Here is a 55,584-nt window from a genome sequence, read left to right as displayed (position 1 = left end):
GGCCAAGCCGCGGCGCTCCAACAGGTCCACCGCCACCGTCGCCGCCGAGGGGTCCACCTCTGCTGCCTGGGCGATCTCGCGCAGGGTCATCGGGGCGCCGGCCAGTTTGATCAGCAGCTCCGCCTTGCCCACGCCCAGGTCCAGCTCCAGGCGCAGGGCGCGGAGGCGGTCCTGGCCGGTGACGAAGGCCAGCACCTGCGCCCAGACCTGCGCCGCCGGGGTCGGTTCGGGGTTCATCGGGACACGTCCATCGCTTGCTCGCTCAGCCGGGCGCCACTGTAGCGGGCCCGGCGGCCGGTCGAGAGCAGGCCGAGCAGCACCGTGGCCGCGCCGCAGCCGGCGAGCACCGTCCACGCCGTGGCGGGGGACGCGCCGGCCGCGACGAGCGAGCCGCACACCGCCACGCCGATCGCGCCGCCGGTCTGGCGGCAGGTCGACGCGATCGCCCCGGCCACCCCCGCCTGGTCGCGGGGCAGCCCGGCCAGCGCGGCGGTCGTCATCGGGGTCCCGGCCAGGCCGAACCCCGCGCCGAACAGCAGGTAGGCGAGGACGAGGCAGCCGGCTCCGGTCGACGGCCCGGACCCGGCGAGCAGGCCGGCGCCCGCCGCCAGCAGCAGCCCGGCGAGGACCAGGGGCAGCCGGGCGCCCCGGGCCGCCACGACGCGCCCGGACACCGTCGCGCACACCGCCCCCGCGGCGGCCATCGGGATCGTGAGCAGGCCGGCGTGCAGCGCGCTGTAGCCGCGGACTTCCTGCAGGTAGAGCGTGGTGAGGAAGAGGAACCCGCCCACGGCCGTCAGGACGAGCAGCGCGATGACCGCCGCGCCCGAGAACGCCCGGCTGCGGAAGACACCGACGTCCACCAGCGGCTCGGCGCGCCGCGACCCGGTCACCACCAGCCCGCCCACCGACACCGCCGCCAGCAGGAACAGCCCGATGATCAGCGGTGACGTCCAGCCGTGCCGCGGCCCTTCGATGACGGCGGCGGTCACCGGGCCGAGGAACGTGACGACGAGCAGCTGGCCGAGCGGGTCGAACCGCCGGGCGCGCGCCGCCCGCGACTCCGGGACGAACCGCTGCGCCAGGCCGATGGCCAGCAGGCCGATCGGCACGTTGACCCAGAAGATCGACCGCCAGCCCAGTCCGCTGACCAGCAGCCCGCCCAGCACCGGCCCGCAGGCCCCGCCCAGGCCCGCCACCGCACCCCAGGTGCCGACCGCGCGGGCGCGTTCCTTTGGGTCGGTGAAGGTGGTGGCGACGATCGACATCGCGACCGGGTTCAGCATCGCGCCGCCGACCGCCTGCAGCGCGCGGAACCCGATCAGCGCCCCGAGCGACGGCGCGAAGCCGCACAGCAGGGAGCCGAGCGAAAACAGCCCGAGCCCGGTCTGGAACACGCGGCGGCGGCCGAACCGGTCGGCCAGCGAACCCGCGAACAGCAGCAGGCAGGCGATGACCAGCACGTAGGCGTCGACCACCCACTGCAGGCCGCTGACCGGCGCGTTCAGCGACTGCCGGATCGAGGGCAGCGCCACGTTGGCGATCGTCGTGTCCAGCCCCGCCACGACGACGCTGAGGCAGCACGTCGCCAGCACGACGGCCCGCCCCCGCGTCTCCACAAAGTAATTGTTGCACAACAACTACTAGTGGCCGTCGTGGGGGATTACCTACCGCGATGACCGGTTTCCTGGTTGAAGTTTTGCCGGAGCGCGGCTACGCTCCCACCTACGCTGGGAGCGCTCCCACATGGATCACCAACGCTCGATCATCCGAGAATGGAGGCCCATCATGCGCATGCGCGGCATCTCCCGGTCCGGCACCGGACGGCGGAGCGTGATCGCACTGGTCATCGCCCTGCTCACGTGCCTGTTCGTCGGCGTCCCCGCCGCTTCGGCGCACGGCACCATCGTCAGTCCCCGCACCCGCGCCTACCAGTGCTGGCAGGACTGGGGCAACCAGCACACGAATCCGGCCATGCAGCAGCAGGATCCCATGTGCTACCAGGCTTTCCAGGCCAACGCCGACACCATGTGGAACTGGATGAGCGCGCTGCGGGACGGGCTGAAGGGCAACTTCCAGGGCGCCACCCCGGACGGCCAGCTCTGCAGCAACGCCCTGTCGCGCAACAACTCCCTGAACACCGCGGGTCCGTGGCGGACCAGCACCATCGGCGCGAACTTCTCGATGCACCTGTACGACCAGGCCAGCCACGGCGCCGACTACTTCCGGGTCTACGTCAGCAAGAACGGGTTCGACCCCACCACCCAGCGCCTCGGCTGGGGCAACCTCGACTTCATCACGCAGACCGGCCGGTACGCCCCGGCCAAGGACATCACGTTCGACGTCAAGACCTCGGGCTACACCGGACACCACGTCGTCTTCACGATCTGGCAGGCCTCGCACCAGGACCAGACGTACATGTGGTGCAGCGACGTCGTTTTCAGCTGACGATCAAGGGTGGTGCTGTTCCGGCGACCCCGGAACAGCACCACCTTTTCGCCGGTTTTGTCCGCCGGTGCGACGACATTCGCATGTTTTACCCCGCGCTCGCGCGTGAAACCTGCTTCCGGAGCCGAACCGTAAAGGGAGCGAAGGATGCGCGCTTTGACCGTTGTGCCGGGACAGCGGGATTCCCTGCGAGTCGACACGGTGCCGGATCCCCGGCCGGAGCCGGGCGAACTGCTCGTGCAGGGGCTCGCGCTGGGCGTGTGCGGCACGGACAAGGAGATCGCCCGCGGCGAGTACGGCTGGGCGCCGCCCGGCCGGGATCGCCTGGTGCTCGGGCACGAATCCCTCGGCCGGGTGCTCGAACCGGCCGGGGACTTCGCCGAGGGCGACCTCGTCGTCGGCGTCGTCCGGCGGCCCGACCCGGTGCCGTGCGGCGCGTGCGCGGCCGGCGAGTTCGACATGTGCCGCAACGGCCGCTACACCGAGCGCGGCATCAAGGAGATCGACGGCTACGGCAGTGAACTGTGGACCGTCGACGCGGACTACGCGGTGCGCCTCGACCCCCGCCTGCGAGACGTCGGCGTACTGCTGGAACCCACCACGGTCGTCGCGAAGGCGTGGGAGCAGATCCAGCGCGTCGGCGAGCGCGCCTGGTTCGAGCCGAAGCGGGTGCTGGTGACCGGCGCGGGCCCGATCGGCCTGCTCGGCGCGCTGCTGGGCGTCCAGCGCGGGCTCGACGTCCACGTCCTCGACCGCGTCACCGACGGCCCCAAACCCCGGCTGGCCGAGCAGCTCGGCGCGACCTACCACCACGATCCGGTCGAGAAGGTGCTGAGCGCTCTCGAGCCGGACGTCGTCCTCGAGGCCACCGGCGTCGGCTCGCTGGTGTTCGACGCGATGGCGGGCACCGGCTCCTACGGCATCGTCTGCCTCACCGGCGTCTCCCCGGCCGGCCGGACCCTGACCGTCGACGCCGGGACCGTCAACCGCGAGCTCGTCCTGGAAAACGACGTCGTCATCGGCTCGGTCAACGCCAACCTGCGCCACTACCGGGCCGCGGCCGACGCGCTCGGCCGGGCCGACCTCGATCGGCTGGCCGGGCTCATCACCCGGCGGGTCCCGCTGGAGCAGGCCGCCGACGCCTTCGACGCGCCCGGCGACGACGTCAAGGTCGTCCTCGACCTGGCCGGCGAGAACTGACCGCCATGACCCGCCCGATCGAGGACTACGCCCTGCTGGGCGACCTGCACACGGCCGCGCTGCTGTCCCGCGACGGCGCGATCGACTGGCTGTGCCTGCCCCGCTTCGACTCGCCCGCCTGTTTCGCCGCCCTCCTGCACGACGAGCGGGCCGGGACCTGGCGGCTCGCGCCCGCGTCCGGCGGCCCCGCCACCCGGCGCTCCTACCGCGGTGACTCGCTGATCATGTCGAGCGAGTGGGACACCCCCGACGGCACGGTCCGCGTGCTGGACTTCATGCCGCCGCGCGGCGAGGCCGCCGACGTCGTCCGGATCGTCGAAGGCGTGTCCGGCCGGGTCCCGATGCGGATGCTGCTGCGGCTGCGGTTCGACTACGGCTCGGTCACCCCGTGGGTCCGGCGCGAGGACGACGACCTCGTCGCGGTGGCCGGCCCCGACGCGATCCGCGTCCGCACACCGGTCCCGCTGCACGGCGAGAACCTGGCCACCCACGCCGAATTCACCGTCGCCGCCGGGGATCGCGTCCCGTTCGTGCTGACGCACGGCGCGTCGTACCGGCCGCGGCCGAAGCGCGCCGACGCCGAGACCGCGCTGGCCGACACCGAACGGTTCTGGGCGGACTGGATCGGCCGCTGCCGGTACACCGGGCAGTGGCAGCCCGCGGTGCGGCGCGCCCTGATCATTCTCAAGGCCCTCACCTACGCCCCGACCGGCGGCATCCTCGCCGCCGCGACGACGTCCCTGCCCGAGCAGCTCGGCGGGGAACGCAACTGGGACTACCGCTACTGCTGGCTGCGCGACGCGACCTTCACCCTGCAGGCCCTGATCGGCACCGGCTACCACGACGAGGCCCGCGCCTGGCGCGAATGGCTCGTCCGCGCGGCCGCCGGCGACCCCGCCGAGCTGCGGATCATGTACGGCCTCGACGGCGCCCGGCGGCTACCGGAGTCCACTTTGGACTGGCTGGCGGGCTACGAGGGTTCGAAGCCGGTCCGGGTCGGCAACGCCGCGGCGGACCAGTTCCAGCTCGACGTCTGGGGCGAGGTCCTCGACGGCCTGCACCTGGTCCGCGAGGCCGGGCTGCCGACGTTCCACCCGGCGTGGGACCTGCAGCGCGGCCTGCTCGACTTCCTCGAAGGCCAGTGGGACCAGCCGGACAACAGCCTGTGGGAGGTCCGCGGCCCGCGGCGGCACTTCGTCCACTCCAAGGTGATGGCCTGGGCGGGCGTCGACCGCGCGGTGCACACCGTGCGGGACCACGGCCTCGACGGCCCGGTCGAGCGCTGGCGCGCGCTGCGGGAAAAGATCCACCAGGACGTCTGCACCCACGGCTACGACGCCGAGCGCAACACCTTCACCCAGTTCTACGGCTCCCGCGGCCTGGACGCGGCCCTGCTGCTCATCCCCCGCGTCGGGTTCCTGCCCGCCGACGACCCCCGCGTCCGCGGAACCGTCGACGCCGTCCGCGCGGAGCTGGCCCACGGCGGGTTCGTCCGGCGCTACGACGCCGACGCCGACGGCGGTGTCGACGGGCTGCCGGGCGGCGAAGGCAGCTTCCTGGCGTGCAGCTTCTGGCTCGCCGACGCCCTGAACGCGACCGGGCGCACCGCGGAAGCGCGCGGGCTGTTCGAGCAGCTGCTGGGGCTGCGCAACGACGTCGGGCTGCTGTCGGAGGAGTACGACACCGAAGCGCGCCGCCAGGTCGGGAACACCCCGCAGGCGTTCAGCATGGTCGGGCTGGTCAACACCGCCCGGGCCCTGTCGGGGTCCGACACCGGTACGAACGCCCCCGGGCGGCACCAGCGGGCCGGCTAGCCCGTTTCGGTCTTCCCGAAGGCGCGCAGGAACGTCTCGACGATGACGTCCGCGGCCTGCGCGTCGCCGAGTTCCGGCAGGTCCTTTGTGGACAGGTGGACCAGCTGCCCCAGCACGCTGCCGGGCCAGCGTTCGGGCAGGCCCGGCCGCAGGAAACCCTCGTCCGTCGCCCGCTGCAGGAAGCGGTCCACCTCTTCGATCGCGCGCCGGCGGCGGGCCCAGATCTGCGGGTCCGTGCGCATCCGGCTCACCTCGGTCGGCCAGGTGCGGTTGACCCCCACGATCCCCTCGACGTACCGGTGCAGGGCCACCGGTACCGGCGCTTCGCGGAGCCGTGCGGCCTCGATCGCCGCCTCGATCGCGGCCAGCCGGGCCTGGTACACCGCCGTCAGGAGCTCTTCGCGGCCCGCGAACCGCCGGTAGACCGTGCGGCGGTCCACGCCGGCCTCCGCGGCGATCGCCGCGATGCTCGTGGCGGGGTCGTCGGCGAGCATGCGGGCGCCCGTCGTCAGCAGCAGTTCGAGGTTGCGCGCGGCGTCGGCTCTCACCTCTCCGAGGATACCGCAACCGCCACAGTCGTGAGGCAAGTGCTACGCTGATGTGACACATAGGAGGTACGCCGTGATCACCCACCACCAGCTCTTCATCGGCGGCACGTGGACCACCCCGAGCAGCGCCGAGCTGCTGGACATCCGTTCGCCGCACGACGGTTCCGTCATCGGCCGCGCCGCGCAGGCGCTGCCCGCCGACGTCGACCGGGCCGTCGCGGCCGCCCGGCGGGCGTTCGACGAAGGGCCGTGGCCGCACACCCCGCCCGCGGACCGCATCGCGGTGCTCCGGCAGCTCGCCGGCCTGCGCGAGAAGCGCGCGGACGAGATCGCGGCGCTGATCACCGCCGAGAACGGGTCGGCACTGTGGTTCACCAAAGCCGGCCAGCCCGGCCTGACCCGGCAGGCCAACGCGTTCCTGAAGGCGGCCGCGGAGTTCGACTGGGAGACGACGCTCGAGCCGTCGGACCCCGCCGCGCCCTTCCGGTCGGTCGTGCGCCGGGCGGCGATCGGCGTGGTCGCCGCCGTCATCCCGTGGAACTCGCCGTTCTCCTCGGCGCTCGCCAAGATCATCCCGGCGCTGCTGGCCGGCAACACCGTGGTCCTCAAGGTCTCCCCCGAGAACACGCTCAGCATGAACCTCCTCGCGGACCTGCTGGCCGAGACCGGGCTGCCCGAGGGCGTCGTCAGTGTGCTGCCCGCCGACCGCGAGACCAGCGAGTACCTGGTCAGGCACCCGGACGTCGACAAGGTCGCGTTCACCGGGTCCACCCGCGCTGGGCGCCGCATCGCCTCGCTGGCCGGGGAGCAGCTCAAGCGCGTCAGCCTCGAACTGGGCGGCAAGTCGGCCGCGATCATCCTCCCCGACGCCGACGTCGACGCGGCCGTTCAAGGCGTGAAGTTCGGTTCCCTGCTCAACAACGGCGAATCGTGCATCGCGCAGACGCGCATCCTCGCGCCGCGCAGCCGGTACGAAGAGGTCGTGGCCGGGCTGAAGGACCTGATCGAATCCCTGCCGGTCGGTGACCCCGCCGCCGACGGGACCTTCATCGGCCCGATGGTCCGCCGAGACCAGCAGCAGCGCGTCCTCGACTACATCCGGCTCGGCGTCGAAGAGGGCGCGCGGCTGGTCACCGGCGGCCCGGAGGTCCCGGCCGGGCTGGAGCGGGGCAACTACGTCACGCCGACGCTGTTCGCCGACGTCGGCAACTCCATGCGCATCGCGCGGGAGGAGATCTTCGGCCCGGTCCTGGTCGTCATCGCCTACGACGACGAGGACGACGCGGTCCGCATCGCCAACGACTCCGAGTACGGCCTGTCCGGCGGCGTGTGGTCGGCCGACCCCGGGCACGCGCTGGCGGTCGCCCGCCGGGTGCGGACGGGCACGGTCACCGTCAACGGTGCCCCGATCGGCTTCGACGGCCCGTTCGGCGGCTTCAAGGCCAGTGGCCTCGGCCGCGAGTACGGCGCCACCGGGATCGGCACGTACACCGAGTACCAGACGATCACCGTGCCCGGCGCGGCTCACCCGGCCGCGGCGGCGAACATCCCGGCCTCGTAGGAACCGCCCTTCTGGTGCAGGATCACGGCGAGCCGGTTGGCCGCGTTGATCAGGGCGACCAGCGCGACCAGGGCCGCCACCTGCTCGTCGTCGTAGTGCTCGCGCACCCGGGCCCAGGTCTCGTCGGACACGCCTTCCGCGGCGTCGGCCATCCGGGTGCCCTCCTCGGCCAGCGCGAGCGCGGCCCGTTCGGCCTCGGTGAAGACGGTCGCCTCCCGCCAAGCGGCAACGAGGGCGAGCCGCACGGCGCTCTCCCCGGCCGCGGCGGCTTCCTTGGCGTGCATGTCGAGGCACCAGCCACACCCGTTGATCTGGCTGGCCCGCAGGTTCACGAGCTCCTGCGTCCGCTTCGGCAGCGGCGAGCGTTCGATGACCTGCCCGAGTCCGGCGAACCGCTTGAGCAGCCGGGCGCCGGTCTCGGTGGTGAACAGGTCGATGCGGGGTTCCATGGCTTCGTCCTCCTGGGTCGTGGGGTGCAACGACCTCAAGACACCGGTGGGCCGGAGGGTGTGACACGGATGTATCAGCGGTCCCGCTGTCCGGCTCAGGTGCGGCGAAGGTGCTACGAATCGAGGAAGGAACCGTCATGTCCGCAACGAATTCCCGCCGCAGAGGTCTGCGCAGGTTCGCTCTGGCCGCCGTGGTCTCGCTTTCGCTCACCGCCGTCACCTCCGGGGTCGCGCACGCCTCCCTGTGGCAGGTGCAGGACGGGTTCGAGGTCAACCCGCAGTCCTCGTGGCTGGTCGCGACCGGGGGATCCGCCTCCGCCGGGTTCGACGTCGGGGCCGGGACCGCCCGGTCGGGGCGGAACAACGGGTGGCTCTTCGCCTCCAACGGCTGGGCCTTCGAGGGGTACTGGGTCGTGACGAGCTCCGTGCCGGGCAATGCCCAATGCGCATCGCAGTTCTACATGCAGACCGCCGGCGGGGCGCAGGTCGGGATCGAGATCTGGGACGCCAACGGGCACCTGCTCGCCAGCACCTACCCCTGGCTCAACGGCAGCGGCGCCTACCAGGTGGTCAACACCGCGTTGTGGAAGCTCAACAGCGTCAACCCGGTGTTCGTCAAGGCGATCGTCGGGGCGAACGGGTCGTCCCGGTTCATCAGGATCGACGACATGACCACGCAGTGCTACTGGTGACCGCGCGGTACCATCACCGTCGATGAGCTGGGCGGGGTGGAAGGTGCGGTTGCGGGAGGTCCGCCCGGCGGACCACCGCGCCCTGATCGGGTTCGACCGCGACTCCGACGCGCGGGCCGGCGGTTACCGCCACTGGGCGACGCACCGGGTCGCCGGCGACTCCGGCGACGACTTCCACTTCGCCATCGAGACGCTGCACAACCGGACGCTGGTCGGGTCGATCTGGATCCAGGCCGACCCGGCCACCGGCCGGTTCAGCTACGGCGTCGGGATCGGCCCGCAGTACCGCCGCTGCGGGTACGCCGCCGACGCCCTCACCATCCTGCTCGGGGTCATGTTCGAGCTGCGCCGCTACCGCAAGTGCGAGGTCAGCATCAACGGCGCGAACTTCGCCTCGCTCGCGCTGCACGGCGAACTCGGCTTCCGCGAGGAGGGCCGGCCGCGGGACACCGAACTGCGCCACGGCGAGATCCGCTACCCGGTGCTGATGGGCCTGACCGCGGACCGGTTCGCCGAGCACCGCCCGGTGGTCGCCGCCGCCCGCGGCCCGGTGCGGCCCTCGCGGGGACGTCACTGGCGCACACCGCGCCGGGGCCGCCACTGGCGCGCCGAACACCTGGCCCGCTGAAAGCACCGGGAGGCCCCCGACGGGAGCCTCCCGGCACCGGCTCAGCCGTCCGATTCCGCGGACGGGATGAAGGCCCCCGGCACCTGCTCCGGGGCGTACACCTGGTTCTCACCCGGGTAGGGCAGCTGCCAGCCGTGCGTCTGGTACCACGTGAAGTGGTTCATCTGCGCCGGGTTGGCGTAGTCGGCGACGGCGTCCGGGCCGGTCAGGCGCTGGTGCGTCGTCCACTCCTGCCACTGCGCCGCCACGTGCTGCTTGTCCGCGGGCACCGCCGAAGACGGCACCGGCGCGGCGGCCGGGTTCGCCGCCGCCGGGACGTCCGGCCCGCAGGACGGCTGGGTCGCGAGGCCGGCCGTCAGCGACGTCCGGTTCGGCAGCGCGGTGAACGGCGTCAGGTCCGGCCGCTGCTGGAACGCCGCGCTCATCGGCGTCGCCGCGCTGTCCTTCTGGTTCATCGGCTTGACGCCGAGGATCTGCTCGATCGTCCGGATCATCGTGATCTGCGAGTAGTAGTGGCTGTCGACGACGCCGTGCCGGGCGTACGGGCTGATGATCTGCACCGGCGCGCGGTGGCCGTCGACGTGGTCCAGGCCGGCCTGCGAGTCGTCCTCGACGACGAAGATCGCCGAGTCCTTCCAGTACGGGCTGTGCGAGATCTCGTCGACGATCCGGCCGACCGCGAGGTCGTTGTCGGCGACCTGGGCGGCCGCGTTCGGCGGGCCGCCGGTGTGGTCGCTGGACAGCCAGAACATGTTCAGGTTCGCCGGCCCGTGCTTCTCGAAGTCGTCCTTCCAGATCTGGTAGCGGTAGACGTCCGGCACCGAGGTGTCGAACTTCGGGAAACCGGGCACCGACACGTCGTTCAGCGACGGGATCGGCGACGACGACACCAGCGGGTAGGCCGTCGGCTCCCCGGTGTTCGCCATGTTCTTGGCGTCGCAGTACAGGTTCTGCCAGCTGGCCCCGGCCGGCTTGGTCAGGAACTGCTGGAACTCGCCGAAGTCGCGCACCGACTTCCCGGCCGCCTGCGCGCCGGTCCAGAGGAACCCGGTGCTCTGGTGGCCGAGCGCGTCGTCCTCGGTGTCGTAGCTGCGCAGGTACTCCCCCGCCGACGACTCGGTGTACTCGGGGTTGTCGGCCTGCATCAGCCAGTTGTGCCCCTCGGCGGAGTTCGTGCCGATGTCGTAGGTGTTGTCGTACAACCCGAACTGGCGCTCCAGCGCGTGCTGGTTCGGCGTCACGTTCTCGCCGAACTGCGTCACCGCCGGATCGCCGTTGCCGCGCGAGTCGTCGCCGAAGACCTGGTCGTAGGTCCGGTTCTCCTTGACCAGCAGGAAGACGTGCTTGATCGTCGACGGGTCGCCGAGGCGCGCCGGAACCGGCACCGGGCTGCGGTGGCCGTTGTCGTGGGCCACCTGGACCGAACCCGGTGTCCAGCCGTTCTGCCAGAACACCTTGGCCGTGTACGCGCGGGTCACCAGGTCGTTCGGGAGCCGGAACTTCTGCAGGCTCGACGTCGTGTCGTGCGTGCCGTGCCCGGCCGCGGTGGTCGGGCGGCGGGCGTCGATCCCGCGGGTGTTGGAGACGAGGATGTCCGGCCCGACGGTGGCGATCGCCGTCGGGAAGTAGTCCGTCGGCAGCAGGCCCACGTAGCTCACCGGCTCCTGCGCCCGGTGGTAGCGGTAGACGGCGACCGCGTTGGCGCGCCCGAGCGTCACCAGCAGGTGCCCGTCGGCGGTGAGGGTGACGCCGTCCGGCTCGTAGCCGACGCTCGCCTCCGGCCACGGCTGCGTCGCGATGGTCTGGACGACCTGGTCGCGGGAGGTGTCGATGACCGAGACGGTGTTGCTCGCGGTGTTGGTGACGAACAGCGCGCCGCCCTTGGCGTACACCGCGGTCGGGTGCAGCCCGACGTCGATGCTCACCGGCGCGGCGGCCGGCTTCGCCAGGTCGATGACGCTGACCGTGCCGCTGGTCGTGGCGCCGGTGAAGCGGCTGGCCGGCACCTGGGTGTTGTAGGAGTTCAGCGTCGGCTCGCCGGGGCGCGCCGGGCGGCCGCCTTCGTTGCTGACGTACAGCTTGCCGCCGACGCGGACCAGGTCGCGCGGGGCGTTGCCGACGGCCCAGCTCTGCTTGATCGCGCCGGTCGCCGCGTCGAGGGCGACGACCCGGTTCTGGCCGTTGACCGCGGAGTACACAGTGGCCCCGTCGGGCGAGAACACCGCCTGTGCCACCAGCGCGTGCTTCGCGCCGTCAGCCGGGATCTTGACGGACACCGGAGCCGCGACCGTGCCGTCCGGGTTCACCGTGAACTTCGTGTAGCCGTCGGTCTGCGCCAGCCACAACGACTTCCCGTCCGGCGAGTACGACGGGCCTTCCTGGCCGACGTCGTTGCCGGCGATGCGCAGGTTCGCCGTCGCGGAGTTGCCGACGAGCTGCTGTACTTGCCAGGTCTTCAGGTCGACGACGGTGAGCGCGATCCCGCCGTCGGTGGTCAGCGCGGCGAGGTGGCTGCCGTCCGGGCTGACCGAGGAGGCCATGATCTTGCCGTTGTTCACGACCAGCCGGGTGCCGATCGGGTCGAGGTACTGGTCGGCGGCGACGACCTGGCCCTGGCCGGTGACCTGGCCGACCTGGTCGTCTCCGAACTGCCACGTCGAGGCGACACCGGTGCCGGTGCCGGTGGCGACGAGCACGAGCGTGACGGACCCGGCCGTCGCGAAGCGGAACCGGCGGCCGGACCCGCCCTTCCTGGTATGCCTTCTGCGGCGGGTTACCTGCATCGTTATCCCTTCGGGGTGGCGGAGAGCAGCTCGACGTTGGCGTCGAACTGCCAGAGCGGGTTGGGCTGGTCCCCGTCCGGGGTCCGCACCTGGAAGTAGCCGTTCACTTCCTTCGGCCCGTCGCCGTCGGCGACGTACCGCCCGTCCGAGGTGACGTCCAGCTGGTAGACGGCCGACCCGGTGGCGGCGACGCCGGGCAGGTGCCAGGTGACGACGCACCGCCAGTCGTTGCCGGGTCCTTCGGGCTCGACGAGACCGTCGCCCTTGGTGCACGCGGCGGTGGCCGCCAGCTGCTCCTCGGTGACGTCGGGGCGGTGCAGCTGCCCGGTCTGCAGGCGGTAGAGGTGCGCGAACGCCGTGGCGACCGACTGCTGCAGGGTGTCCTGGCCGATCCCGGAGCCGAGGGCGGGCGTCGCCACCGCGATGACCCCGGCGGTGGCGGCGAAGAGCGCGGCGAGCGGCAGGACGGCGAGCGCCCGGCGCCGGGAGCCGTCGTGGGCGGCGTTGGTGAAGTCGCGGCGCACGAACAGCAGGTACGCCAGCGCGGTCGCGGCGACGGCCCACGCGAGGCCGACGCCGACGCCGATCAGCAGCGGGCCGAGCTGGCCGGGGTCGGTGAACAGGCCGTTCCACGCGACGAAGGCGTAGCTGGGCAGCGCGAGCCGGACGGCGACGGGCAGCGGCAGCAGCTGGGCCAAAGCCATCGCGAGCGCGACGACGGCGGGCAGCAGCAGGCCCATCGGCGACCGTCCCCAAAGGACGGACCCGAGCAGGCCGATCCCGGCGAGGGCGAGCGTCGGGGCGAGCACGCTCACCCAGGCGAGCAGCACCTTCGCGGCGGCGTCGCCGGGGGTGAGCAGGTGGCCGTCGAACCCGACGAGGGCCTTGTCCCCGACGGCGAGGAGGCCGCCCGCGGTGCTGGAGACGGCCATCCCGGCGACGAGCAGCAGGATGACGGTGAGGCTGGCAAGCGCTTTCGCCGCGAAGATCCGCCGCGCGGACCGGACGGCGACGAGCAGGTGCCGCCAGGTCCCGAGCCGGTCTTCGGCGGCGAAGACGTCCCCGGCGACGACGGAGGTGAGCAGCGGAAGCGCGTAGGTGCCGGCGAAGCCGAGCATGACCAGCGGCCCGGCCCACCCGGTGGCGTTCATCCACCGGCCGAAGAGCGTGTCGACGGGCAGCGAACTCTGCTGGCTGACGGCGGCGACGAAAACCGCGGGGGCGAGCCAGCAGGCGAGGACGAGCAGCCGGATGCGCCAGGTGGCGAAGAGCTTGACGAGCTCGAAGCGGTAGGCCCGGGTGGTGGGGACCGGGCGGACGGGCGTTTCGACGGTCATCGGGTGCTCCCCGGTTCGGTCAGGGCGAGGAACGCGGCCTCCAGCGGCGACACGACCGGCGCGAGTTCCCGCACCGCCACGCCGTCCTGCACCAGGCGGCGGACCAGCTCGTCCAGCGCCGGCGTCTTCGCGCGGACCACCAGTACTTCCGGGTCGCCCCGGGACGCCTTCTCTTCCGCGATCCCCCGCGTCCGCGCGAGCACGCGCCGGGCCGCGACCGGATCGGACGTCCTCAGGCGGTAGGCGAGCTCGTCGTGCTCCGCCGACAGCTTGGCCAGTGGCCCGGTGAACACCACGCGGCCGGTGGCCAGGATCGTCACCTCCGCGCACAGCGCCTCGAGGTCGTCCATCCGGTGGCTCGACAGCACCACCGTGGTGCCCGCCGCGGCCAGCCGGTCCAGGACGCCGTGGACGTGCTTCTTGCCCGCCGGGTCGAGGCCGTTGGCCGGCTCGTCGAGCACCAGCAGCCGGGGTTCGGTGAGCAGGGCCGCCGCCAGCCCGAGCCGCTGCCGCATGCCCAGGGAGAAGCCGCGCACCCGGTCGTCGGCGACGTCGGCGAGCCCGACCTCTTCGAGGACGTCACCCGGGGCCGCGGAGTGGCCGCCGAGCCGGGCCAGGGCCGCGAGGTTCTGCCGGGCGGTCAGGGACGGGTACAGGCCGGGGCCGTCCACGAATCCGGCGACGCCGCCGGGCGCCCGGCCGACCGGCGTGCCGAAGACCGCGAGCTCGCCTTCGTCGGCGACGGCCAGGCTCAGCAGCAGGCCGAGCAGCGTCGTCTTGCCCGCGCCGTTCGGGCCGACCAGGCCGTGGATGTGGCCCGGCGCCACGTCGAAGTCGACGCCGTCGAGCGCGACGACGTCACCGAAGCACTTGGTGATCCCGCGCGCTCGCACTGCCAGGGGTGCGTCCATGGGTGCCTCCCGTTCCGCCCTGCGCGGGAAAACTTAGGCACCGCAAATGACGGGGGCACGCGCGGCGGGTGAACGCTCCGGGAACGGCAGCCGACCGGCCAACGCCGCGCCGGTGAAATGTCCGAGTTAACCGGCCGCTTGCCTTGGCGGGCCGCAACCCCTGTCCCAGCACCCGGAAAACCCTTGCCGGAATTGCGTCAACCCCTATTTCCCGCCATTTCGACATAGGAGCCGATCATCTTGACACGGCGTTCGACGGTCAGGCATCGTCGAGAGACGAAGGCCACATTTCCGGTTCTTCTTCCCGCGTGAACGAATCCACGGAGAACGAATCATGGCGAACATCAGGGTGACGCTTTCCGGTGGTCCGGCCGAACTGGCCGAGCGGCACCGCGAATGGACGGTCGGCAGCATCGGCGAGGTCGCGAAGGTCAGCTTCGGCGCCGGCTACGAACACTTCTCCCACGACGGCGAGTTCACGACGACCAGCGGCGGCGACCAGCTACCGGTGTTCGCCTGGTGCGGCCGCACCCGCGTCGCCGAGTGACGCGGAATCTCCACAGAACCTCCACAGGATATTCGACCACCCCGGCGGCCGCGCCCGGAACAATGGCACGGTGCTGACCGTGGAGCGGGTGAAGAACCATGGATGGCGGGTGGCCCTCGTGGTGGCGGCGGTGGCCGTCGTCGCGTTCTCGCGGCAGAATCCGTTCGCCGGGCTGTTCGCCCTGGTGCCGATCCTCGCGTGGGCCGCGGTGGCGCGGTCCCGGCGCGCCGGGGTGGTGACCGGGCTGGTCCTGCTCGCCCTGCTGGCGTGGTTCGTGCTGCCCCGCGAGCTGGGCCTGGCCGGGCCGTGGGTGCCGGCCGCGATCGAGGTCTACTGGCTGCACACCACGCTGGCGGCGGTGGTCTGCGCGATCGGCGCCCGCCGGGCCGGGTCGTGGGCGCTGCTGGTGTTCGCCGGCTTCGTCGTCACGGCCGGCGTGCTGGTCACCGGCTGGCAGGAGGCACCGGGGGACGAAGGCGTGGCGCCCGGCCCCGCGCAGCTGCGGCTCGCCGAGGACATCATGTGCGGTTCCGGCGGCTGCTGGCGGTCCGGGGAGGCCACCGGTGCCGACGCCGGCGGGGCGTGGCGGGACTACCTGCTGGCCCGCGACTTCACCCCCGAACCGGCATTCGACGGCGTGCCGCGCTTCTGCCGGACCACCGGCCTCCTGGTGAACCACACGGTGTGTGTGCAGGTCCGGTCGCGCACGGCGGACTCGGCGCGCGTGGAGTGGTACGTCGAATAGGGGGTGGCGCGGCGGGGTGCAACCGCCGCGCCACCGGTTCTCAGCCCGGCGCCACCGCCCGGCCGGTCTGCGGGGAGATCATCCCCGCGCACAACCCGCGGCTCGCCAGGTTGCGGGCGATCTGCGGAATGGCCGACAGCGTGTTGGCCGGCCATTCGTGCATCAGGATGATCTGCCCGTTCTGCAGCCGGCCGTTGGCCGCGACGATCGCGCTGACGCTCGCGTTGTTCCAGTCGCCCGAATCGACGTCCCAGATGATCTGCCGCAGGCCGTACTTGGCCTCGACCGACTGGACCGTCGCGTTGGTTTCCCCGTACGGCGGCCGGAACAGCCGGGGCGTGCCGCCACCCGCGGCCGCGATGGCCTGCTGGGTCCGGGAAATCTCCGAATCCACCTGGGCCTGGCTCTGCTGGGTGAGGTGCGGGTGCGTGTAGCTGTGGTTGCCCACCCACATCCCGGCGCTCACCTGGGCGCGGACCTGGGCCGGGTACGCGGCCGCGTACTGGCCCTCGTTGAACATCGTGGCCCGCAACCCGTTCTGCCGCAACGCGTTCAGGATGGCCGGGGTGTGGGCGTTCGACGGCCCGTCGTCGAAGGTCAGGCCGACGTACCCGCCGCACGCGGCGGCCTGCGCCGGTGCCCCGGCGGCGACCGTGCTCGCCACGGCGATGGCCGCGGTGGCCAGTAAGGTGCGTACGCGCATGGTCACCCCACCGAGATGTTCGAGTTGCCGCTGCTCTGGTAGCCCTCGGTCGCGAGGATCATGTAGTACTTGAAGTTGCCGAGCGGCATCCCGGCGCGGCCCCACGCGTCGAAGTGGTTGCCGGTGGTGATGCTGCCGCCGGTCCGCCGCTGCTGCCGGACGCTCCAGTACTGGTTGAAGGTCTTGTTGCCTTCGACGGACGGCGCGTTGTACCGGGTCGTCTGGTAGATGTCGTACGTGCCGCCGTCACTGGTCACGGTGCCCTTGTACGTCCCGGTCGGCCGCCAGCTGCCCCAGTTGTCGACGATGTAGTACTCGACGAGCGGGTTGGACGTCCAGCCGTAGAGCGAAAGGTAGCTGTTGCCGGAGGGGTTGAAGCTCCCGGAGTAGTTCACGGTCCGGCGGCTGCCGTTGCCCCAGCCCTTGCCGGCGACGAAGTTGTTGACGTTGCTCCAGTTGGTCCGGTAGTTCCCCCCGGAGGAGAGCGTCATGGAGACCGAGCCACCACCGGCGGACCAGAAGGAGTAGTAGTACCCGTTGTTGTAGCCGGTCTGGTTGGTCGTGACGACCGTGTCGGCCCAGGCGGTCCCGGGTAGCAGGGTGGCGATCACCGCAAGGACGGCACCACCGACGAACATCCTGCTGCGGCCGCGTTTCTTGGTGCGCATTCAGCTTCCTCCTCGTCGAGGCTGGCAGGCGAGCCAGGATGGCAAAAGCATGCGAGCGCAACCACCGGTGGGGCAATAACTTTCGGAAAGTTTCGACCCCGTGAAAAGTACATGCCCCACCGTCACGGCTATTCCCGCACACCAATGGCGTCGATCGGCCGGGCCCGGAGAGCCACCGACGTAGCCACCCCGATCGCCACCATCCCGAGCACCACCGCCCCACCGATGATTCCGAAGTAGACGGACAAGGGGCCGGCCGGAACCGGACTCCCCCGAAGCGCGAAGTTCAGCACCGCCAACGGAACCAGAGCCACCAGACTCCCCAGCACCACAGCGATCCCCACGGTCCCCAAAGCCTCCAGCCGCATCATCCGGGTCACCTGGCGCCGGGTCGTCCCGACCAGCCGCAACAGCGCGAACTCCCGCCCCCGCTGCGCAGTGGTCAGAACCAGCGTGTTCGCCACCGAAATGGCGAGATACCCGACGATCACCCCGGCAGCGACCAGGTTCAGGTAGAACTGGGCCTGCCGCTCACCCCCTTCCGGAGCGGTGAGCACCGAAGCCGGAGCAACGACCACTCCCGGGTACGGCAACGCACTCAGTCCCGAAGCCACCGCACCGGCATCCGCGCCCGGCTCGCGCCGGACCAGCACCGAGTCGTCCAACCGCCCACCGACGTGCTCACGAGCCAGCGCAACCGGCAGCACGAAGTCCCCGAACGCCAGATCGTGCGTGTACGTCGCCACCAGCCGCAGCTTCGCGGGCACACCGTCACCGAAGTAGAACGACACCTCGTCCCCGACCTTCTTGTCCAGCCAGTCCGCCTCCGACCGGCTGAGCGCCACGGTGTCCCCGGTGAGGTCGGTGAGCCGCCCGGCGTCGACACCGAGCTCGAGGGCGGCCCCCGCCCGGTCACCCGCCAGCCCCTGCGCAGGCGTCCGCTGCACCTCCACGCTGTCCCCCACCGGCGTCGCCGTCACGACGGACGTGCGGACCACCGGCGTCGCCGCCGCGACCCCCGGCACCCGCCCGGCCGCCTCGGCCAGCTCCGGCGAGACACCGCCGGGCGCGGTCAGCACGTAGTCGGCGGTCGTCGACCGGGCCGTCTCCTGCTGGGCCGCCGCGGTGGTCGCCGTCGGCCCGTAGAACGTGGCGAGCGCGAACGCCACCGCCAGCATCAGCGGGGTCACCGCCGCCGCGACGCGCCGGGCGTTGGCGTGGGCGTTCGCCCCGGCGAGGTACCCGCTGATCCGCCAGAGCCGCGCCAGCACGGGCACCAGGAACCGCACCACCAGCCCGGTGACCTGCGGGCCGACCACGGCCAGCCCGATGACGACCACCAGGGTGGCCATCGTCGAGATCGCCGCGGCGATGTCGCCGTGCAGGAACAGCGGGACGAGCGCGCCGCCGAAGCCGGCCAGCACCAGGCCCCAGCCGGTGAGCAGGCGGCCCCGGCCGAGCTCACGGCGTTCCACCGCGGCCTCGCCCAGCGCCTCGACCGGCCGGATCGACGACGGCCGCCGCGACGCCGCCCAGGCGGCCAGCCGGGCCGCGCCCAGGCCGAGCAGGAGGGCGGCCAGCAGCGGGAGCGGGCTGATCGCCAGCCCGAAGTCGGCCGGGATCACGCCGATCGCCGCGAAGGCGTCACGCAGGCCGGACGCGACCGCCAGGCCCAGCCCGCTGCCCAGCACCCCGGCGGCCAGCGCGACCAGCGTCGTCTCGGTGCCGATGAGCTTGCGGATCTGCTTCGGGGTGGCCGCGACCGCACGCAGCAGCGCGAATTCGCGGCGTCGCTGGTTGATGGTGAGGGCCAGCGTGCTCGCCACCACGAACACCGCGACGAGCAGCGCGAAGCCGCCGAACGAACCGGCGATGGCCAGCAGCAGCACCCGCGTCTGGCTGACGTCGAGGAACTCGATGCTGCTGCGCTCGACGCCGGTGGTCACCTCGGCGCCGCCCGCGACGGCGCGCACCCGGTCGGCGAGGGCCTCCGGTGTGACGCCCGGGTCGGCGAGGACGCCGACCGCGTGCACCTGTCCGGGCCGTCCGGCCAGCTCGGCGGCCCGATCCGGCGTGAAGAACAGCGCCGACTGGCGCGAGGTGCCGTCGACGACCCCGCTCACCTTGAACGTCTCCGGCACCGACCGGGTCATGATCCGCACCTGCCCGCCGATGCCGACGTCGGCCCGGCGCGCCAGGTCGGCGTCCAGCACGACCTCGTCGGCGGCCGCGGGCGCCTCGCCGCCGCGCAGGGTGAACGGCGCCAGCACGGCCGCGTCCCAGTTGTGGCCGAGGGACTCCCGCCCGCCGAGCACCTGCCCGTCGCGGGTGACGACCTGCGCCGGGAAGCTCTGCTCCGCGACCGCGGCGCGGACGCCGGGCACCGCGGCGATCCGGCCGGCCAGCGCCGCCGGGACCGACGGCTGCTCGCCGACCTGCTCGGAAGACAGGGCGTCGGCGCCGGACGGGCGCACCGACTGGCTGCCGCCGACGACGACGGCCGCGGCGGCGTACCGCTGGGTGGGGACGCCGGCCCGCAGGCCGGACTCCATCAGGATGCCGCAGGCCGCCACGAGCGCGGTGCCGCACAGGACGGCGATGAAGGCGCCGGCGAAGCCGCCGAGCCGGCTGCGGATCGTCTGCCAGGCGAGGGTCAGCACGGTCACCACTCCCCGAGGTGCGTCATCCGCTCCGCCACCCGCTCGGGGGTGGGGTGCGGCAGGTGCCCGGCCAGCTTGCCGTCGGCCAGGAAGAGCACGCCGTGCGCGGCGGAGGCGGCAACCGGGTCGTGGGTGACCATCAGGACGGTCTGGCCCATCTGCTCGACGACCGCGCGGAGCAGGTCCAGCACCTGCCGTCCGGTGCGGGTGTCGAGGGCGCCGGTCGGCTCGTCGGCCAGCACGACCTCGGGCCGGGTGACGAGCGCCCGCGCGATCGCCACGCGCTGCTGCTGCCCGCCGGAGAGCTCCGCCGGGCGGTGCTCCAGCCGGTTCGCGATCCCGACGCCGTCGACGACCTCCCGCAGCCACTGCGGGTCCGGCTTCTGCCCGGCGAGCCGCAGCGGCAGCGTGATGTTCTGCAGCACGTTCAGCGACGGCAGCAGGTTGTAGGCCTGGAAGACGAACCCGATCCGGGTGCGCCGCAGCCGCGTCAGCTCGCCTTCCTTCAGCCGGCCGATTTCGGTGCCGCCGAGCAGCACCCGCCCCGACGTCGGCCGGTCGAGGCCGGCCGCGCAGTGCAGGAAGGTGCTCTTGCCCGAGCCGGACGGGCCCATCACGGCGGTGAACGTCCCCCGCGCCACCCCCGCCGACACCCCGTCCAGCGCGGTGACCGCGCCGTCGCCGGAGCCGTACACCTTCCGCACCCCGGTCAGCTCCAGCGCGTACGCGCTCGCTGTGGTCATTTCACTGTCCCCTTAAGACGGTTTCTTGCGTCCGAAGGAAAACTAGGTCGGCGCGGCCCCGGGTTCGATCCCGTGGAGAGGTGGATCGGGGGTAGCGCCAGCACCACCACGGTGGTGGGGTGGGACACTGTCGGGGTGACGACCCGCCTGCGTCAGTGCTGGTCGGCGGTTCGCTACCTGGTGGTCGGCGCCGGCACCTCGATGCTCTCGCTGTTCGCCCTCGTCGGGCTGTTCGCCGTGCTGCTGCTGTGCCCGTTCGGCGTCGGCATCCCGTCGCTGGCCCCGATGATCCGGCTGTCGCGGTGGCCGGTCGGCCTCGACCGCCGCCGGGCCGCGCGCAAGCTCGGCGAGCCGATCCCCGAGCCGTACCGCGACGGCTCCCCGCTCAAGGACCCGGCCACCCGCCGCGACCTCGCGTGGCTCGTGCTCCACGCGGCGACCGGGACGATCATCGGGGTGCTGGCGTTCGGCCTGCCGCTGGGCGCAGTGCAGCAGGTCATCACGAGCTTCGTCTGGCCGCTGGTGCCCGGCGGGATCGAGGGCTCGCTGGGGATCGTCGTCGACTCCTGGCCGAAGGCCGCGCTGGACCTGCTGGTGGCCGCGGCCATGATCGCGGTGACGCTGCAGCTGCCGCGCGTCGCCCGGTGGCAGGCCCGCACCGCGCGCAAGCTGCTCGCGCCCGCGCCCGGCGTCGTGCTGGCGGACCGGGTCGCCGAGCTGACCGCGACCCGGGCGGCGGCGCTGGAGGCGCACGGGGCCGAGCTGCGCCGCATCGAGCGTGACCTGCACGACGGCACGCAGGCGCGGATCGCGGCGGTCGTGCTGCAGCTGGGCATCGCCGGGCAGCTGTACGACCGCGACCCGGCCACGGCGCGGGACCTGCTGGTCAAGGCCCAGGACACCGCGACCGACGCGCTGGCCGAGCTGCGCACGGTCGTCCGGAGCATCTACCCGCCGCTGCTGAGCGAGCGCGGCCTGGCCGGGGCGGTGCGCGCGCTCGCCGAGCGCAGCCCGGTGCCGGCCGCGGTCGACGTCGAGTACGAGACCGGCCGCCCGGCCGCGGTCGAGGCGGCCGCGTACTTCGTCGTCGCCGAGGTGCTGGCCAACGTGACCAAGCACGCCGACGCGTCCAAAGTGGAGATCCGGCTCGGCGGCACGGCGTCCCTGCTGTGCCTGGAGATCCGCGACGACGGCCGCGGCGGCGCGGACGAGTCGCGCGGCAGCGGGCTGGCCGGCATCCGCCGCCGCGCGGAAGCCTTCGACGGAACCCTGACCCTGACCAGCCCACCCGGTGGGCCGACCGTGCTGCGAGTGGAGCTGCCATGCGGGTCGTGATCGCGGAGGACGACGCGCTGCTGCGCGAAGGCCTCGCCCTGCTGCTGAAGACGGCGGGCATCGAGGTGGTGACGGCGGTCGACAACGCCGAGGACTTCCTGGCGTTCGTCGAAAAGGACCGCCCGGACGCGGTGGTGATGGACGTCCGGATGCCGCCGACCCACCGCGACGAGGGCCTGCGCGCGGCCGTCCGCGCCCGCGAAATCCACCCGGCGCTGCCGGTGCTGGTGCTGTCGGCCCACGTGGAGACGAGCTACGCGGTCGAGCTGCTGGCCGACGGCGTCGGCGGCGTCGGTTACCTGCTCAAGGAGCGGGTGGGCAAGGTGGAGCGGTTCCTGGACGCGCTCCAGCGGGTCGCGAAGGGCGGCACGGCGATGGACCCGGAGGTCATCGGCCAGCTGATGGCCCGCCGCCGCACGGCCGACCCGCTCGAAGCGCTGACCGCCCGCGAGCGCGAAGTACTGGCGCTGATGGCGGAGGGCTACAACAACAGCACGATCGCCGAGCTCCTGGTGGTCAGCGACGGCGCGGTGCTCAAGCACATCCGCAACATCTTCGCGAAGCTGGGGCTGCCCTCGGACGAAGGCGCGGGGCACCGCCGGGTGCTGGCGGTGCTGGCCTACCTCGGCCGGGATGCGGGGTAGCGCAGGCACCACCCCGCATCCGGGTGCGCACGGCATTCTCGTTGCCGCGGCGGCTGTCTAGCGTTCCGGACATGAACAACGACAACGTTTCGACGCGTTCTTCCAGCCCGGTCCTGCTGTGGCTGGGGTTGGTGGTCAGCGGCACGGTCAACGCGGCCGGTCCCCTGGTGGGACTCGGGCTGGTGCCCCGGATGGTGGCCGGCGCGATCGCCGTGGTGATGATCGCGCTGCTGGTCACCCACTACGTCCGGCGCCGGCGCGCCTGACGACCGCGAGGGCCGCGGCGACCAGCGCGGCGGCCGTCCAGAACGGGCTGAGGATTCCGAGCAGGGCACCGGCGAGCAGGGGGCCGGCCGTGGCGCCGGCGTTGAGCGCCGCGGTCGCGTAGGACCCGGCCATCGTGGGGGCGCCGGTGGCGAGGTGCAGGATCCGCGTGATCACCGTGCCGCCGACCGCGAACGACAACGCCCCCTGCGTGAAGGCGAGCGCCGGCAGGGCCGCGGGGACGAGGGCCAGCGTGATCCAGCCGGCGAGCAGGAGCGAGCCACCGAGCGCCACGACCCGGCCGGGCCACCGGTCCGCGAGCCGGCCCGCCACGGTCACGCCGGCGAAGCAGCCCACGCCGAACGCGGCGAGCACCACCGGGACGGGCGCGAGGCCGGCGGCGAGCGGCGCGAGGTAGGTGAAGGCACCGAAGGTGGCCGCGTTGACCAGCGCGGCGAGCAGCAGCACCCAGGCCAGCGGGCGGAGCTCGGCCAGTTCGGCCCGCAGCCCGGCGGGTTTCGTCCCGGCCGGGGTGTCGGGCACCCGCCACACCCCGGCGACGGCGGGCAGGCAGAGGAGGACGACCGCCCAGAACGCGGCGCGCCACCCGAAGACGGCGTCCAGCACCGCCCCACCGGGGACGCCGGCCACGCACGCCACGGTGGTCCCGCCCAGCAGGACGGCGAGCGCCCGGCCCTGCCGCCCGGGCGGGACGAGCGCGGCGGCGGCGGTCAAGGCGACGGCGAGGAACCCGGCGTTGGCGACGGCGGCCACCAGCCGGGTGCCGACGAGGACGGCGAACGACGTCGTCAGCGCGCCTGCGACGTGCGCGGCGACGAAGACGGCGAGGAAGCAGAGGAGGGCGGAGCGGCGCCGCCACGTCCGCGCGAGCGCGGCCATCAGGGGGGCACCGGCGACCATGCCGAGGGCGAAGGCGGAGGTCAGGAAGCCGGCCTGCGCGAGGGACACCCCGAGCGCGGCGGCGATGCCGGGCACCAGCCCGGCGAGCATGAATTCGGACGTGCCCATGGCGAACACGGCCAGGGCGAGGAAGTACAGGGGCACACGAAACTCCAGGGAACACGGAATCGGCGGACGATTTCGTGGTCACCCGGGAAGAACGGCGATTACCGGACTGCGCGGATGACCGGCAGCCCGACCCTGGACGCTTCGGGGCTCGACACGCGGCCGACCCTACCGGCCGCGAGATCGCCGCGGCGACCGGTTTACGCCCGCCGTGTCCCGACCTACTCCCTACACTGCGGCGCCCCGGAACCTCGCCCGGTACGCCTGCGGGCTCGTGCCCACCACCCGCTTGAACCGCTCCCGGAACGCCGTCGGCGACCCGAACCCCACCTGCGCCGCGATCCGGTCCACCGGCTCCCCCGTCGCCTCCAGCAGGTACTGCGCGCGCCGGACCCGGGCCCGCAGCAGCCACTGCAGCGGGGTCGTTCCCGTCTGCTCGCGGAAGCGGCGGTTCAGCGTCCGCGTGCTCATCCCCACCCGGGCCGCGATGGCCGGGAGCGTCAGCTCGTCCGCGCAGTTCTGCTCCAGCCACGCCAGGACCGGCTCCAGCTCCGATCCGCGCGGGACCGGCGGGGGATCCTGCGCGATGAACTGCGCCTGACCGCCTTCGCGCTCCAGCGGCATCACCGACAGCCGGGCCGCGTCGGCCGCCACCGCCGAACCGTGGTCACGGCGGATCAGGTGGAGGCACAGGTCCAGGCCCGCCGCCGCGCCCGCCGAACTCAGGAACTGGCCGTTGTCCACGTACAGCACGTCCGGGTCCACCTGCACCGCCGGGTGCAGGCGGGCCAGCTCGGCCGCCGCGGCCCAGTGGGTCGTCGCGCGGCGCCCGTCCAGCAGGCCTGTCGCCGCCAGGACGAACGCGCCCGAGCAGATCGACGCGATCCGCGTGCCCCGGGCCGCCGCCGCGCGCAACGCCGTCAGCACCTCGGGTGGCACCGGCGGGTTCGACGAGCGGCCCGGCACCATGATCGTGTCCGCGTCGGCGAGCCCGGCCAGGTCCCACGGCGGCCGCAGCGTGAACGTCCCCGCGTCGACTTCCGGCCGGGCCCCGCAGATCCGGACGTCGTACGCCGGGGCGCCGTCCGGGAGGCGGGTGCGCGAGAAGACTTCGATGGGCGTCGCCAGGTCGAACGGGACGACCCGGTCCAGCGCGAGGACGGCCACGGTGTGCATGCCCCCACGATAGATCGTCCACTATGGACGGAGGCTGCGCAGCATCAGGTTCGCGAAGTGCGCGCCCACCTGCTCCCCCGACAGCTCGCCGTCGGCGTGGTACCACATGCCCAGCCGGTGGATGGCGCCGAAGTGGTAGTTGATCACCAGGTCGGCCGGGACGTCGGCGCGGAAGACGCCGGTCCGCTGGCCCTCGGCGACCAGGTCACGCACCCGCTCGTGGTAGGTGCGCCGCTCGGCCCGCACCTGGACCTGCTTGGACTTCTCCAGCAGCGGGAACGACTGGAAGAACACCGTCGCCGCGTCGAGGTCGGCGATGCTCGTGACGACGACGTCGGCGACGATCGCGTGCAGCCGCTCCGGCAGCGGCAGGTCCGACTCGGCGATCGTCACCATCCGCCGCGTCTGCATCCGCAGCATCGCCACGTAGATCTCGAACAGGAGGTCGTCTTTGGACTCGAAGTAGTGGTAGAGGCCACCCTTGGTGACACCGGCGGCCTCGACGATCTCCCGGACCGTCGTCGCCTCGAAGCCCTTCTCGGCGAACAGGCGCACCGCCGCCCGCACCACCTTCTCCCTGACCGTCATGGCGCCACCCTAGGCGAGCGGACGGGCCGGGCCGCGGGACAGCCCGGCCCCTCCCTCACCTGCCCACCGGGTTCACCTGCTCCGGGGTCGCCCGCTCGCCGGAGTACGGCGTGATCGCCCCGGTGCCGCGGTCGGTGACGGCCGGTGGCTGGATCACCGTCGTCGTGACGTCCGGGTTGATTTTGAACACATACGCGCCGGTATAACCGGAGTGCGACTCCTTCGAGAACCCGAACGGTGTCAGGCCCGGCCCCTTCAGCGCGCCGGAGCTCATCGCGTCGACGACCTTCTGCCGCGTCGGGTCCGGTCCGGCCGCCTTGAGCGCCTGCGCGAACGTGTACGCCTGCACCATGCCGAACAGCACGGTGTTCGTGAACGGCTCCTTCGCGATGTACTTGTCGTGGATGCCCTTGAAGTAGGCGACCCACGGGTCCGACGTCTGGGCCACGTCCGGCAGGTAGCCGGTGCCGATCAGGCCGGCCAGCAGCTGCGCGCTCGACACGCTCGCGCCGCCGCGCTTGGCGAAGTCCTGCAGCAGCCCCGACAGCGTCGCCGGGTCCGCGCCGATGCTGCTGACCACGAACTGCGGGTGGTAGCCGATCTTCGCCGCGGCCAGGATGGCCAGCGCGGTGAACGCCGGGATGCACGCGCAGACGACGACCTCCGCGCCCGCGCCCTTCAGCGCGGACAGCTGGGGCGTGACGTCGGTGTTGGCGCTGTCGTAGCCCTGCCGGACGACGGTCTGGTCCTTGACGAACTGGTCGAGCCCGGCCTGGGTGTCGCGGCCGACGTCGTCGTTCTGCGTGAAGTAGCCGACCTTCTTGCCGGCGAAGTTCTCCTTGACGTACTTGCCCTGGATCTTGCCTTCCCGGGTGTAGTCCACCTGGTACCCGAAGGTCATCGGGTCCTTCTGCGGGTTGTCCCAGGCGAGCGCGCCCGAGGAGACGAGCAGGTCCGGCACGCCTTCGGTGTTCAGGTAGTCGACGACCTTCGAGTGCGTCGGCGTGCCGAGCCCGCCGACGATCGCGAACACCTTGTCCTGCAGGACGAGTTTCTTCACGACTTCGACGGTCTTCGTCGGGTTGTAGCCGTCGTCCTCGACCTTGTAGTCGATCTTCCGGCCGTTGATCCCGCCGCCGTCGTTGATCGCCTGGTACACCGCGCGGGCGCCGACGGAGATCTTGCTGTACCCGGGCGCGGCCGGCCCGGTGAGCGGCTGGTGCGTGCCGATGACGACGGTGTCCTTGGTGACGCCGACGGCCGAGTCGGCCGCCTGCTGCCCGCCGCCGTCGCTCTCCCCGGCGCCCCCGCACGCGCTGAGCGTCAGGGCGACGACGGCGAGACCCGCGCCGATACTGGTCCTTCTCATGGTTCTCCTTGTCACTCGGCGGATCGGCGGAGAAGCCCGCGCAGCCACCGGAAACCGCCCTGGATGCCGCGCGGGAAGGCGAGCACGACGACGATGAGGATCACGCCGTACACCGCGAGCGGGAGGTTGTTGGCCACGTCGGTGTTCAGGTGCAGCACGTCGGCGAGGTCCTCCGACCACGCCTGGAAGTAGACGAGCGCGACCGCGCCCCACAGCGCGCCCCAGAGCGATCCGAGCCCGCCCAGCACCACCGCCGCCAGCAGGCTGAGCGACAGCGCGGGCGTGAACGAGCCGGGGGCGGCGGTGCCGAGCAGGAACGCCTGCAGGCCACCGGCGAGCCCGCCACAGACCGCGCTCACCAGGAACGCGAGGATCTTCGTGCGGCCGACGGGAATCCCGCTCAGCGCGGCGGCGACCTCGTCGTCGCGGACCGCGCGGAAGTCCCGGCCGAGCCGGCCGCGGACGATGTTCACCACCAGCACCAGCGCGAGGAGCACGCTGAGCCAGACGATCCAGGTCTGCCAGCGCAGCTCCGGGACGCCGATCCCGGCCGGTCTGCTGTGGACGGTGAAGCTCAACCCGTTGCTGCCGCCCAGGAAGTCGGGGAACTTCCGGGTCAGCGCGGGCAGCCCGACGGCCAGCGCCAGGGTCGCCCCGGCGAGGTACGGGCCGCGCAGCCGGGCCGCGGCGGCGCCGGCCAGCAGTCCGGCGAGCCCACCCGCGGCCGAGGCCAGCAGCAGGTCGGCCCACAGCGGGAACGCCGGCACGTGTTTCACCAGCAGCGCGACCGTGTAGGCGCCGATGAACATGAAGGCGCCGTGCCCCAGCGAAACCTGGCCGGTGAGGCCGGTCAGCAGGGTCAGCCCGGCCACCGCGACCAGGTAGTAGCCGATCGTCGCGAGCCGCAGGTTGGTGAACTCGTCGGTGACCAGGGTCAGCAGCACGACCACGGCCAACGCCCCGAGCGCGGCCAGCACGTGGACCAGGAAGGGCGGCAGCGCGCGGCCCTTCTTCGCCGGCGTCACCGCGACCTGCGGTGTCCTGGTGCGCACGGTCATACCCGCCTCACCTTGGCCCGGCCGAACAGCCCGCTGGGCCGCAGGGTCAGCACCACCACGAGGATGGCCAGCGCGGCGATCGTCACCATCTCCGGTCCGAAGTAGCCGGACACATAGGACAGTCCGACGCCGAGGACGAACCCGCCGGCGATGGTGCCCAAGGGGTTGTCGAGCCCGCCGAGCACCGCCGCGGTGAGCGCGTAGACGAAGACGCCGTCCAGCACGTTCGGGAACAGGAACGGCGGGGTGGCGAGCAGCCCGGCCAGCGAGCCGACGGCCGCGGCCAGTCCCCAGCCGGCGGTGAGCATCAGCCCGACCCGCACGCCGAGCGTGCGCGCCACTTCGGGGGCGAACGCGGCCGCGCGCATCCGCAGGCCCAGCGGCGTGTACTTGAACAGCACCAGCACCAGCGCGGCGATGGCGAGCACGACCAGGACGACGAACAGGTCGTTGGCGGAGAACCGGCCGCGGAAGTCGAAGGCGTACGGGAAGGCCAGCGGTTCGTTGGACCAGATCATCCCCGCCACCGCCTGCAGCACCAGCAGGAGCCCGAGCGTGACGATGATCGAGCTCAGCTCGGAGCGGTGCCGCAGTGGCCGGATGAGCAGCCGTTCGGTGGCGACGCCCAGCCCGGTCCCGGCGACGATCGCGACGGCGAACCCGAGCCAGTAGCTGCCCGTCGCCTTCGTCACCGAGTACGCGAGGTAGGTCGAGATCAGGGCGAGGGCGGGCTGCGCGAAGTTCACCACCCGGGTGGCCCGGTAGATGATGACCAGGGCGAGCCCGAGCGCCGCGTACACCGCGCCGGCCGAGATCCCGCCGAGGGTCAGGTCGAAGAAGTCCTGCATACCGGACCGTTCACCTCCATGTCGCTCAGAAACCCAGGTAGGCGTGCCGGAGACCGTCGTCGGCCAGCAGTTCGGCCGCGGTGTCGACGGCCACGACCCGGCCGAGCGCGAGGACGTACCCGCGGTCGGCGATGGACAGCGCGGAGTGCGCGTTCTGCTCCACGAGCACGACGGTGAGCCCGGTGGCCGCGCGCAGGTCCCGCAGGATCCCCATGATCCTGGCGGTGATCAGCGGCGCGAGCCCGAGCGACGGTTCGTCGAGCAGCAGCAGCCCGGGCCGGCTCATCAGGGCGCGGCCGATGGCAAGCATCTGCCGTTCGCCGCCCGACAGCGTCGAAGCGGGTTTCGCCGCCCGTTCGTCCAGGGCGGGGAAAAGCTCGTACACCTCCTTGCGCGCGGCCGCGCGGTCGGCGCGGTCACGCCGCCACAGCGCGCCCAGCCGGAGGTTCTCGTCGACGGTCAGTTCGGTGATCACCCCGCCGCCTTCGGGCACGTGCGCGACCCCGCCGCGCGCGATGCGGTCCGGCGCCAGCCCGGTGAGGTCCCGGCCGGCCCAGGTGATCCGGCCGCCGCGGGCGGGCTGCAGGCCGCTGATGGTGCGCAGCAGCGTGGTCTTCCCGGCGCCGTTCGCCCCGAGCACGGCGGTGATCGCGCCGCGCTCGACGGTGACGCCGACGCCGTCGAGGGCCCGGACGGCGCCGTAGGCCACGGACAGGTCTTCGATCTCAAGCACCGGGCGCCTCCTCGGCGGGGTCGCCGAGGTAGGCCTCGGTCACGCGCGGGTCGGCCTGGATCTCGGCCGGGGTGCCCGCCGCGATCACCTCGCCGAAGTTCAGCACCACCACCCGGTCGCAGACCTCCATCACCAGGTCCATGTGGTGCTCGACCAGCACCACCGCCATCTGCCGGCGCAGCGAGAGGATCAGCGTCGAGAGCTCGAGGAGCTCGGCGGCCGAGAGCCCGCTCGCCGGTTCGTCGAGCAGCAGCAGGTCCGGCTCGGCCACCAGCGCCCTGGCGAGCGCCACGCGTTTGCGCACGCCGTAGGGCAGGACCCCGGGCAACCGGTCGGCGAGGTCGGCGATCCCCAGCTCCCCCAGGGCCGCGCGGGCCCGGCCGGTCAGGTCGGCCTCGTCGCGGGCCGACCGGCCGGCACCGGCCAGCGCCGGGAGGACGCCGGTGCGGGCGTGGCGGCTCGCGCCGGCCAGCACGTTTTCGAGCACGGTCAGGCCCGGGAACAGGCCGAGGCCCTGCAGCGTCCGGACGATCCCGAGCCGGGCGAGGTGGTCCGGCCGGTGCCGGACGAGCGGCTGCCCGCGCCAGAGCACCCGGCCCGCCTGCGGCCGGACGAAGCCGCAGATGACGTTGAACAGGGTCGTCTTGCCGGCGCCGTTGGGCCCGATCACCCCGACGACGGTGCCCGCGCCGACGCTCAGGCGGACGTCGTTCAGGGCGGTGAGACCACCGAAGCGCACGGTCAGGCCGTCGGCCACGAGGAGGTCCTCGCCGGGAAGCGTCATCGTCGACCCTCTCACCATGTGGACACCGACGTACCGCGCGGTCGGTATGAAGAGACTGGGGTGCGGCGGCGGTCGTGTCAAGGTGCGAACCACCGAAACCGGACTCACCCCCGGCGGTCCGAAAATTTCACGATGCCCGGCTACCGGGAAAACTTCCCGGCGGCACAACGAAAAGGGCGGGTGCGCGAACTCGCGCACCCGCCCCTCGGCGGCCCGGCCCCGGCTCAGCCGGTGCCGGCCTGCGGGGCGATCATCGAAGAGGCATCGATCTTCGTCTGCACGACGCCCAGCTGCTGCAGCAGGTCCGGGACCCGCTGGATGCGGCGGGCGTCCAGAGTGGACCCGAAGGCCGGCATCACCATCAGGCTGGCGATGTCCTGGTCGACCTTGGCGTTGCGGACGACGAGCGGTTCGATCCGGGACCGGTCCACCGCGGCGCGCGTGGCGTTGACCATCGCGCGCTGGAACGCCTGCACCGTCTTCGGGTGGTCCTGGACCCACTTGGCGGTGGCGCCGTAGCCGGTGAGGGGGAACGCCTGGGTGCTGCCGCTGGCGGCGTCGACGACCGGGTACGCGCCGGCGGTCTTGGCGGCCTGGGTGAGGAACGGTTCGGGCTGGTAGGCCGCGTCGACGCGGCCCTGCGCCAGCGCGGCGCCCATCTCCGGCAGCGGCATCGGGACCCACTGCACCTTGCTCGCGTCGATGCCGTGGTCGTGCATCACCGACCGGGTCAGCACGTCCGACGCCGCGTTCTTCGAGCTGATCGCGATGCGCTTGCCGGTGAGGTCGTTCACGGTCTTGACCGGCGAGTTCGGCACGGTGACGACCTCGTTGCTGCGCGGGCTCGCCGACGTGCCGTCGGCCACCAGCTTGATGTCCGCGGTGCCGTTGTTCTTGGCCAGGAAGAACAGCGGGTAGGTGGACAGCGCGAGGTCGTCCTGGCCGTTCACCATCCGGGTCAGCGTGTCCTGGCCGCTGGTGCCGACGTCGGTCTGCACTTCGAGGCCTTCGGCCTTGAAGTAGCCGCCTTCCTGCGCCAGCCACAGGGTGGCGAGGTCGACGGTGGTGAGGATCGCGACCCGGATCGTGGGCTTTTCGACGGCACCGGCGGCGGTGGAGCCCTTGAGCTGGCTGCACCCGGTCACCAGGACGGCGATCAGGGCGAGCACGGCGAGCCGGCGCGTCGAGGGGCGTTGGGGCATGCCACTCCTCGGGGAGGATTCTGCGGATCACGGAATACGGCTCGTTCGGCCGGGATCAGCCGGACTGTAGATGACGATTTCCCGGGCCGCAATTGCGTTGCCGAGAAATATGGCACGCCGCGTTCACGCGAAAGAGTGACAAGAGGGCGATCAGGTTACCCACTGACAGGGCCGGTTCGACCGAGGGGAACAAACCCACGTTTTTGCACCGGGTTTCGTGATCTCGCCACCGCAGGTGAAACGTGTTACCACCAGGCCCGACCGGCTCCGTGCCGCCGATCGGCGACGGGAAACAAACCCGGCGCCGTCACTCTTCGATAGTCCACACAACCTTGTCGTTCCGATTTTCTTCCGAAGAAAGCGAGCCCGGTTCCGATTCTTGGACAATTCATGGACACTTCGAAGAATTGATCGACAATAGGAAGCCGAACGCCGTCGCCGGGGACGGATGCCCTGCTCGCGGCGGGTTGTCCGACAGGTCCGGACGGGTGAATCCGCGAGCGGCCGATCAGCCCAACCGGCGCTTCTTCCGGTGGTGCTCCGACCCCGCGAGCGATTCCCGCCGCCGCAGGGGAATTCGACGCGGAACAACGGGGTGGCGCACCGGAAATCAGTGCGCGGGCGGCACGAAGCGGCGCAGGCCGGGCGTGGCCGCCCCGACCGCCACCACCGCGGCGATGCACAGGAGACCGCCGCTGACCAGCGCGAACGCCCCGGAGGTGGCCCCGGCGACGAGCCCGCCACGCAGGTTGCCGACGTCCGGCCCGGCCTGCCCGACGATCTGCTCGGCCGCGGCGACCCGGCCCAGCAGCGCGTCCGGGGTGGCCAGCTGGACGAGGGCCCCGCGCGAAACCACCGAGACCGTGTCGGCGGCACCCGCGACGACGAGGCAGGCCAGCGCCGGCCACGCCCCGGGTGCGAGGCCGAACCCGGCGAGCGCGGCCCCCCAGCCGGCCGACCCGGCGAGCATCACCCGGCCCGGCCGCGGCCGGCGTGTGAACGTCCCGGAGAACACCGAGGCCACGACCCCACCGGCCGCGACGGCCGAGAGGAACAGGCCGAGGGTGCGCGGGTCGCCGTCGAAGCGTTCGGCGTTGACCAGCGGGAAGAGGCTGATCGGCATGGACAGGACGGTGGCGGCCAGATCGGTGAGCAGCGCACCCCGCACGACGGGCGTCCGCACGAGGAAGGCGAGGCCGTCGAGCACCCCGCCCAGCCCGGGCCGCGACGGTTCCCCACCCGGCAGCATCTCGGGCAGGCCGACGAGACCGTAGAAGGCCATGCCGAAGGTGAGCGCGTCGACGACGTAGCAGCCGCCGACGCCGAAGCGTCCGAGGACGAGCCCGCCGACCGCGGGGCCGAGCAGCATCGCGCCCTGGAAGGCGATCCGGTTCAGCGCGAGCCCGGCCGGCAGCTGGCCGGGAGGCAGCAGCCGCGGGACGAAGGTGCGCGCAACGGGCCCGCCACCCGCGACGAAGCAGGACTGGGCGGCGACCAGGGCCAGCACCGCGAGCACGGGCACGTTCACGAGGAACCCTTGCACGGCAAGGAGAACCGAGCAGCCGGCCTGCCCGGCGGTGGTGACGAGGGCGAACTTCCGCCGATCGACCCGGTCCACGAGCGAGCCGGCGAAGAGGCCGAAGGCGATGACCGGCACGGCTTGCGCGAGCCCGACGGCACCGGTCCAGACGGTGCTGCGGGTCTGCTCCCAAACCTGGAACATCACGGCGACGAGGGTCATCTGGGCCCCGAAACCGGAGAAGACGCGACCCAGCCAGAGCCGCCGGAAGGGCGGGGAGGTGCGGAGCGGAGCGAGGTCGACGAGGGCGCGGGTCAGCACGGCCGGATCACCCGGCGATTGTAACAGCGCTTATGCATTGCCGCGGCCTGCTGCGCCCCGGCCGGCCTCGGCGGGCGTGGCCGAGGCGCCCTCGGCGATCCGCCCGGCGTTCGAACACCACCGCCGCGGCGAAGGCCCGCCGACGGACGTTGAGATCGGCTGCCGCGCCGGGATGAGCACGCACCCCGCGCCGGCGTGCTCATCCCGCGGCCCGGCACCGCCGGTCGCGCCCCAGGCCCGGACCTACGCCTCCGTCAGCCTCGGCGGCGGCCCGGCCAGTGCCGAGATCAGGTACCCCGCCCGCAGGACCGCGTCCCGCAGCAGCGCCGCGCTGTCCTGGGCCCGTGCCGGGGTGAGCACGAACCCCGCGCTGGTGTGCTCGCCCCAGCCCGTCATCACCTGCGGCTCGCCGAACCCCCGGATCGGGCACGGCAGCGGCGGCGCCACCGGCACGTGCCCGTCGCTGACCAGCAGGCTCACGTCGGCCGGCTCCGCCTTCTCCGGGACCGCGCGCGCCGCGCGGTCCGGCGGGGCCTGGTGCGCCACGACGAGTGCCCGCGGGACCCCCAGTCCCGCGGCCACCCGCCGCTGGGCCAGCCGGTAGGCGACGAGCGCGCCGAGGCCCGCGCCGAACAGCACGTGCGGGCGGGCCAGCGCCCCCGCCAGTTCCGCGGCCAGGGACTCGACCAGCAGCCACATGTCCCGGTACGGGTGCTCTTCCCGGCGCCCGCCCCGGCCGGGCAGCTCGACGACGTGCACCGCGATCCGGGGATCGCGCCAGGCCCGGTAGCGGCCGGCCGCTTCGCCGCCCTCCGGGAAACACACGAACAACAGGCGCTCCGCGTCGTCTCGGTCCACCCCGTGGCCTCCCTTCCCAGCTGTCCACGGCTAGTGTCGATCACGGCACTTCCGTTCCGCTTCGGTCCGCCTTCCGGGGGTATCACGTGCGCTACCGCCTGCTCGGGCCGATCACCGTCCTCGGCGAGAGCGGCCCGGTGCGGCCCGGCGGCCGGAAACAGACGTCCGTGCTGGCCGCGCTGCTGCTCAACCCCAACCGGGTGGTCACCGAAGACCGCCTCATCGACCTCACCTGGGGCGAAGACGCGCCGCCGAGCGTGCGCGGCCGGCTGCAGGTGCACGTCTCCGAACTGCGGAAGCTGCTCGGCCGGGACGTGATCGTGCGGCGCGCGTCCGGCTATCTGATCGAGGTCGCGCCCGGCGACCGCGACCTCGACGTGTTCGAAGCCGAAGTCGCCAAGGCCAGGGCGACGTCCGGGGCGGACGCCGTCGCGCACCTGCGGGCCGCGCTGGCGCTGTGGGAGGGCACGCCGCTCGGCGGGGTGAGCGGCGAACTGGCCGCGCACGAAGGCCCCGCGCTGGCCGAACGCCGGCTCGTCGTGCTGGAGGAGCTGTACGAGCAGGAGCTCGTGGCCGGCCGGCACGGCGAGGTCGTCGGGGAACTGCGGCGGCTCGTCGACGAACACCCGTTCCGCGAACGCCTGCGGGCCGCGCTGATGCTCGCGCTGCACCGCTGCGGCCGGACCCCCGAGGCGCTGGAGACCTACACCCGGGCGCACGAGCTGCTCGTCGACGAACTCGGCATCGAACCCGGCCAGGCCCTGCAGGACCTGCGGATGCGGATCCTGCGCGGCGAGGGCGAACCGGCGCCGCCCGCCGCCGCCGGTCCGCCGCGCCCCGCCGAACTGCCGCTCGACGTCCGCGGGTTCGCCGGCCGCGCCGCGGAGCTGGCCGCGCTCGACGAACCCGGTGATGTCTGGGTGATCACCGGCACCGCGGGCGTCGGCAAGACCGCGCTGGCCGTGCACTGGGCCCACACCGCGCGCACCCGCTACCCCGATGGCCAGCTGTACGTGAACCTGCGCGGCTTCGACGCCGACGACGAGCCGCTCACCTCCGCCGCCGCGCTCGCGCAGCTGCTGCGCACCCTCGGCGTCGACCTGCGGGACGTGCCGCCCGGCGTCGACGACCAGAGCAAGCTCTACCGGTCGCTGCTGGCCGACCGGCAGGCGCTGGTGGTGCTGGACAACGCCCGCGACACCGCGCAGGTGCTGCCGCTGCTGCCGTCCTCGGGCCGGGTGCTGGTGACCAGCCGGCACCGGCTCGACGAGCTGGTCGCCCGCGTCGGCGCGCGGTCGCTCGGGCTGGCGCAGCTGCGCGAGGACGACTCCCGGGCGCTGCTGACCGCCCTGCTCGGCGACCGGACGGCCGCCGAACCGGAGGCCGCCGCCGAACTGGCCCGGCTCTGCGGCCACCACCCGCTGGCCCTGCGGATCGCCGCGGCGAACACCGGCGTCGCCAGTATCGGCGAGCTCGTCGAAGAGCTGCGCGGCGATCCACTGGCGTACCTGGGCTTCGACGGCGAAAGCGCCGTCGCGAAGGCGTTTTCGGTGTCGTACCAGGCGCTGCCGCCCGGCCTGCGGCAGGCGTTCCGGCTGCTGGCGCTGGTGCCGGGCGCCGACTTCACGGCGGTCGACGCGGCGGCGCTGCTGGACGTCCCGGCCGAGGAGGCGACCCGCCGGCTGCGCGGGCTGGCCGCGGCGAACCTCCTCGAGGCGCACGCGCCCCGCCGCTTCCGGTTCCACGACCTGGCCCGCCGGTACGCCGAGCAGTGCGTCCGCGCCGAGGAGGACGAACCCGCGCGCGACCGGGCGTGGGAGCGGCTGTTCACCGGCTACTGCGCGGCCGCGGACGCGGCGGTGGCGCTGCTGGGCGCGCGGATCGTGGCGCTGCCCCGCGAGGACGCACCGTCGGCGCCGAGCCCGGTCGCCTTCGCCGACGCCGCCTCCGCCGTGGCCTGGCTGGACGTCGAGGTGCCGAATCTGTCGGCGGCGCTGCGGCAGGCGGCGACGCGCGGGCCGTACCCGGGCGCCTGGTACCTCGCCGACGCGTTGCGGCGGTTCTTCCACGACCACGGCCGTCGCGCGGAATGGCTCGAGCTGGCCCCGATCGTGCTGCGCGCGGCGCAGGACCACGGCGCGCAGCCCGCGGAAGCGCTGGTGCAGCTGTCGATCGGCGGCGCGTACTTCCGCGAAGGCCAGCACGAAGCCGGCATCCGGCACACGGAGAAGGCGGTCCTGGCGAGCCGGGCGTGCGGCTGGCGGCAGTGCGAGGCGACGGCGGTCGCGAACCTCGGCGCGATGCTGGAGTGGACCGGCCGCCTGTCGGAGGCGGTGGAGCACAGCCGGCGCGCGATCCAGCTGTTCCGCGAGCTGGCCAACCGGTCGGGCGAGGCCCTGGCGCTGAATTCGCTGAGCTGCCACTACCGCCAGCTGGGCCGGCTGGAACAGGCGGAGGACTGCCTGGTCGAGGCGATCGCGCTGGCCCGCAAGGAGGACCTGGCGTTCTGGGAGGCGGCCAACCTCGCCGACCTCGGGTACGTCCTGCTGGCCACGGGACGGCTGGCGAAGGCCGGGGAGGTCCTGGACCAGGCGTTGCAGGCGTTCCGCGAGGTGGGATCCAGCTTCGGCGAGGCGACGGCGCTGAACGTGGTGAGCGCGTTGCAGATCGCCCGCGGCGCCCACGCGGAGGCGGCGGCCACGGCCGAGGCGGCCCTGGAGTGCGTCCGCCGCGACGGCGACCGCCAGGTCGAGGCGGCGGCGCTCATCGCACTGGGCCGGGCCGAGGAGGGCCGGGGCGACCTGGAGGCGGCGGAGCGTGTTTTGCGCGAGGCGAGGTCGCTGACGGCGGAGTCGGGCCTGCGCGGCCAGCTGGCGGAAGCGGCGGCAACACTGGCCCGCGTCCTGGCCGCGGGCGGCCGCGCGGCCGAGGCGGGCGAGCACGCGAGGACGGCCCTCGACGCGGCCCGCGCGGGCGGGTTCCGCGTGGTGGAGGCGGAGGCACTGCTGGGCTTGGCGGCGGTCCAGGCGGCGGCGGGCCGGTCGATGCTGGCGGAGGGAACGGCCCGGGAGTCGGAGGGCCTGTACCGAGCGGTGGGACACGTGACGGGAGAGGCAGTGGCGACGGGGTTCCTGGCGAGGTTGGGCGGCCGCGCCACCGGCTGAACCGGGCCGCCGGGCGCAGCTCACCGGAGTCCCTGGCTGGGTTGGGCGGCCGCGTCGCCGGACACAGCGTCCGCTGGAGTCCCTGGCCACGCAAAGCGGCCGCGCCACCGGCTGAGCAGCGACGCCTCCGGCCCCCGGTATCCAGCTTACCGGCGGCCACCGACAGTTCCGGCGGCCTACCGCGGCTGGTCGTGAGTGGTAAAGCGAGTTAGAACACTCCTTACCACTCACGACCCGTGCGCGGCCGGTGCGCGGCCGGTTGGAGTGCGGCGGGTGTTACCTCCGGCGACGTTGCGCGACATACTGAAGTCATGCCCCGTCCGAAACACGTTCCCGCGAGCGATCTGCGCCTCCCGGACGCGCTGCAGCCGGGGCGGCCCAAGGGTGACCAGCTGCGCGAGATCCTGGAAAGCGTCGCGACCGAAGCCGGGCCCGGGCGGCTGATGCCGTCGGAACGGTTTCTCGCCGAGCACTTCCAGGTGGCGCGCGGCACCGTGCGGCAGGAGGTCAACCGGCTGGTCGCCGACGGCGTCCTCTACCGCCAGCACGGCACCGCCACCTTCACCGCCGAACGGCAGGCCGCGCACATCGACATGCTGACCTCGTTCACCGAGGACATGCAGGCCCGCGGTGTCGTCCCCAAGACCAAGGTCCTGCACGCCGAGGTCGAGAGCGCCGGCCCGCGGATCGCCGGGCGGCTCAACGTGCCGCCGGGTGCGCGGGTGTTCCGGCTGGAACGGCTGCGGTACGTCGAGGACGAGCCGTTCGCCGTCGAGCGCACCAACCTGTCCGTCGACCGGTTCCCGGACATCGAGCTGTTCGACTGGGAGACCCAGTCCCTGCACCGCACGATCGAGGAACGCTGGGGCGTGCGCGCCGAGTGGAACGACACCGCGATCTCCGCGGTGCTGCCCAACAGCAACGACGCCGCCCTGCTCGGCATCGAAGCCACCCAGCCGTGCCTGATCATCGAGGGCACCCTGCACGACCAGAGCGGTGGTGTCATCGAGGCGGGCCGGTCCCTGTACCGGGCCGACCGCTACACGGTCTTCACCCAGGCGCGGCGCAGCCCGGCCTCCTGACCGTCAGCAGCGGGCCTGGTGCGCCCGCAGCACCCGCAGGCAGTGCTCCACCAGCTCGTCCCCGGACTCCGGGCCGAACAGCGTCACGTACGACTCGTAGATCCCGTCGCGGTGACCGTCGGCGTCCGGCAGGTAGCCCAGGTAGCCGTCGGTGTAGCCGATCACGCGCGTGTGGCGGAACGGGCTGCCGCGGCGGATGCGCAGGCCCAGGGACGCGAACAGCTCGAACGGCGTGTGCAGCCACGCGATCTCCCCCAGCGACACCACGCTGACCGGCACCTCGGCGCAGCCGGTGGGCCGTCCGCCCGCCGCCATCGTCGCGAGCATCGCGCAGCCTTCGTAGCGGGTCTGCGCGATCCGGACCGCCGGGTGGTCCTCGCCGTGGCCGGCCAGCTCGCGCTGCCACTCCGCCTCCGCCGCATCACGCAGCTCCACGCTGTTCTCCAGCGACGGCACCTCGCGATAAGGCAGGTGCAGCGTGGACCGGGTCAGCCGGACCGGGCCGCCGGCCGCGGCCGGGGACGACACCGCCGCGAGCGTGCGCGCGATCGACGTCGCCAGGTGGCCGCCGAGCGTGCGGACCTCGGCGTGGTCGCGGCCGCGGCGGACGAACCGGGAGCTGGCGTCGCCCGCCGCGCCCTGCAGGAACGCCGCCACCGGCTGCCCGACCAGGGTGGCCAGCTCGCGGCGGGTCGCCCCCGGCCAGTCCGCCGACCAGGCGAGGTTGTCCGGGCCGAGCACGGTGGGGTGGCTCGCGTAGTCGAACAGCAGCGCGGCCGGGCTGCCGTCGTCGCGGCGCAGTTCGAGCACGCCGAACGACGTGTCGTGCGGCCCGTCGGGGCGGTAGCGGTTGCCGCCGACGGCCTCCGTCTCGCCCGCGTGCCAGCGCGCCCGGACCCGGCCGCGGCAGGCGCGCAGCCGCAGCGCGGCGCCGGTGACCTTCTCCGCCATCCGGCCGACCAGCCCGGCGTCGCGCTGCCCCGGCAGCCCGGGGTGCAGCTGGCCGGTCCAGCCTTCGGGCCCGGAATGCGTGTGCGACGCGCAGACCAGCACCCGGTCCGGGTCGATGTCCACGGCCGCGGCGACCGCGTCGGCCAGGGTGCGGGTCAGCCCGGCGTCGACCGCGAGCGCGTCGAGCGCCACCCACACCACGCCGGGGTCGTCTTCGGTGGACAGCCAGATCAGGGACGCTTCGAGGTCGTCGTGCGTGCCGGTCGCGACGCCGTGCCGGGCCAGGTAGCCGCCGAGCCGGTGCCCGGGTCCCGGCGTGATCCGGACGTCCTGGGCGGCCAGCAGGAGCGCGGCGGTCACCAGGTCGATTCCAGGACGTCGACGACGCCGTCGCGGCCGGCGGCGCGAGCCACCCCGGCGAGCTCGGTGACGTCGTCGGTCGTGTGCAGCAGGACTTCCAGCAGCATCGGCAGGTTCAGCCCGGAGACCAGCTCGATGCGCGGGCCGGGGCCGGCGGCGAGCGCGCGGACGGCGTTGAACGGCGACCCGCCGTGCAGGTCGGCGAGCACGAGCACACCGGTGGCCTGGTGGGCGAGTTCGAGCACCCGGCGGCCGAACTCCTCGGGGCTGTCGCGCGGGCTCAGCTCGCACACCTTCAGCCGCGTCTGCGGGCCGAGGATCATCTCGGCGGCCTCCCCGACGCCGGAGGGCAAGTGGCCGTGACCGGCCAGGATGATCGGAACACTCATGGCGGACCCCCTAACTCTTCGCCGGGGCCGACGGCGCGAACCAGCCGAGCCACCCCAGGACGACCCCGGCGACGACGACGATGCCGATGACCCAGACCGGCCGCAGCCGCGCCTTGACCGTCAGCAGGTAGACCCCGGCCGTGACGAGCACCGGGAGCAGGAACGGCAGCAGCTCGTCGAGCCGGTCCTGGATCGCCACCGCCTGCGTCACCGGCTGCCCCTGGACCGTGGTGGTCTGCCGGTAGGTGAGGGTGGTGACGACCTTGACGATCGACGGGATGAACCCGCCGAGCACGACGAACCCGAGCACGGTCGCCCCCTGGGCGACGCGGGCGAGCGCACCGGCGGCGAGGTGCCCGGCCAGCCGCCTGCCCTCGCGGTAGGCGAACCCGAACTGCCAGCGCCGGATGAGCGCGTAGGGCACGAGCACCATCACCGCGGCGAAGACCGGGCCGAGCCAGTTGCCCTGCAGCGCCCACGACGCGCCCATGGTGAAGACGATGCTGTTGTACAGCGCGAAGACCACGGTGTCGCCGATGCCGGCCAGCGGTCCCATCAGCGCGACCTTGGTGCTCGCCGCCGACTTCGGCGTGCCCGCTTCTTCGAGGGCGACGCTGGAGCCGAGGATCAGCGGGCCGCCGACGAGCACGGAGGTGTTGAAGAACTGCAGGTGCCGCTGCAGGCCGGCGACGTAGTCGGCCTTCTCCGGGTAGAGCCGGCGCAGCACGGGCTCCATCGAGTACGCGAAGCCGAGCGCCTGCATCCGCTCGTAGTTCCAGGAGATCTGGCTGGACCAGAAGTACCGGCGGAACGCGCGGCGCAGGTCCTGTTTCGTCAGCCGCGGGTCGGCGGCGGGCTCTTCGGCTTCGACGGCGGGGACGGCGAGCGCGGGTTCGTCGCGCTTCAGCGTCACGAACAGCATCGCCACCGCCACGCCGACCAGCGCGATCCCGAACACCGGCAGTTTCAGGTAGGCGAACCCGACGAACCCGATGAGCAGCAGGTACCAGTACCGCGACAGCTCCATCATGCCCAGCAGCAGCGCGAAGCCGACCGCCGGCAGCAGCGAGCCGGCGAGCGTCATGCCCTGCACGAACCCGGCCGGGATGCTCGCGGTGATGTCCTTGACCAGCCCGCCGGACGCGGCGAGCGCGGCCAGGAACGTCGGGATCGCGCGCACCGCGACCCACGGGACCAGGCTCACCCAGTGGATCATCGCCAGGCCGCGCGCGTTGCCGTCGGCGGCGTAGCCGTCGGCCCGGTGCACCAGCGCGGTGGTCACCATCTTGCCGACCGGGTCCAGCGCCGAAAGCAGGATCGCCGCGGGCAGCCCGACGCCGATCCCGATCGCGGCCTGCGCGGCCGGCGCACCGGCGGCGCCCGCGGCCAGCGCGGTGCCGACGATCGCGCCGGTCTGGTAGTCCGGGATGGTGGCGCCGCCGTAGGTGTAGACGCCGAGCGCGGCCAGCTCCAGCGTCGCGCCGATCAGCAGGCCGAGCAGGGGGTGGCCGACGATCAGGCCGGCCACCGAGCCGGCGATCAGCGGGCGCTGGGCGTAGATGAGGAACGGCCCGAGGCCGTCGTACGTGCAGTAGATCGCCCAGAGGGTCAGGGCCAACGCGACGAGCATGCGGAGCTAGAGCCCTTTCCGGTCGAGCAACGAGACGAAATCGGCGGGCTTGTCCTGCGGCAGCAGCTGCGTGACCAGCGGGACGCCCGTGGCGGCGAGTTTGCGGTAGGCGTCGGCCTCGTCCGCGGTGACCGCGGCCGAGCGGGTGACCATGGTGCTTTTTTCACCCGGGCGGGGGGCGACGTTGCCGACGTTGACGACCTCGGGCCGCAGCCCGCCCTCGACGAGGCGGAAGACGTCCTCGGGGTGCTTCGCGATGATCATGGTGTCGCCGCCGGGCTCGGCGGCCAGCGTGGCCTCGACGGACAGCACGTCGGTGGGCAGCCCGCGGGCGGCCTGCGGGAGCAGCAGGCACTGGAGCTCGTCGGCGGCGACGTCGTCGTTGCAGACGACCAGCCGGCGGACGCCGAGGCGGCGGGTCCACGCGACGGTGACCTGCCCGTGGATCAGCCGGTTGTCGATCCGGACGTGTGCCCCCGTCATGTTTCTCCTCCCGGACGGCAGGAGACATACTGGTTCGTACCAGTATCTGTGTCAACACTGCCGGTGACCGGCCTTCGCGCGGCCGACGGAAGGACCCCTCAGACCTTCCGTCGGCCCGTGAGCGCGAAGTCTTCCTCTTTTTTCGGCCCGGACCCTCCCATAAAGGTATATACCAGTATGGACGGTCGTGATCGACTGTCAAGACCCTGGCCACGGCGAGATCCGAAAAATTCTCGGGCGGTCGCCCGACCGAAATTCACCGCGAATCGCCCGGGGAAAGTTCACCCACCGGTGTCCGGTCCTGTCAGTGACAGCCGCCGGACCCGTACCTAGTATCCCCATTGGTCTAGACCGCCAGCCGGCGGCCGGCCGGACATTTCCCGGCGGATCCGCGCAACCTGGTCCGGCTGCCGTCGTTAACCGCTTCGTCAGTTCAGGGGAGGAAAGCATGCCGGCCGTCAGATCGAACATCGTCCCGCTCCGGCACGCACGCCCGGGAGTGGTGGCGTACGTGAAGAGCCCGGCCGAGTGGTTCGTCGCGAACAGCGGCTGGATCCAGGGCACCGAGGGCGTGGCGCTGATCGACACCTGCGGCACCGAGCAGGCGACGCTCGAGCTGCTGCGCGACGTCCGCAAGTACGCGGGCGACCAGGAGCTCACGGTCGTCATCACGCACGCGCACGGCGAGCACCACAACGGCCTCGGCGTCGCCCTCCGCGACGGCGGCACCGCGCTGGCCGCCCCCGGCAGCCTCGATCTGGTCAAGGCCGGGCCGCAGACCTACGGCAACGTCTTCACGTACACGAGCTGGGGCGTGCTCGAGCCACCGGAGCCGGAAGCGGTCCGGCCGGTCGCCGGCTGGCACCGGCTCGACCTGGGCGGCGCGGCGGTCGACGTCGTGGCCGTGCCGAGCGTCGCGCACACGGCGGGCGACCTGGTGGTTCACGAGCCGCGCTCGGGCACGCTGTTCACCGGCGACCTGGTGTACATCGGCGACACGCCGCTGGCCGTGCACGGTTCGATCCCCGGCTGGCTCGACGCGCTGGACTGGCTCCAGGACACGTTCCGGCCGCGCACGCTGGTGCCGGGCCACGGCCCGGTGGCGACGCCGGGCCACACGGCCTTCCACGCGATGCGCGTCTACCTGGAGTGGCTGCTGGAGGCGACGACCCGCCAGTCCAACTTCACGAAGCTGGCGAAGCAGGCATCCCTGCGCTGGCCGGGGTGGCGCAACCCGGAGCGCCACATCGGCAACCTGATGCGCGCGTACGCCGACCAGCACGGCCGCAAACTGGACGTCGACCTGGCGATCGACGCGGTCCTCGCCGCCGCGGGCGGCCGCATCGACCTCGATTCACTGCTGGGCGGCGAACCGGTCCGCCAGATCTCCTAGGACCCCGGGCCGCCCAGGCTCTCCAGCAACGTCCGCAGCGTGACGGCCAGTTCTTCGCGCTCGTCCGCGCCCAATGCGGCCAGGATGCGGTGCTCGGTTTCCACGTGGTCGGGCAGCGTCCGGTCGATCAGCTCGCCGCCGGCGTCGGTCAGGGCCACCCGGACCCCGCGGCCGTCGGCCTCGTTCGGTGTGCGCTCGACGAGGCCGCGCGCCTCCAGCTTGTCGAGGCGCTGGGTGATCGCCCCGGACGTCACCATCGCCGAGCGCATCAGCTCCGTCGGGGTCAGCCGGTAGGGCGGCCCGCTGCGGCGCAGGGTGGCGAGGACGTCGAAGGACGCGCGGTCGAGGTCGTGGCGGGCGAACGTGCGGCGCAGCTCCGCGTCGACCAGCGCGCTGAGCCGGGACAGCCGGCCGATCACCGCCATCGGGGACACGTCGAGGTCGGGGCGCTCGGCGTGCCACTGCTCGAGGACCCGGTCCACGTGGTCGGCCATCGGCACAGCGTAACGGATGTCTTAGCGGTAAGTGAGACGGTAGCCTTTTGTCTTAGCACTGAGGTAATCTACCTTAGTGCTAAACAACCGACTCGCCGTCCTCCTGGTCACCGCGCTGGCCCCGGCCATCTGGGGCACCACCTACCTCGTCACCACCGAGTTCCTCCCGCCCGGCCGCCCGCTGCTGGCCGCCGTCGTCCGCGCCCTGCCCGCCGGGCTGCTGCTGGTCGCGCTCACCCGGCGGCTGCCGAAGGGCGACTGGTGGTGGAAGTCGCTGGTGCTCGGCACGCTGAACATCGGCGCCTTCCTCGCGCTGCTGTTCGTCGCCGCCTACCGGCTGCCCGGCGGGGTCGCGGCCACCCTCGGCGCCCTTCAGCCGCTGATCGTCGCCGGCCTGTCCACCGGCCTGCTCGGCGAACGCCTGACCCGCCGGACCGTGCTCGCCGGCGTCGCCGGGGTGGCCGGGGTCAGCCTCCTGGTCCTGCAGTCCACCGCGCGCCTCGACGCGGTCGGCGTCGCCGCCGCGGCCGGCGGCGCGGCCGTGATGGCCACCGGCGTCGTGCTGAGCAAGCGCTGGACGTCCCCCGCGCCCCTGCTGGCCACCACCGGCTGGCAGCTCGTCGCGGGCGGGCTGGTGCTCGTGCCGGTCGCCCTGGCCGTCGAAGGCGCGCCGCCGGCGTCGCTGTCCGGCGCGAACCTCGCGGGCTACGCCTACCTCGGGCTGATCGGTGCCGCGTTCGCCTACGCCCTGTGGTTCCGCGGCATCCGCGCGCTGTCCGCCACGCACGTCACGTTCCTCGGCCTGCTCAGCCCGGTCGTCGCGACGCTGCTCGGCTGGCTCGTGCTCGGCCAGCGGCTGACGCCGTGGCAGCTGTTCGGCGCGGCGATCGTGCTGACCGCCGTCGTGGCCGCGCAGCTGAAGCCGCTGGGCCGGACGGGGGCTGATAAATATCAGCCTTTGACAACCGCCGACCGGGACACCGACGCTGAAATGGTCTGAACAACTTGCGATCATCGGCCTCGACGAGGAGGCGCCCGTGCGCACGAAAACGTCCGTCCGGAACCGGCTGGTGGTACTGGCCGCGGCACTCGCGGTGGCCACCGCGGCCGCCCCCGCCGCCGAGGCGGTCCCGGCGACCATCCCCCTGAAGATCACCAACAACTCCGGGCGCAGCGACGCTGTGTACCTCTACGACCTGGGCACGAACCTGGCGACCGGGCAGCAGGGCTGGGCCGACGCGAACGGCGGGTTCCACGCCTGGCCCGGCGGGGCGGTGCCGCCGATCCCGGCACCCGACGCGTCGATCCCCGGCCCGGCGAACGGCCAGTCGATCACCATCCGGATCCCGAAGTTCTCCGGCCGGATCTACTTCTCCTACGGGCAGAAGCTCGTCTTCAAGCTCGCCACCGGCGGGCTCGTCCAACCGGCCGTCCAGAACCCGTCCGACCCGAACGTCACCATCCTCTTCAACTGGTCCGAGTACACGCTCAACGACGGCGGCCTCTGGATCAACAGCACCCAGGTGGACATGTTCTCCGCGCCGTACGCGGTCGGCGTGCAGCCCACCGGCGGCACCACGAAGAGCACCGGGCACCTGAAACCGGGCGGCTACAACGGTTTCTACTCGTCGCTGCGCAGCCAGCCCGGCGGCTGGGCCAACCTGATCCGCACCCGGTCCGACGGCACGGTCCTGCGCGCGCTGGCGCCCGGCCACGGCATCGAGGCCGGCGCGCTGCCCGCGAACGTGCTGCAGGACTACATCAACCGCGTCTGGACGAAGTACAGCTCGTCCACGCTGACCGTGACGCCGGTGGCGGACCAGCCGAACGTCAAGTACTACGGCCGGGTTTCCGGCAACACCATGAACTTCACCTCCACGTCCGGCGGGTTCGTGACGGCGTTCCAGAAGCCGGATTCCGACAGCGTTTTCGGCTGCTACAAGAACCTCGACGCACCCAACGACGTCCGCGGCCAGATCTCACGCACGCTCTGCGCGGGCTTCAACCGCTCGACGCTGCTGACCAACGCGAACCAGCCGGACACCAGTTCGGCCGCCTTCTACCAGGACGCCGTCACCAACCAGTACGCGCGCAAGATCCACGCGCAGATGGCCGACGGCAAGGCGTACGCGTTCGCCTTCGACGACGTCGGCCACTACGAATCCCTGGTCAACGACGGCAACCCGGCGACGGCCTACCTGACCCTGGACCCGTTCAACTAGAGCTTCACGACGACCGGCGCCACCGGCGTGTCCCCGAGCAGCTCGCCCGGGGGCGCGCCGGTGCGCACGGGCACCGGTACCGCCGTCCCCTTCACCTCCACCACCGGTTGTCCGCACGCGACCAGGTCCACCACCAGCACCACGAGCAGGACGGTCCGCATGACCGCTCACCTCCACCACTCCCACCGGGCACACGACGGCCGCCGGGAAGGCGGTTCAGGTATTTCCCGCGCCTTCACCGGATCGGCTGAGCGGGGGGAACGACGTGAAGGAGTCCCCCGATGGCGTACCGGTCCGAAGGGCCGCTCCTGGTTAGGCTGAGCGGGGCAACCGGAGGTGAAGTGGACACCACGACCCTGCTCGAGGCGGCCGCGCGCGGCGACCAGGCGGCTTGGGACGCCCTCGTCGACCGGTACGCGAGCCTGCTCTGGTCGATCGCCCGTGCCCACCGGCTGTCCGACGCCGACGCGGCCGACGCCGTCCAGACGACGTGGCTCAAGCTCGTCGAGAACCTCGGCCGGATCAAGGACCCGGAACGGCTGCCCGGCTGGCTGGCCACCACGGCCCGGCACGAGTGCCTCCGCCAGATCCGCCGCACCGACCGGGAGCGCCCCGCCGACGACCAGGTCTGGCAGAGCGAGCCGGCCCCCGGCGAGGCCGTCGACGCGGCCCTGCTGCTCGAAGAACGCGACGCCACGCTGTGGCGGGCCGTGGACAAGCTGTCGGACCAGTGCCGCCGGCTGCTGCGGGTGCTCATGGCCACGCCCCCGCCGTCGTACGCGGAGGTGTCGGCCGCCCTCGACATCCCGGTCGGCAGCATCGGCCCGACCCGGCAGCGCTGCCTGGGCCGGCTGCGCGAGCGGGCCGGCCAGGCCGGGCTCGGAACGGAGGACCGGACGTGACCACCGACGACGAGCTCATGGACGTCCTGCGCGCGGCGGCCGGCCGGGCGGACCCGGTGCCGGACCTCGTCCTGCGCCAGGCCCGCGCGGCGCTGACCACCCGCAACCTCGACGCCGAACTGGCGGACCTGGCCTTCGACTCGGACCTGGCGGCGGCCGGCGCGGTCCGCGCGGACGGCGACGACGTCCGCCTGCTGTCGTTCGAGTCGGCGCAGGTGTCGGTGGAGCTGCAGGTGGAGTACGGCGGTGGCCGGGTCGCCCTGCGCGGGTTGATCACCGGGGCCACGGGCGAGGCGGTGATCGAGGTGGCGGGCGAGCGGCACGTCCGCCCGATCGGCGCCGAAGGCTGGTTCACGGCGGCGGGCCTGCCGCGGGGCGCGACCCGGGTGACGGTGACCGCCGCGGACGGCACGACGGTCACCACCGGCTGGGCGAGCCTCTAACTCACGTACGGCACGTCGCTGCTGCCGTTCACGTCGAACACGGTGATCGAGCCGGCGGCCTCGAGCACCTTGCCGGCCGCCTCCCGGGCCGTGACGCCCGGGCCCATCAGCGCGGCGATCTTGCCGGAGAGGATCGCCGCCGAGAACGACGTGCCGCTCCACACCGCGTACCCGTTGAACTTCGGGAGTTCGTCCGGCGGCTGCACCGGGTAGCCGCGGTGGAAGTACGGGCCGACCACGTCGACGCCGTCGGCGTAGGCCGCGATCCACGGCCCGAAGTTGCTGAAGTCCGCGACGACGGGGAGGCGGGTGGCATCGGCCGAGCCGACCGGCAGGACCAGGGCGTGCTTGTCGTCGACCTGCCCGGCGACCGTGGGCGCGAGCTTGATCCCGGCCGGGTAGACCCGCTGCCGCAGCCCCCGGTTCCCGGCGGAGGCGACCACGACCGTGTCCGGGGACAGCCGGCCCAGCGCGGCTTCGATCGCCTTCGGCGGCTGGTCCTCGAAGGTTTCGCCCGAGAACGACAGGTTGATCAGGGTGACGCCCTCCTCGCGCAGGTCGTCGATCGCGTTCGCCACGGCGAGGTCTTCCGCGTCACCGCTCTGCTCGTCGATCACGCCCTTCATCCGGACGCCCACGTCCGGTCCGACCTGCTTCAGCACCACGCCCGCGACGAACGTCCCGTGACCGGCGGACCCGACCGGGTTGCCGTCTTCGCCGCGGACGACCCGGACGGTGTCCTCCGGGTCGTAGCGGACGCGTTTGCCGAGGAATTCGTGCGGCTCGCCGTCCCGGAGCACGATGCCCGTGTCGACGACGCCGACGTGCAGCCGGAGGTGCCCGGCCGCGGGCACCGGGGTCAGGTCGAGGTTGGTCGGCCGCGGGCGCAGGTCGCCCCAGATGATCCGGTCGAGGCCGAAGAGGTGGTTCGGGCCTGCGCGGCCGCCCAGGGTGGCGAGCACCTCGGGCACCGGGCGCGTACCGGTGAAGCGGCGCAGCGGGCCGGAACCCCCGGCCGGGTGGTAGCCGAACGCTGCCAGCCGCGGGCCGAGCGCGGCACAATCGTCGGCATGGACCAGCAGTTCGCCGGCTCGATGGCGGTATCGGGTCATGTGTCCCCCTCCGGGGCCGGTCATGGGTGAACGGGTCGGCAACCCGATCCGCGAGCCCCTCCGTCAGATACTGCGCCGACGGGTACCAATCCGGCCACAGCCACGGCCGGGTGACTTCGCGGCGACGGTTGCCGGGGCCGGCCTGCATTCGGCCGGATGGCTACCCGCCACCGGAAGCGGGCACAACCCGCGATGACCGGGCCCTTGGCGAAGGCCGTCGCCGCCGCGGACCTCGCGTTCACCGCGCCGGCCAAGGCGCGGGCGCTGGCCGAAGCGGCGCTCGCGGAGGCGAACGGCCACGCCGAGGCGGCCGCCGTCGCCGAGCACGCGCTCGGCATCGCCGGGGTCTCCACGGGCCGGCTCGACGACGCCGAAACCCGGCTGCGAGCAGCGGTCCGGCTGGCCGACGGCGCCGGCCTGCGCGAGCGGGCCGCCCAGACGCGCGGGGTCCTCGGGTACGTGCTGACGCTGACCGGCCGCACGGCCGAGGCGTTGCGCGAACTGGACCGCGCGATGCCCGAGCTGACCGGGCCGGCGGCGGCGCGGCTGCGGATGCAGCGGGCCGTCGTGCTCACCGAAATCAGCCGGTTCGGTGACGCCGCCGCGGAGTTCGCGGCCGCGCTCGCCGCGTTGCGCGCGGCGGGCGGGGACGCCCTGATCGAGGCCACCATCCGCACCAACCGCAGCATCGTGCTGGCCCGGCTGGGCGACTGGCGGGGCGCCGAGGACGACCTGCGCCGCGCCGAGGCCGGCTTCGCCGTGACCGGCCACATCGGACGGACGGCGATGGTGTGGCAGAACCGCGGGCTCGCCGCCACCGTCCGCGGCGACGTCCCGGCCGCGCTCACCGCCTACGACGAAGCCGCGGCGCGCTACCACGAGGCCGGGACCGACCCGGGCCTGCTGCCGATCGAACGCGCCGAGACGCTGCTGTCGGTCCGCCTGATCGCCGAAGCGCGCGAAGCCGCTACGGACGCCGTCTCGGAGTACGAACGCCGGCGCAACGCTGTCGACCTCGTCCAGGCGCGGCTGGTGCTGGCGAAGGTGGCGCTGCTCGACGGCGACCCCGGGACGGCGTTGCGCGAAGCGACACTGGCCCAGCGGTCCGCGGCCCGGCAGCGCCGTCCGGGCTGGGCCGCGCTCGGCGGTTACCTGGCCTTGCGCGCCCGGCGTGACAGCGGGCTCCGGACGACGGCGATGCTCCGCTTCGGACAGCGCACGGTCACGGCGCTCACCGACGCGGGCTGGGTGGTCGCGGCCCTGGACGCGCGGCTGATCGTCGCGACGCTGGCCCTGGAACTGGGCCGGCCGGCGGTCGCGGAGGCGGAGCTGACGGCCGTCGGCCGGGCCGGTCGCGGAGGCCCGGCCGAGCTGCGCGCCCGGGCCTGGCACGCGACGGCGTTGCTGCGGCTGGTCCATGGCGACCGCCGGGGCGCGGACGCCGCGGTGCGCGCCGGCGTCCGGGTGATCGACCGGTTCCGGGCCGGGCTCGGGGCGAGCGAACTGCGGGCCCACGCGTCCGGGCACGCGAGCGAGCTGACCGGGCTCGGGCTGCGGCTCGCCGTCGAACGCGGGCACCCGGAAGCGGTGCTGCGCTGGGCGGAGCTGCGGCACGCCGGCGCGTTGCGGCTGCGGCCGGCCCGGCCGCCGGACGACGAGGGCCTGGCCGCGGACCTCGCCGCGGTGCGCCAGATCGCCGTCGACCTCGCGGCCGGCCCCGGCCGGGCCCCGGCCCTGCTGCGCCGCCAGGCCCGGCTGGAGAAGGCGGTGCGCGACCGCGCCCGGCACGCCCCCGGGGTGTCCACATCGGACACCCCGATCCCGGGCCGCGCGGAGCTGGCGGCGGCGCTGGGCCCGGCGACGCTGGTCGAGTACTTGGAGCTGGCCGGCCGGCTGTCCGCGCTCGTCGTCACCGGCGGCCGGCTGCGGCGCTGCGAACTCGGGCCGGTGGCCGAGGCCGCGGAACGCCTGGACGAGCTGCGGTTCGCGCTGCGGCGCTCGGCGTTCGGCCTCGGCTCGTCCGGCGAGCTGGCCGCCCGGACGGCCCGCCGCCTCGACGACCTCCTGCTCGCCCCGCTCCCGCTCGGCGACGGTCCGCTGGTGATCGTCCCGACCGGGCGGCTGCACGAGCTGCCGTGGCCGGCGCTGCCGGGCTGCCGGGGACGTCCGGTGTCGCTGGCGCCGTCGGCGGCGCTGTGGCACCGCGCGGCGACCGCGCCGGGGGGTGCCGGCGGCGACCACGTCGTCGTGGCCGGTCCCGGGCTGCCGCACGCCGCCGCGGAGGTGGCCGCGCTGGCCCGCCGCTACCCGGGCGCCCGGCGGTTGACCGGCCGCACCGCGCGGGTCGAGCCGGTGCTCGCCGCCCTCGACGGCGCGGCCCTCGGCCACATCGCGGCGCACGGGGTGTTCCGCACGGACAACCCGCTGTTCTCGGCGCTGCGGCTCGCCGACGGCCCGCTGACGGTGTACGACCTGGAACGCCTGGCCCGCCCGCCGCGCCAGGTGGTGCTGTCGGGCTGCGACTCGGGCCGGTCGGCGATCCACGCGGGCGACGAGCTGCTGGGCCTGGCCTCGGCCCTGCTCGCCCTGGGCACGACGAGCCTGGTGGCCACGGTCCTCCCGATCCCCGACGACGCCGGGCGCGCCCTGATGCTCCGCCACCACCGCCACCTGGCCTCGGGCCTCACCCCGGCCGCGGCCCTGGCCCGCGCCCAGTCAGACCTCCCGGACTCCCCCGCCGCCACCAGCTACGTCTGCTACGGCGCCGGCTGACCCCGTGCACAAAGAGGCATCACCCGTGATGCCCCTGCAGTCACGGGTGATGCCTCTTCAATCACGGGTGATGCCCGCTGGATCACGGCGGGCGAGCGTGGGACGGGTCATCATGGAGGGGTGCGGGTCACGGCTTGGTGGCGCGGGATCAGCCCGCGGCGGCGGTTGATGCTGAGCAGCGTCGCCGCGGTCCTCGCCGTGGTCGTCGTCGCCGGGTTCGTCGTCACCTCGGGGGCGAAGGCCGCGCCGGAAACCGGGGTTCCGGACCAGGACAAGCCCGGTCCCGTGCTGCTCGTGCCCGGCTACGGCGGCGGGCGGGACGCCCTGGAGACCCTCGCCGAGCGGATCCGGCAGGCCACCGGCCGCCCCGCCGAGGTGCTCACCCTGGCCGGCGACGGCACCGGTGACCTCGTCGAACAGGCCGGCGTCCTGGCCGAAGCCGTCGAGAAGGCCTACGAACAGGGCGCGCCTTCGGTCGACGTCGTCGGGTACTCCGCGGGCGGTGTCGTCGCCCGGTTGTGGGTCAGCCGGGAAAACGGCAAGCACCAGGCCCGCCGGGTCGTGACGCTCGGTGCGCCGATGCACGGCACCGGCCTGGCCGCGGCGGGCGGCGCGCTCGTCCCCGGCGGCTGCCCCACCGCGTGCGTGCAGCTCGCGCCGGGCAGCAGCCTGCTGCAGGAGCTGGCCAAGCAGCCGGTCCCGCCGACCCTGCCGTGGCTTTCGCTCTGGACCGAGCGGGACGAGACGGTGACCCCGCCGGAGTCGGCCCGGCTCGACGGCGCCGTCAACGTCTCGCTCCAGCAGGTCTGCCCCGGCAACACCGCCGCCCACGGCGACCTGCCGACCGATCCCGCCGTCACCGAAATCGTCCTGCAGGCCCTCGGCACCACCCCGCTCGAACCGCCCGCGGAGTGCCTCAGCTCGTGACGTCCTTGGTCGCGAAGTTCGCCCACGCCGCCCCGAAGAACACCACGATGTAGCCGGCCTGCAGCAGCAGCCCGTGGTCGATGTTGCGCCACAGAACCGGGTCGCGGAAGAAGTCGATCCACGACAGCCAGTAGTGCGTCGGCAGGTAGGGCTTCACGGACGCGGCCGCGTCCAGCGTCTCCAGCACCGAGCTGATGATCAGCGCGGCCAGCCCGCCCAGCGCGGCTCCCAGCGCCGAGTCCGTGACCGTCGACAAGAAAACGGTGATGGCGGCGAACCCCAGCATCGACACCACGATGTAGGTCACCGCACCGAGCAGCCGCAGGCCGAGCGCGGACGAACTGAGCGACTGCCCCGACAACGACGTCACCCCGGCCGGCTGGCCGCCCGGGCCCGCGACGCCCGGGGTGCCGCCGGTGCCGAACAGGAACACCCCGAGCACCAACGACGTCAGCACGACGATGACGATCGCCGCGGTCACGTACACGGCCAGTGCCACCATTTTCGCGCCCAGCAACCGCGTCCGGCCGACCGGGCGCACCAGCAGGTACCGCAGCGTCCCGCCGGAGGCCTCCCCCGCGATCGCGTCGCCCGCGACCACCGCGACCGCGATCGGCAGGAACAGCGGCAGCACCAGGGCGAGCGCGGCCGCCGGGAACAGCGCGCCGTCGTTCACCACCGCCGACAGGAACGCGCCGCCCTGCCCGGGCGGCGGCGCGAAATCGGCCGTGGCCAGGAAGACGCCGACGATGGCCGGCAGCAGGCACAGCAGCAGCACGCTCACCCAGATCCGCGGCCGCAGCGCGAGCTTCCGCAGTTCGACGCCGATCATCCGGCCGCCCCGAACCGGTCCGAGCCCGGACCCGTCACGTCGAGCACGACCTGTTCCAGCGTCCGCTGCTCGGCGTGGATGGACGTCACGCGCACGCCCGCCTCGACGAGCAGGGCGTTCAGCGCCGCCGGGTCGTCGTGCCGGATGACGAGCCGCTCGCCGTCGCGGGCTTCGAGCTGCCCGTCGAGGACCGCGGCCGCCGCGGCGGGGTCCGGCGTGCCGACCAGGATCCGGCCGGTGGCCGCCCGCAGCGTGGCCAGGTCCTCTTCCAGCACCAGCCGGCCCCGGTCGACGACGCCGACGCGCGTGCACAGCTGCTCCACCTCGGCCAGCAGGTGGCTGGAGAGGAACACCGTTGTGCCGCCCGCGTTCAGCGCCACCAGCAGCTCCCGGATCTCCTTGATGCCCTGCGGGTCCAGCCCGTTCGTCGGCTCGTCGAGGATGAGCAGCCGCGGCCGCCGCAGCAGCGCGCCGGCGAGCCCGAGCCGTTGCCGCATCCCGAGCGAGTACGCCTTCACCGGCCGCTGGTCGACCCCGCCCAGCCCGACCTGTTCGAGGGCCTCGCCGACCCGACGCCGGCGCGTGCGACGGCCACCACCGCGCCCGGCGGCGTCGAGCAGCGCGAGGTTCCGCCGCCCGGACAGGTGCGGGTACGCGGCCGGCCCTTCGACGAGCGCGCCGACCTCGGGCAGCACCTCGGCGACCCGCTTCGGCACGGGTTTGCCGAGCACCTCGATCTCCCCGGCCGTCGCGTAGACGAGGCCGAGCAGCATCCGGACCAGGGTGGTCTTGCCCGAGCCGTTGGGCCCGAGGAAGCCGTAGCGGTCACCCTCGCGCACCTCGAGGTCGACCGCGTCGACGGCCACCGTGCGCCCGTACCGCTTGGTCAGCGCGCGCGTGACGATCACGGCCCGCTCCGGCGCAGCCGCGAAAGTTCGTCCGCCACGGACTTCAGCACGGCCGGCGTCACGGTCCCGGCCAGCAGGTAGGAGCGGCGCGAGACGGACGACCGCACGATACCCAGCGACAGCGGAGTGATCGACAGCTGCACAACGCTCCCGGCGGCCAGCCTCGCCTGCACCGCACCGGCCTTCCCGGCGGCCTCGCCGGCGGCGTTGGCCACGGTCCGCGGCACGGCGATCACGGCGAAGGAGGCCAGCCCGGCACCGTACAGCGCGGTCCCTTGAACGCCCCCGAAGTCCGACGACGTCACCGAACGCCCGGCCAGCCGCGCCGGCAGCGGCACCTGGCTGTACGCCCCGAGCGTGTCGGCGACATCCGGAGCGCTGGCCACGGTGAACCCGGACCCGAGCACGGGCCGAGGCGCCTCGACGACCGGCGTGGCCTGCTCGAGCTGCTGGAACTCACTGACGAGGATCGGCGACCCCTGCCCACGCGCGGTGAGTTCGACCCGCACGGCCACCCCGGTCACCGGATCCGCCCAGACGTCCACGCGTCCGATGGTCGTGTCGGGATCGGCGGGCACGAGCCGAAACCCGGCCGCGGCAACACCGGCGACGTTCCGCCCGGGCAGCGAGCTCACGGGATCACCGTGAGCAGCCCCCAGAATCCGCCGCGCAAGCTCGGGCGGCAACAGGTCCCCACCCCGCGGCAACCGGACACCGGGATCACCGATCAGCTCGGTGAGCGTGTTGTCCCCGTAGTCCCAGGTGTATTCCCCATCGGGCAGCCGGTAGACATCATGTTCCCCAGCGGTCCCGAGAATATCGACCCGATACCGATCAGGCCCGGCGTACCAGACCCGCATCGGCGTCCGCATCGAGAAGAGCGCGGTGACGGCCCCGAGGTTCGGCAGTTCCGGAAGCGCCAGCGACCCGGCGCTTTCGGCGTAACCCTGATAGGGCCGTCCGGCGGAACCGAGGACAAGATCACGCAACCGGACAGGATCAACAGCAGCACCGGCGGGGGCAAGGGCAGCAACGACAGAGGGAGCGGAGACGAGAAGCGCGGCAAGAACGGCAACGACCGCCCACCGGCGCCGCTTTTCCCACCGCGCAGGCGAGGGTGTCATCCGGCATCACCTCTTCCCTCAGTTGTACGCCATGGCCCTGCGGCCGGCGTTTCACCCGACGCGGACAGGCAGCCGGCAGCGGCAGCTGACCGGACCGCCCCCGCACGAACCCGACAGCCGGCAACGCAAGGCAACCAACGACGTCACCAGACCTCCCCCGCCCCTCATCCCAGCCATCCCTTCAGGCGGCGGTCGGGTTTGTCAAGGCATCTTTCCCGCCTTGACAAACCCGAC

The 55,584-nt window shown here is 73.0% G+C and carries 52 protein-coding genes (1 of these 52 only partly in view); 20 read left to right on the top strand and 32 right to left on the bottom strand.

Translation table 11 applies throughout. From position 1 onward, the window contains the following. Both ABZW17_RS28165 and ABZW17_RS28160 read right to left on the bottom strand, forming a co-directional pair. On the bottom strand, window positions 1-237 hold the 5' portion of the coding sequence (locus ABZW17_RS28165; RefSeq protein ID WP_354820543.1) for a MarR family transcriptional regulator. It extends 213 nt beyond the left edge of the window; 237 of the gene's 450 nt are visible here — the first part of the coding sequence; its start codon is at window positions 235-237; its stop codon lies beyond the left edge, outside the window. Continuing rightward, on the bottom strand, window positions 234-1,619 hold the full coding sequence (locus ABZW17_RS28160; RefSeq protein ID WP_354820540.1) for a DHA2 family efflux MFS transporter permease subunit: 1,386 nt from the start codon (window positions 1,617-1,619) through the stop codon (window positions 234-236). Before ABZW17_RS28160 ends, ABZW17_RS28165 begins: the two co-directional genes overlap by 4 nt. Window positions 1,620-1,788: 169 nt before the next feature. On the opposite strand from ABZW17_RS28160, the gene ABZW17_RS28155 reads away from it, so the two are divergent. The 3 genes from ABZW17_RS28155 (at window position 1,789) to ABZW17_RS28145 (ending at window position 5,462) form a co-directional block, all read left to right on the top strand. After that, the gene (locus tag ABZW17_RS28155; RefSeq protein ID WP_354820537.1) at window positions 1,789-2,448 is read left to right on the top strand and encodes a lytic polysaccharide monooxygenase; all 660 of its coding nucleotides are present in this window, start codon (window positions 1,789-1,791) and stop codon (window positions 2,446-2,448) included. A gap of 147 nt (window positions 2,449-2,595) precedes the next feature. Continuing rightward, window positions 2,596-3,648 (top strand): glucose 1-dehydrogenase, encoded by a 1,053-nt coding sequence (locus tag ABZW17_RS28150; protein WP_354820534.1) that lies wholly within the window; start codon window positions 2,596-2,598, stop codon window positions 3,646-3,648. A gap of 5 nt (window positions 3,649-3,653) precedes the next feature. Then, window positions 3,654-5,462, top strand: a complete 1,809-nt coding sequence (locus tag ABZW17_RS28145) for a glycoside hydrolase family 15 protein (protein WP_354820531.1) — start codon at window positions 3,654-3,656, stop codon at window positions 5,460-5,462. On the opposite strand, the gene ABZW17_RS28140 is transcribed toward ABZW17_RS28145, so the two are convergent. Next, window positions 5,459-6,010, bottom strand: coding sequence for a helix-turn-helix domain-containing protein (locus ABZW17_RS28140; protein ID WP_354820528.1), 552 nt, complete (start codon window positions 6,008-6,010; stop codon window positions 5,459-5,461). The genes ABZW17_RS28145 and ABZW17_RS28140 overlap by 4 nt on opposite strands. A gap of 73 nt (window positions 6,011-6,083) precedes the next feature. Between ABZW17_RS28140 and ABZW17_RS28135 the strand changes: the two genes are divergently transcribed. Beyond that, entirely contained in the window at window positions 6,084-7,571 is a 1,488-nt protein-coding gene (locus tag ABZW17_RS28135; protein ID WP_354820525.1) for an aldehyde dehydrogenase, read from the top strand. On the opposite strand, the gene ABZW17_RS28130 is transcribed toward ABZW17_RS28135, so the two are convergent. After that, window positions 7,535-8,020 (bottom strand): carboxymuconolactone decarboxylase family protein, encoded by a 486-nt coding sequence (locus ABZW17_RS28130; RefSeq protein WP_354820522.1) that lies wholly within the window; start codon window positions 8,018-8,020, stop codon window positions 7,535-7,537. The two genes, ABZW17_RS28135 and ABZW17_RS28130, sit on opposite strands and share 37 nt — an antisense overlap. A 137-nt stretch (window positions 8,021-8,157) precedes the next feature. On the opposite strand from ABZW17_RS28130, the gene ABZW17_RS28125 reads away from it, so the two are divergent. Together ABZW17_RS28125 and ABZW17_RS28120 are read left to right on the top strand one after the other, a co-directional pair. After that, window positions 8,158-8,712 (top strand): hypothetical protein, encoded by a 555-nt coding sequence (locus ABZW17_RS28125; protein ID WP_354820519.1) that lies wholly within the window; start codon window positions 8,158-8,160, stop codon window positions 8,710-8,712. Window positions 8,713-8,734: 22 nt separating this feature from the next. Then, on the top strand, window positions 8,735-9,340 hold the full coding sequence (locus ABZW17_RS28120) for a GNAT family N-acetyltransferase (protein ID WP_354820516.1): 606 nt from the start codon (window positions 8,735-8,737) through the stop codon (window positions 9,338-9,340). Window positions 9,341-9,381: 41 nt separating this feature from the next. Here ABZW17_RS28120 and ABZW17_RS28115 read toward each other — a convergent pair whose 3' ends face one another. From ABZW17_RS28115 to ABZW17_RS28105, 3 genes are read right to left on the bottom strand one after another with little or no spacing between them, the layout of a single operon-like run. Beyond that, entirely contained in the window at window positions 9,382-12,123 is a 2,742-nt protein-coding gene (locus ABZW17_RS28115) for a bifunctional YncE family protein/alkaline phosphatase family protein (RefSeq protein ID WP_354820513.1), read from the bottom strand. A 2-nt stretch (window positions 12,124-12,125) separates the two neighbouring features. After that, window positions 12,126-13,460, bottom strand: coding sequence for an ABC transporter permease (locus tag ABZW17_RS28110; RefSeq protein WP_354820510.1), 1,335 nt, complete (start codon window positions 13,458-13,460; stop codon window positions 12,126-12,128). Continuing rightward, on the bottom strand, window positions 13,457-14,371 hold the full coding sequence (locus tag ABZW17_RS28105) for an ABC transporter ATP-binding protein (RefSeq protein WP_354820507.1): 915 nt from the start codon (window positions 14,369-14,371) through the stop codon (window positions 13,457-13,459). The genes ABZW17_RS28110 and ABZW17_RS28105 overlap by 4 nt, the downstream gene beginning before the upstream one ends. Window positions 14,372-14,705: 334 nt before the next feature. On the opposite strand from ABZW17_RS28105, the gene ABZW17_RS28100 reads away from it, so the two are divergent. Together ABZW17_RS28100 and ABZW17_RS28095 are read left to right on the top strand one after the other, a co-directional pair. After that, entirely contained in the window at window positions 14,706-14,918 is a 213-nt protein-coding gene (locus ABZW17_RS28100) for a DUF5988 family protein (protein WP_354820505.1), read from the top strand. Between the two features lie 70 nt (window positions 14,919-14,988). Then, window positions 14,989-15,663, top strand: coding sequence for a hypothetical protein (locus tag ABZW17_RS28095; protein ID WP_354820503.1), 675 nt, complete (start codon window positions 14,989-14,991; stop codon window positions 15,661-15,663). A gap of 40 nt (window positions 15,664-15,703) precedes the next feature. Here the strand turns inward: ABZW17_RS28095 and ABZW17_RS28090 are convergent, their stop codons facing one another. From ABZW17_RS28090 to ABZW17_RS28075, 4 genes are all read right to left on the bottom strand, one after another. Further along, window positions 15,704-16,366, bottom strand: coding sequence for a polysaccharide deacetylase family protein (locus tag ABZW17_RS28090; RefSeq protein WP_354820500.1), 663 nt, complete (start codon window positions 16,364-16,366; stop codon window positions 15,704-15,706). Window positions 16,367-16,368: 2 nt separating this feature from the next. Continuing rightward, entirely contained in the window at window positions 16,369-17,034 is a 666-nt protein-coding gene (locus ABZW17_RS28085; protein WP_354820497.1) for a glycoside hydrolase family 11 protein, read from the bottom strand. 128 nt (window positions 17,035-17,162) lie between these two features. Continuing rightward, on the bottom strand, window positions 17,163-19,703 hold the full coding sequence (locus ABZW17_RS28080; protein ID WP_354820494.1) for an ABC transporter permease: 2,541 nt from the start codon (window positions 19,701-19,703) through the stop codon (window positions 17,163-17,165). Next, window positions 19,697-20,437 (bottom strand): ABC transporter ATP-binding protein, encoded by a 741-nt coding sequence (locus ABZW17_RS28075; RefSeq protein ID WP_354820492.1) that lies wholly within the window; start codon window positions 20,435-20,437, stop codon window positions 19,697-19,699. Before ABZW17_RS28075 ends, ABZW17_RS28080 begins: the two co-directional genes overlap by 7 nt. Before the next feature lie 135 nt (window positions 20,438-20,572). On the opposite strand from ABZW17_RS28075, the gene ABZW17_RS28070 reads away from it, so the two are divergent. From ABZW17_RS28070 to ABZW17_RS28060, 3 genes are all read left to right on the top strand, one after another. Next, complete coding sequence (locus ABZW17_RS28070; protein WP_354820489.1) at window positions 20,573-21,772, top strand: sensor histidine kinase; 1,200 nt, start codon at window positions 20,573-20,575, stop codon at window positions 21,770-21,772. Beyond that, a complete protein-coding gene (locus tag ABZW17_RS28065; protein WP_354820486.1) occupies window positions 21,760-22,416 on the top strand; it encodes a response regulator transcription factor in 657 nt (218 codons plus the stop codon). The genes ABZW17_RS28070 and ABZW17_RS28065 overlap by 13 nt, the downstream gene beginning before the upstream one ends. A gap of 71 nt (window positions 22,417-22,487) precedes the next feature. Continuing rightward, a complete protein-coding gene (locus ABZW17_RS28060; RefSeq protein WP_354820483.1) occupies window positions 22,488-22,682 on the top strand; it encodes a hypothetical protein in 195 nt (64 codons plus the stop codon). Here the strand turns inward: ABZW17_RS28060 and ABZW17_RS28055 are convergent. The 11 genes from ABZW17_RS28055 to ABZW17_RS28005 all read right to left on the bottom strand — a co-directional run bounded on the left by ABZW17_RS28055 (window position 22,651) and on the right by ABZW17_RS28005 (window position 34,162). After that, window positions 22,651-23,745 (bottom strand): Cmx/CmrA family chloramphenicol efflux MFS transporter, encoded by a 1,095-nt coding sequence (locus tag ABZW17_RS28055; protein WP_354820480.1) that lies wholly within the window; start codon window positions 23,743-23,745, stop codon window positions 22,651-22,653. The two genes, ABZW17_RS28060 and ABZW17_RS28055, sit on opposite strands and share 32 nt — an antisense overlap. Window positions 23,746-23,934: 189 nt before the next feature. Next, window positions 23,935-24,882, bottom strand: a complete 948-nt coding sequence (locus ABZW17_RS28050) for a helix-turn-helix domain-containing protein (protein ID WP_354820477.1) — start codon at window positions 24,880-24,882, stop codon at window positions 23,935-23,937. Between the two features lie 21 nt (window positions 24,883-24,903). After that, complete coding sequence (locus ABZW17_RS28045; RefSeq protein ID WP_354820474.1) at window positions 24,904-25,470, bottom strand: TetR/AcrR family transcriptional regulator; 567 nt, start codon at window positions 25,468-25,470, stop codon at window positions 24,904-24,906. A gap of 55 nt (window positions 25,471-25,525) precedes the next feature. Further along, entirely contained in the window at window positions 25,526-26,839 is a 1,314-nt protein-coding gene (locus ABZW17_RS28040; RefSeq protein WP_354820471.1) for an ABC transporter substrate-binding protein, read from the bottom strand. 11 nt (window positions 26,840-26,850) lie between these two features. Further along, on the bottom strand, window positions 26,851-27,897 hold the full coding sequence (locus ABZW17_RS28035; RefSeq protein WP_354820468.1) for a branched-chain amino acid ABC transporter permease: 1,047 nt from the start codon (window positions 27,895-27,897) through the stop codon (window positions 26,851-26,853). After that, on the bottom strand, window positions 27,894-28,745 hold the full coding sequence (locus ABZW17_RS28030) for a branched-chain amino acid ABC transporter permease (protein WP_354820465.1): 852 nt from the start codon (window positions 28,743-28,745) through the stop codon (window positions 27,894-27,896). Before ABZW17_RS28030 ends, ABZW17_RS28035 begins: the two co-directional genes overlap by 4 nt. Before the next feature lie 25 nt (window positions 28,746-28,770). Further along, complete coding sequence (locus ABZW17_RS28025) at window positions 28,771-29,478, bottom strand: ABC transporter ATP-binding protein (protein ID WP_354820462.1); 708 nt, start codon at window positions 29,476-29,478, stop codon at window positions 28,771-28,773. Further along, window positions 29,471-30,262 carry an ABC transporter ATP-binding protein gene (locus tag ABZW17_RS28020; RefSeq protein ID WP_354820459.1) on the bottom strand — a complete coding sequence of 264 codons (792 nt, stop codon included), beginning with the start codon at window positions 30,260-30,262 and terminating at the stop codon, window positions 29,471-29,473. Before ABZW17_RS28020 ends, ABZW17_RS28025 begins: the two co-directional genes overlap by 8 nt. Before the next feature lie 224 nt (window positions 30,263-30,486). Further along, window positions 30,487-31,464 (bottom strand): ABC transporter substrate-binding protein, encoded by a 978-nt coding sequence (locus ABZW17_RS28015; protein ID WP_354820456.1) that lies wholly within the window; start codon window positions 31,462-31,464, stop codon window positions 30,487-30,489. 610 nt (window positions 31,465-32,074) lie between these two features. Beyond that, entirely contained in the window at window positions 32,075-33,304 is a 1,230-nt protein-coding gene (locus tag ABZW17_RS28010; RefSeq protein ID WP_354820453.1) for an MFS transporter, read from the bottom strand. A gap of 243 nt (window positions 33,305-33,547) precedes the next feature. Continuing rightward, window positions 33,548-34,162 carry a thioesterase domain-containing protein gene (locus tag ABZW17_RS28005; RefSeq protein ID WP_354820450.1) on the bottom strand — a complete coding sequence of 205 codons (615 nt, stop codon included), beginning with the start codon at window positions 34,160-34,162 and terminating at the stop codon, window positions 33,548-33,550. A gap of 86 nt (window positions 34,163-34,248) precedes the next feature. On the opposite strand from ABZW17_RS28005, the gene ABZW17_RS28000 reads away from it, so the two are divergent. Together ABZW17_RS28000 and ABZW17_RS27995 are read left to right on the top strand one after the other, a co-directional pair. Next, window positions 34,249-37,326 carry a BTAD domain-containing putative transcriptional regulator gene (locus ABZW17_RS28000; protein ID WP_354820447.1) on the top strand — a complete coding sequence of 1,026 codons (3,078 nt, stop codon included), beginning with the start codon at window positions 34,249-34,251 and terminating at the stop codon, window positions 37,324-37,326. A gap of 311 nt (window positions 37,327-37,637) precedes the next feature. Next, window positions 37,638-38,408, top strand: coding sequence for a GntR family transcriptional regulator (locus ABZW17_RS27995; RefSeq protein ID WP_354820444.1), 771 nt, complete (start codon window positions 37,638-37,640; stop codon window positions 38,406-38,408). A gap of 3 nt (window positions 38,409-38,411) precedes the next feature. On the opposite strand, the gene ABZW17_RS27990 is transcribed toward ABZW17_RS27995, so the two are convergent. The 4 genes from ABZW17_RS27990 to ABZW17_RS27975 are packed head-to-tail and all read right to left on the bottom strand — an operon-like array spanning window position 38,412 to window position 42,221. Further along, the gene (locus ABZW17_RS27990; protein WP_354820442.1) at window positions 38,412-39,719 is read right to left on the bottom strand and encodes a hypothetical protein; all 1,308 of its coding nucleotides are present in this window, start codon (window positions 39,717-39,719) and stop codon (window positions 38,412-38,414) included. Beyond that, window positions 39,716-40,108, bottom strand: coding sequence for a PTS mannose transporter subunit IIAB (locus ABZW17_RS27985; protein ID WP_354820439.1), 393 nt, complete (start codon window positions 40,106-40,108; stop codon window positions 39,716-39,718). Before ABZW17_RS27985 ends, ABZW17_RS27990 begins: the two co-directional genes overlap by 4 nt. A 10-nt stretch (window positions 40,109-40,118) precedes the next feature. Further along, entirely contained in the window at window positions 40,119-41,738 is a 1,620-nt protein-coding gene (locus ABZW17_RS27980; protein ID WP_354820436.1) for a PTS system mannose/fructose/sorbose family transporter subunit IID, read from the bottom strand. 6 nt (window positions 41,739-41,744) lie between these two features. Continuing rightward, a complete protein-coding gene (locus ABZW17_RS27975) occupies window positions 41,745-42,221 on the bottom strand; it encodes a PTS sugar transporter subunit IIB (RefSeq protein ID WP_354820433.1) in 477 nt (158 codons plus the stop codon). A gap of 448 nt (window positions 42,222-42,669) precedes the next feature. Here ABZW17_RS27975 and ABZW17_RS27970 point away from each other — a divergent pair, with 448 nt between their 5' ends. Continuing rightward, window positions 42,670-43,614 (top strand): MBL fold metallo-hydrolase, encoded by a 945-nt coding sequence (locus tag ABZW17_RS27970; protein ID WP_354820430.1) that lies wholly within the window; start codon window positions 42,670-42,672, stop codon window positions 43,612-43,614. Here the strand turns inward: ABZW17_RS27970 and ABZW17_RS27965 are convergent. After that, window positions 43,611-44,108 (bottom strand): MarR family transcriptional regulator, encoded by a 498-nt coding sequence (locus tag ABZW17_RS27965; RefSeq protein ID WP_354820427.1) that lies wholly within the window; start codon window positions 44,106-44,108, stop codon window positions 43,611-43,613. The two genes, ABZW17_RS27970 and ABZW17_RS27965, sit on opposite strands and share 4 nt — an antisense overlap. Before the next feature lie 76 nt (window positions 44,109-44,184). Between ABZW17_RS27965 and ABZW17_RS27960 the strand changes: the two genes are divergently transcribed. Both ABZW17_RS27960 and ABZW17_RS27955 read left to right on the top strand, forming a co-directional pair. Continuing rightward, window positions 44,185-45,108: an EamA family transporter gene (locus ABZW17_RS27960; protein WP_354820424.1), complete on the top strand. Its 924-nt coding sequence runs from the start codon at window positions 44,185-44,187 to the stop codon at window positions 45,106-45,108. 37 nt (window positions 45,109-45,145) lie between these two features. Beyond that, window positions 45,146-46,330 (top strand): glycoside hydrolase family 64 protein, encoded by a 1,185-nt coding sequence (locus ABZW17_RS27955; protein WP_354820421.1) that lies wholly within the window; start codon window positions 45,146-45,148, stop codon window positions 46,328-46,330. Here the strand turns inward: ABZW17_RS27955 and ABZW17_RS27950 are convergent. Next, window positions 46,327-46,491, bottom strand: coding sequence for a hypothetical protein (locus ABZW17_RS27950; protein WP_354820418.1), 165 nt, complete (start codon window positions 46,489-46,491; stop codon window positions 46,327-46,329). The two genes, ABZW17_RS27955 and ABZW17_RS27950, sit on opposite strands and share 4 nt — an antisense overlap. Before the next feature lie 180 nt (window positions 46,492-46,671). On the opposite strand from ABZW17_RS27950, the gene ABZW17_RS27945 reads away from it, so the two are divergent. Both ABZW17_RS27945 and ABZW17_RS27940 read left to right on the top strand, forming a co-directional pair. Beyond that, on the top strand, window positions 46,672-47,232 hold the full coding sequence (locus ABZW17_RS27945; protein WP_354820415.1) for a sigma-70 family RNA polymerase sigma factor: 561 nt from the start codon (window positions 46,672-46,674) through the stop codon (window positions 47,230-47,232). Beyond that, window positions 47,229-47,675, top strand: coding sequence for a hypothetical protein (locus ABZW17_RS27940; RefSeq protein ID WP_354820412.1), 447 nt, complete (start codon window positions 47,229-47,231; stop codon window positions 47,673-47,675). The genes ABZW17_RS27945 and ABZW17_RS27940 overlap by 4 nt, the downstream gene beginning before the upstream one ends. Here the strand turns inward: ABZW17_RS27940 and ABZW17_RS27935 are convergent. Then, the gene (locus ABZW17_RS27935; RefSeq protein WP_354820409.1) at window positions 47,672-48,787 is read right to left on the bottom strand and encodes a S8/S53 family peptidase; all 1,116 of its coding nucleotides are present in this window, start codon (window positions 48,785-48,787) and stop codon (window positions 47,672-47,674) included. The two genes, ABZW17_RS27940 and ABZW17_RS27935, sit on opposite strands and share 4 nt — an antisense overlap. 156 nt (window positions 48,788-48,943) lie before the next feature. Here ABZW17_RS27935 and ABZW17_RS27930 point away from each other — a divergent pair, with 156 nt between their 5' ends. Both ABZW17_RS27930 and ABZW17_RS27925 read left to right on the top strand, forming a co-directional pair. Continuing rightward, window positions 48,944-51,559 (top strand): CHAT domain-containing protein, encoded by a 2,616-nt coding sequence (locus tag ABZW17_RS27930; RefSeq protein ID WP_354820406.1) that lies wholly within the window; start codon window positions 48,944-48,946, stop codon window positions 51,557-51,559. 120 nt (window positions 51,560-51,679) lie between these two features. Then, window positions 51,680-52,486 (top strand): lipase, encoded by an 807-nt coding sequence (locus ABZW17_RS27925; RefSeq protein ID WP_354820403.1) that lies wholly within the window; start codon window positions 51,680-51,682, stop codon window positions 52,484-52,486. Here the strand turns inward: ABZW17_RS27925 and ABZW17_RS27920 are convergent. Genes ABZW17_RS27920 through ABZW17_RS27910 form a run of 3 tightly spaced genes read right to left on the bottom strand, consistent with a single transcriptional unit; the run spans window position 52,476 to window position 55,350 of the window. After that, window positions 52,476-53,318, bottom strand: a complete 843-nt coding sequence (locus tag ABZW17_RS27920) for an ABC transporter permease (RefSeq protein ID WP_354820400.1) — start codon at window positions 53,316-53,318, stop codon at window positions 52,476-52,478. The genes ABZW17_RS27925 and ABZW17_RS27920 overlap by 11 nt on opposite strands. Continuing rightward, window positions 53,315-54,226, bottom strand: coding sequence for an ABC transporter ATP-binding protein (locus ABZW17_RS27915; protein WP_354820397.1), 912 nt, complete (start codon window positions 54,224-54,226; stop codon window positions 53,315-53,317). The genes ABZW17_RS27920 and ABZW17_RS27915 overlap by 4 nt, the downstream gene beginning before the upstream one ends. Then, window positions 54,223-55,350: a hypothetical protein gene (locus ABZW17_RS27910; RefSeq protein WP_354820394.1), complete on the bottom strand. Its 1,128-nt coding sequence runs from the start codon at window positions 55,348-55,350 to the stop codon at window positions 54,223-54,225. The genes ABZW17_RS27915 and ABZW17_RS27910 overlap by 4 nt, the downstream gene beginning before the upstream one ends. Between the last annotated feature and the right edge of the window lie 234 nt (window positions 55,351-55,584).

This window comes from Amycolatopsis sp. NPDC004625 (assembly GCF_040609695.1).
Lineage (GTDB): Bacteria > Actinomycetota > Actinomycetes > Mycobacteriales > Pseudonocardiaceae > Amycolatopsis.
This window is presented reverse-complemented; position numbering and strand designations above follow the sequence as displayed.

What these genes read in the sequence shown, in the direction of transcription:
- ABZW17_RS28115 (WP_354820513.1), bottom strand. Translation starts at nt 12,123, where the DNA reads ATGCAGGTAACCCGCCGCAGAAGGCATACCAGGAAGGGCGGGTCCGGC.
- ABZW17_RS28105 (WP_354820507.1), bottom strand. Translation starts at nt 14,371, where the DNA reads ATGGACGCACCCCTGGCAGTGCGAGCGCGCGGGATCACCAAGTGCTTC.
- ABZW17_RS27985 (WP_354820439.1), bottom strand. Translation starts at nt 40,108, where the DNA reads ATGAGTGTTCCGATCATCCTGGCCGGTCACGGCCACTTGCCCTCCGGC.
- ABZW17_RS28050 (WP_354820477.1), bottom strand. Translation starts at nt 24,882, where the DNA reads ATGCACACCGTGGCCGTCCTCGCGCTGGACCGGGTCGTCCCGTTCGAC.
- ABZW17_RS28155 (WP_354820537.1), top strand. Translation starts at nt 1,789, where the DNA reads ATGCGCATGCGCGGCATCTCCCGGTCCGGCACCGGACGGCGGAGCGTG.
- ABZW17_RS28065 (WP_354820486.1), top strand. Translation starts at nt 21,760, where the DNA reads ATGCGGGTCGTGATCGCGGAGGACGACGCGCTGCTGCGCGAAGGCCTC.
- ABZW17_RS28120 (WP_354820516.1), top strand. Translation starts at nt 8,735, where the DNA reads ATGAGCTGGGCGGGGTGGAAGGTGCGGTTGCGGGAGGTCCGCCCGGCG.
- ABZW17_RS28090 (WP_354820500.1), bottom strand. Translation starts at nt 16,366, where the DNA reads ATGCGCGTACGCACCTTACTGGCCACCGCGGCCATCGCCGTGGCGAGC.
- ABZW17_RS28150 (WP_354820534.1), top strand. Translation starts at nt 2,596, where the DNA reads ATGCGCGCTTTGACCGTTGTGCCGGGACAGCGGGATTCCCTGCGAGTC.
- ABZW17_RS28110 (WP_354820510.1), bottom strand. Translation starts at nt 13,460, where the DNA reads ATGACCGTCGAAACGCCCGTCCGCCCGGTCCCCACCACCCGGGCCTAC.
- ABZW17_RS27965 (WP_354820427.1), bottom strand. Translation starts at nt 44,108, where the DNA reads ATGGCCGACCACGTGGACCGGGTCCTCGAGCAGTGGCACGCCGAGCGC.
- ABZW17_RS28085 (WP_354820497.1), bottom strand. Translation starts at nt 17,034, where the DNA reads ATGCGCACCAAGAAACGCGGCCGCAGCAGGATGTTCGTCGGTGGTGCC.
- ABZW17_RS27980 (WP_354820436.1), bottom strand. Translation starts at nt 41,738, where the DNA reads ATGCTCGTCGCGTTGGCCCTGACCCTCTGGGCGATCTACTGCACGTAC.
- ABZW17_RS28015 (WP_354820456.1), bottom strand. Translation starts at nt 31,464, where the DNA reads ATGCCCCAACGCCCCTCGACGCGCCGGCTCGCCGTGCTCGCCCTGATC.
- ABZW17_RS28130 (WP_354820522.1), bottom strand. Translation starts at nt 8,020, where the DNA reads ATGGAACCCCGCATCGACCTGTTCACCACCGAGACCGGCGCCCGGCTG.
- ABZW17_RS28040 (WP_354820471.1), bottom strand. Translation starts at nt 26,839, where the DNA reads ATGAGAAGGACCAGTATCGGCGCGGGTCTCGCCGTCGTCGCCCTGACG.
- ABZW17_RS28045 (WP_354820474.1), bottom strand. Translation starts at nt 25,470, where the DNA reads ATGACGGTCAGGGAGAAGGTGGTGCGGGCGGCGGTGCGCCTGTTCGCC.
- ABZW17_RS28020 (WP_354820459.1), bottom strand. Translation starts at nt 30,262, where the DNA reads ATGACGCTTCCCGGCGAGGACCTCCTCGTGGCCGACGGCCTGACCGTG.
- ABZW17_RS27910 (WP_354820394.1), bottom strand. Translation starts at nt 55,350, where the DNA reads ATGACACCCTCGCCTGCGCGGTGGGAAAAGCGGCGCCGGTGGGCGGTC.
- ABZW17_RS27935 (WP_354820409.1), bottom strand. Translation starts at nt 48,787, where the DNA reads ATGACCCGATACCGCCATCGAGCCGGCGAACTGCTGGTCCATGCCGAC.
- ABZW17_RS28035 (WP_354820468.1), bottom strand. Translation starts at nt 27,897, where the DNA reads ATGACCGTGCGCACCAGGACACCGCAGGTCGCGGTGACGCCGGCGAAG.
- ABZW17_RS27930 (WP_354820406.1), top strand. Translation starts at nt 48,944, where the DNA reads ATGGCTACCCGCCACCGGAAGCGGGCACAACCCGCGATGACCGGGCCC.
- ABZW17_RS28060 (WP_354820483.1), top strand. Translation starts at nt 22,488, where the DNA reads ATGAACAACGACAACGTTTCGACGCGTTCTTCCAGCCCGGTCCTGCTG.
- ABZW17_RS27975 (WP_354820433.1), bottom strand. Translation starts at nt 42,221, where the DNA reads ATGACGGGGGCACACGTCCGGATCGACAACCGGCTGATCCACGGGCAG.
- ABZW17_RS28125 (WP_354820519.1), top strand. Translation starts at nt 8,158, where the DNA reads ATGTCCGCAACGAATTCCCGCCGCAGAGGTCTGCGCAGGTTCGCTCTG.
- ABZW17_RS28030 (WP_354820465.1), bottom strand. Translation starts at nt 28,745, where the DNA reads ATGCAGGACTTCTTCGACCTGACCCTCGGCGGGATCTCGGCCGGCGCG.
- ABZW17_RS28100 (WP_354820505.1), top strand. Translation starts at nt 14,706, where the DNA reads ATGGCGAACATCAGGGTGACGCTTTCCGGTGGTCCGGCCGAACTGGCC.
- ABZW17_RS27920 (WP_354820400.1), bottom strand. Translation starts at nt 53,318, where the DNA reads ATGATCGGCGTCGAACTGCGGAAGCTCGCGCTGCGGCCGCGGATCTGG.
- ABZW17_RS28075 (WP_354820492.1), bottom strand. Translation starts at nt 20,437, where the DNA reads ATGACCACAGCGAGCGCGTACGCGCTGGAGCTGACCGGGGTGCGGAAG.
- ABZW17_RS27995 (WP_354820444.1), top strand. Translation starts at nt 37,638, where the DNA reads ATGCCCCGTCCGAAACACGTTCCCGCGAGCGATCTGCGCCTCCCGGAC.
- ABZW17_RS28145 (WP_354820531.1), top strand. Translation starts at nt 3,654, where the DNA reads ATGACCCGCCCGATCGAGGACTACGCCCTGCTGGGCGACCTGCACACG.
- ABZW17_RS27970 (WP_354820430.1), top strand. Translation starts at nt 42,670, where the DNA reads ATGCCGGCCGTCAGATCGAACATCGTCCCGCTCCGGCACGCACGCCCG.
- ABZW17_RS27950 (WP_354820418.1), bottom strand. Translation starts at nt 46,491, where the DNA reads ATGCGGACCGTCCTGCTCGTGGTGCTGGTGGTGGACCTGGTCGCGTGC.